The organism is Micromonospora sp. NPDC049107, from assembly GCF_040648595.1.
In the GTDB taxonomy this organism is placed as follows: Bacteria; Actinomycetota; Actinomycetes; order Mycobacteriales; family Micromonosporaceae; genus Micromonospora.
This window is the reverse complement of record NZ_JBEZEC010000006.1, coordinates 1-57,671: the sequence shown is the minus strand read 5'-3', so window position 1 is coordinate 57,671 and position 57,671 is coordinate 1. Positions and strand designations below refer to the sequence as shown.

General features: G+C 71.1%; 41 protein-coding genes, 1 tRNA gene and 2 pseudogenes (1 of these 44 running past the window's edge). 8 read left to right on the top strand and 36 right to left on the bottom strand.

Features of this window, described 5'->3' with window-relative positions; all coding sequences use genetic code 11:
* On the bottom strand, positions 1 to 85 hold the 5' end (the start) of the coding sequence (locus AB0B55_RS16135) for a hypothetical protein (RefSeq protein WP_357120915.1). Its footprint begins 368 nt before the window's first position; only the first 85 of its 453 coding nucleotides appear in the window; its start codon is at positions 83 to 85; its stop codon lies beyond the left edge, outside the window.
* 386 nt (positions 86 to 471) lie between these two features.
* Here AB0B55_RS16135 and cutA point away from each other — a divergent pair, with 386 nt between their 5' ends.
* On the top strand, positions 472 to 714 hold the full coding sequence (gene cutA / locus AB0B55_RS16130) for a divalent cation tolerance protein CutA (RefSeq protein ID WP_357122148.1): 243 nt from the start codon (positions 472 to 474) through the stop codon (positions 712 to 714).
* Here the strand turns inward: cutA and AB0B55_RS16125 are convergent.
* From AB0B55_RS16125 to AB0B55_RS16115, 3 genes are all read right to left on the bottom strand, one after another.
* Positions 692 to 1,321 (bottom strand): hypothetical protein, encoded by a 630-nt coding sequence (locus AB0B55_RS16125; RefSeq protein WP_357120912.1) that lies wholly within the window; start codon positions 1,319 to 1,321, stop codon positions 692 to 694. The two genes, cutA and AB0B55_RS16125, sit on opposite strands and share 23 nt — an antisense overlap.
* A gap of 534 nt (positions 1,322 to 1,855) precedes the next feature.
* Complete coding sequence (locus AB0B55_RS16120; protein WP_357120909.1) at positions 1,856 to 2,221, bottom strand: hypothetical protein; 366 nt, start codon at positions 2,219 to 2,221, stop codon at positions 1,856 to 1,858.
* Between the two features lie 378 nt (positions 2,222 to 2,599).
* Complete coding sequence (locus tag AB0B55_RS16115; protein ID WP_357120906.1) at positions 2,600 to 5,215, bottom strand: CHAT domain-containing protein; 2,616 nt, start codon at positions 5,213 to 5,215, stop codon at positions 2,600 to 2,602.
* A 179-nt stretch (positions 5,216 to 5,394) separates the two neighbouring features.
* Between AB0B55_RS16115 and AB0B55_RS16110 the strand changes: the two genes are divergently transcribed.
* From AB0B55_RS16110 to AB0B55_RS16100, 3 genes are all read left to right on the top strand, one after another.
* Positions 5,395 to 6,705, top strand: coding sequence for a S8/S53 family peptidase (locus AB0B55_RS16110; RefSeq protein WP_357120903.1), 1,311 nt, complete (start codon positions 5,395 to 5,397; stop codon positions 6,703 to 6,705).
* A 133-nt stretch (positions 6,706 to 6,838) separates the two neighbouring features.
* Complete coding sequence (locus tag AB0B55_RS16105; RefSeq protein WP_357172050.1) at positions 6,839 to 7,474, top strand: sigma-70 family RNA polymerase sigma factor; 636 nt, start codon at positions 6,839 to 6,841, stop codon at positions 7,472 to 7,474.
* Entirely contained in the window at positions 7,449 to 7,910 is a 462-nt protein-coding gene (locus AB0B55_RS16100) for a hypothetical protein (RefSeq protein WP_357120897.1), read from the top strand. Before AB0B55_RS16105 ends, AB0B55_RS16100 begins: the two co-directional genes overlap by 26 nt.
* Before the next feature lie 116 nt (positions 7,911 to 8,026).
* On the opposite strand, the gene AB0B55_RS16095 is transcribed toward AB0B55_RS16100, so the two are convergent.
* From AB0B55_RS16095 to ald, 16 genes and pseudogenes are all read right to left on the bottom strand, one after another.
* Positions 8,027 to 9,055, bottom strand: a complete 1,029-nt coding sequence (locus AB0B55_RS16095) for a hypothetical protein (RefSeq protein ID WP_357120894.1) — start codon at positions 9,053 to 9,055, stop codon at positions 8,027 to 8,029.
* Positions 9,056 to 9,278: 223 nt separating this feature from the next.
* Positions 9,279 to 9,509 (bottom strand): annotated as a pseudogene (locus tag AB0B55_RS16090) (site-specific DNA-methyltransferase); the annotation flags it as partial.
* A gap of 326 nt (positions 9,510 to 9,835) precedes the next feature.
* Entirely contained in the window at positions 9,836 to 10,075 is a 240-nt protein-coding gene (locus AB0B55_RS16085; protein WP_357120891.1) for a hypothetical protein, read from the bottom strand.
* 551 nt (positions 10,076 to 10,626) lie between these two features.
* Entirely contained in the window at positions 10,627 to 11,208 is a 582-nt protein-coding gene (locus AB0B55_RS16080) for an Imm5 family immunity protein (protein ID WP_357172049.1), read from the bottom strand.
* A gap of 120 nt (positions 11,209 to 11,328) precedes the next feature.
* Positions 11,329 to 11,901 (bottom strand): suppressor of fused domain protein, encoded by a 573-nt coding sequence (locus AB0B55_RS16075; protein ID WP_357172048.1) that lies wholly within the window; start codon positions 11,899 to 11,901, stop codon positions 11,329 to 11,331.
* A gap of 9 nt (positions 11,902 to 11,910) precedes the next feature.
* Positions 11,911 to 22,659, bottom strand: coding sequence for a LamG-like jellyroll fold domain-containing protein (locus tag AB0B55_RS16070; protein WP_357172047.1), 10,749 nt, complete (start codon positions 22,657 to 22,659; stop codon positions 11,911 to 11,913).
* A gap of 188 nt (positions 22,660 to 22,847) precedes the next feature.
* The gene (locus tag AB0B55_RS16065) at positions 22,848 to 23,321 is read right to left on the bottom strand and encodes a hypothetical protein (protein WP_357172046.1); all 474 of its coding nucleotides are present in this window, start codon (positions 23,319 to 23,321) and stop codon (positions 22,848 to 22,850) included.
* A 573-nt stretch (positions 23,322 to 23,894) separates the two neighbouring features.
* A tRNA-Pro gene (locus tag AB0B55_RS16060) sits at positions 23,895 to 23,968 on the bottom strand.
* 174 nt (positions 23,969 to 24,142) lie between these two features.
* Positions 24,143 to 25,546, bottom strand: coding sequence for a ribosome biogenesis GTPase Der (gene der, locus AB0B55_RS16055; RefSeq protein ID WP_357120887.1), 1,404 nt, complete (start codon positions 25,544 to 25,546; stop codon positions 24,143 to 24,145).
* Positions 25,543 to 26,223: a (d)CMP kinase gene (gene cmk / locus AB0B55_RS16050; RefSeq protein ID WP_357172257.1), complete on the bottom strand. Its 681-nt coding sequence runs from the start codon at positions 26,221 to 26,223 to the stop codon at positions 25,543 to 25,545. The genes der and cmk overlap by 4 nt, the downstream gene beginning before the upstream one ends.
* A gap of 195 nt (positions 26,224 to 26,418) precedes the next feature.
* On the bottom strand, positions 26,419 to 27,189 hold the full coding sequence (locus AB0B55_RS16045; RefSeq protein ID WP_357120884.1) for a pseudouridine synthase: 771 nt from the start codon (positions 27,187 to 27,189) through the stop codon (positions 26,419 to 26,421).
* A complete protein-coding gene (gene scpB, locus AB0B55_RS16040; RefSeq protein ID WP_357172045.1) occupies positions 27,176 to 28,225 on the bottom strand; it encodes an SMC-Scp complex subunit ScpB in 1,050 nt (349 codons plus the stop codon). Before scpB ends, AB0B55_RS16045 begins: the two co-directional genes overlap by 14 nt.
* Positions 28,218 to 29,147, bottom strand: a complete 930-nt coding sequence (locus tag AB0B55_RS16035; protein WP_357122142.1) for a ScpA family protein — start codon at positions 29,145 to 29,147, stop codon at positions 28,218 to 28,220. Before AB0B55_RS16035 ends, scpB begins: the two co-directional genes overlap by 8 nt.
* Positions 29,148 to 29,203: 56 nt before the next feature.
* Positions 29,204 to 30,127 carry a ParA family protein gene (locus AB0B55_RS16030; RefSeq protein WP_357120878.1) on the bottom strand — a complete coding sequence of 308 codons (924 nt, stop codon included), beginning with the start codon at positions 30,125 to 30,127 and terminating at the stop codon, positions 29,204 to 29,206.
* A 182-nt stretch (positions 30,128 to 30,309) separates the two neighbouring features.
* Positions 30,310 to 31,305 (bottom strand): site-specific tyrosine recombinase XerD, encoded by a 996-nt coding sequence (locus tag AB0B55_RS16025; RefSeq protein WP_357122139.1) that lies wholly within the window; start codon positions 31,303 to 31,305, stop codon positions 30,310 to 30,312.
* Positions 31,302 to 32,417, bottom strand: a complete 1,116-nt coding sequence (gene ald / locus AB0B55_RS16020; RefSeq protein ID WP_357172044.1) for an alanine dehydrogenase — start codon at positions 32,415 to 32,417, stop codon at positions 31,302 to 31,304. Before ald ends, AB0B55_RS16025 begins: the two co-directional genes overlap by 4 nt.
* Positions 32,418 to 32,642: 225 nt before the next feature.
* Between ald and AB0B55_RS16015 the strand changes: the two genes are divergently transcribed.
* A complete protein-coding gene (locus tag AB0B55_RS16015) occupies positions 32,643 to 32,966 on the top strand; it encodes a TM2 domain-containing protein (RefSeq protein WP_357172254.1) in 324 nt (107 codons plus the stop codon).
* 91 nt (positions 32,967 to 33,057) lie between these two features.
* Here AB0B55_RS16015 and AB0B55_RS16010 read toward each other — a convergent pair whose 3' ends face one another.
* The 9 genes from AB0B55_RS16010 to recN form a co-directional block, all read right to left on the bottom strand.
* A complete protein-coding gene (locus AB0B55_RS16010; protein WP_357172043.1) occupies positions 33,058 to 33,657 on the bottom strand; it encodes an NUDIX hydrolase in 600 nt (199 codons plus the stop codon).
* The gene (locus AB0B55_RS16005) at positions 33,654 to 35,399 is read right to left on the bottom strand and encodes a CTP synthase (RefSeq protein WP_357120869.1); all 1,746 of its coding nucleotides are present in this window, start codon (positions 35,397 to 35,399) and stop codon (positions 33,654 to 33,656) included. The genes AB0B55_RS16010 and AB0B55_RS16005 overlap by 4 nt, the downstream gene beginning before the upstream one ends.
* A 163-nt stretch (positions 35,400 to 35,562) precedes the next feature.
* Positions 35,563 to 37,965: a hypothetical protein gene (locus tag AB0B55_RS16000; protein ID WP_357172042.1), complete on the bottom strand. Its 2,403-nt coding sequence runs from the start codon at positions 37,963 to 37,965 to the stop codon at positions 35,563 to 35,565.
* The gene (locus AB0B55_RS15995; protein WP_357172041.1) at positions 37,965 to 39,113 is read right to left on the bottom strand and encodes a glycosyltransferase family 4 protein; all 1,149 of its coding nucleotides are present in this window, start codon (positions 39,111 to 39,113) and stop codon (positions 37,965 to 37,967) included. The genes AB0B55_RS16000 and AB0B55_RS15995 overlap by 1 nt, the downstream gene beginning before the upstream one ends.
* A 31-nt stretch (positions 39,114 to 39,144) precedes the next feature.
* Complete coding sequence (locus tag AB0B55_RS15990; protein WP_357120860.1) at positions 39,145 to 40,836, bottom strand: lipid II flippase MurJ; 1,692 nt, start codon at positions 40,834 to 40,836, stop codon at positions 39,145 to 39,147.
* Between the two features lies 1 nt (position 40,837).
* Entirely contained in the window at positions 40,838 to 41,704 is an 867-nt protein-coding gene (locus tag AB0B55_RS15985; protein ID WP_357120857.1) for a hypothetical protein, read from the bottom strand.
* A 43-nt stretch (positions 41,705 to 41,747) separates the two neighbouring features.
* Positions 41,748 to 42,689 (bottom strand): copper transporter, encoded by a 942-nt coding sequence (locus AB0B55_RS15980; RefSeq protein ID WP_355050198.1) that lies wholly within the window; start codon positions 42,687 to 42,689, stop codon positions 41,748 to 41,750.
* A 27-nt stretch (positions 42,690 to 42,716) separates the two neighbouring features.
* Positions 42,717 to 43,895, bottom strand: a complete 1,179-nt coding sequence (gene steA, locus AB0B55_RS15975) for a putative cytokinetic ring protein SteA (RefSeq protein WP_355050199.1) — start codon at positions 43,893 to 43,895, stop codon at positions 42,717 to 42,719.
* 119 nt (positions 43,896 to 44,014) lie between these two features.
* On the bottom strand, positions 44,015 to 45,772 hold the full coding sequence (gene recN / locus AB0B55_RS15970) for a DNA repair protein RecN (protein WP_357120853.1): 1,758 nt from the start codon (positions 45,770 to 45,772) through the stop codon (positions 44,015 to 44,017).
* Between the two features lie 102 nt (positions 45,773 to 45,874).
* Between recN and AB0B55_RS15965 the strand changes: the two genes are divergently transcribed.
* Positions 45,875 to 46,894, top strand: a complete 1,020-nt coding sequence (locus AB0B55_RS15965; protein ID WP_357120850.1) for a helix-turn-helix domain-containing protein — start codon at positions 45,875 to 45,877, stop codon at positions 46,892 to 46,894.
* 54 nt (positions 46,895 to 46,948) lie between these two features.
* On the opposite strand, the gene AB0B55_RS15960 is transcribed toward AB0B55_RS15965, so the two are convergent.
* The 5 genes from AB0B55_RS15960 to AB0B55_RS15940 all read right to left on the bottom strand — a co-directional run bounded on the left by AB0B55_RS15960 (position 46,949) and on the right by AB0B55_RS15940 (position 53,689).
* Complete coding sequence (locus tag AB0B55_RS15960; RefSeq protein ID WP_357172040.1) at positions 46,949 to 50,668, bottom strand: S8 family peptidase; 3,720 nt, start codon at positions 50,666 to 50,668, stop codon at positions 46,949 to 46,951.
* Between the two features lie 158 nt (positions 50,669 to 50,826).
* Positions 50,827 to 51,711: an NAD kinase gene (locus tag AB0B55_RS15955; protein ID WP_357120844.1), complete on the bottom strand. Its 885-nt coding sequence runs from the start codon at positions 51,709 to 51,711 to the stop codon at positions 50,827 to 50,829.
* Between the two features lie 88 nt (positions 51,712 to 51,799).
* Positions 51,800 to 52,654, bottom strand: a complete 855-nt coding sequence (locus AB0B55_RS15950) for a TlyA family RNA methyltransferase (RefSeq protein ID WP_357120841.1) — start codon at positions 52,652 to 52,654, stop codon at positions 51,800 to 51,802.
* A 37-nt stretch (positions 52,655 to 52,691) separates the two neighbouring features.
* Positions 52,692 to 52,973, bottom strand: a complete 282-nt coding sequence (locus AB0B55_RS15945; protein ID WP_357120838.1) for a hypothetical protein — start codon at positions 52,971 to 52,973, stop codon at positions 52,692 to 52,694.
* Entirely contained in the window at positions 52,970 to 53,689 is a 720-nt protein-coding gene (locus AB0B55_RS15940; RefSeq protein WP_357172039.1) for a hypothetical protein, read from the bottom strand. Before AB0B55_RS15940 ends, AB0B55_RS15945 begins: the two co-directional genes overlap by 4 nt.
* 111 nt (positions 53,690 to 53,800) lie before the next feature.
* Between AB0B55_RS15940 and AB0B55_RS15935 the strand changes: the two genes are divergently transcribed.
* Entirely contained in the window at positions 53,801 to 54,139 is a 339-nt protein-coding gene (locus AB0B55_RS15935) for an SCP2 sterol-binding domain-containing protein (RefSeq protein WP_355050207.1), read from the top strand.
* Positions 54,140 to 54,258: 119 nt separating this feature from the next.
* On the opposite strand, the gene AB0B55_RS15930 is transcribed toward AB0B55_RS15935, so the two are convergent.
* Together AB0B55_RS15930 and AB0B55_RS15925 are read right to left on the bottom strand one after the other, a co-directional pair.
* Positions 54,259 to 55,284, bottom strand: a complete 1,026-nt coding sequence (locus tag AB0B55_RS15930) for an HAD-IIA family hydrolase (protein ID WP_357120831.1) — start codon at positions 55,282 to 55,284, stop codon at positions 54,259 to 54,261.
* Complete coding sequence (locus tag AB0B55_RS15925) at positions 55,281 to 56,279, bottom strand: hypothetical protein (protein ID WP_357120828.1); 999 nt, start codon at positions 56,277 to 56,279, stop codon at positions 55,281 to 55,283. Before AB0B55_RS15925 ends, AB0B55_RS15930 begins: the two co-directional genes overlap by 4 nt.
* Positions 56,280 to 56,426: 147 nt before the next feature.
* Here AB0B55_RS15925 and AB0B55_RS15920 point away from each other — a divergent pair.
* A pseudogene (locus AB0B55_RS15920) lies at positions 56,427 to 57,671 on the top strand (hypothetical protein); the annotation flags it as partial.

Sequence of the window (57,671 nt, the reverse complement as noted above, 5' to 3'; positions counted from 1 at the left end):
GGACATTGACCAAAACATCACGGCCGAACTTGGCAAGCTCTTTTCGGCGCTTGTTCGCTACGGTGCCAATCGAATCGTCATCCACGACGGCATCGTAGCCAAATCTTCTCGGCTGGATAGCCCGTGCCAACCCGTGCACGGGTGCTGGCGATGTGCATCCTCCGGCGATCGTCTGGCATGCCATCGACGTCCTGAGGCTGAGGGATGGTGAGGTGCGCTCGTTCAACGCAGGCAGAATGGCTTACGTGACGAACCCTGATCCAGACGCGGAGTGGTGGACGACGTCGGAGGTCGCTGAGTACCTCGGCGTCCAAGTCGGCACCGTGAGTTCCTACCGGAACCGCGCCAGATGCCGGAGCCTGACAAGACCCTCGGCCGGACCCATCTGTGGCGTCCGCGAACGATTACGTCCTGGCATGAGGGTCGGCCCCGGCTCGGAAGTCGCGCCGCTGACGTTGGCAGCGGGCAGCCCTGGACAGTCCCTTCACCGGCGAAGAGTGGCAGCTCCTCCTGAAGACGCACGCCCAGCGCTTCGAGGATCTACGAGCCTTCCTCCAAGACCATCACCCTTGGCAGAAACTCGTGATCGCGGCCGTGCCGATCGTGATGAGTTCGGACGAATATGCCGCTTGGGTCAGCCGGACCCTCCTGCTGGACGCTGGCGCCGTAGGGGCTACGCCCCGGCGCGCGCTCAAACACCTCTCGCACTCCTAGGGAGGATGCGTTTCAGTGCAGGCCTCTTGCGCTGTTTCCACTCGCGCGGTGCCGTGCGCCCGGGCACACCGAGCTCAGCCCGCACCGCGTCGTTGAAGATCACACTGGCCTTGCTCAAGGCATCGCTGTGAGCAGAAACGACCTCTCTCAAAAAAGCCAGCGCCTCTTCGGGTTCGTCCTCCAGTGATGCAACAAAGGCTTCGCGGTCCTCCGCGTCAAGTGACTCGACATGTGCACTAAACTCTTTGAGGACATCACCAAGACAACAAAATGCGGCCGCCCATGCGCCCACGGCGGCATCATGCACGAGCGTGGTCGAGATCAGCCTTGTCCTGTTGGTCATGTCATACATGGGCCTGCCATGCTCGAAACCTAGATCCACCTGTTTAGGCCCGTACTTCAGGAAGTCGGAAAGCTCATTCCGGAACGTCTCGAATGCGTCTGTGAACTCTAAGTAGAGCTTGAGGCGTTCGGCGTGCCAGCGATGCAGATCCTCGCGTTTCGCCTTCCACCGTTCGTTGGCCGTGACCACAACCTGGCCGACGAGGACACCGGCAAGAGCCATAGCACCGGATAACGCCGGCACCGCCCACCAAGACGACGTCATTAGCCCCAAACCCCGGCGGTTAAGTCCTGCAACACTGCTCCGACGGACCCCGATGTTGGCACACCGAGGCAAGTTCCGCCTGCTAGCCAGCCCGTCGGCCTTCGGCCGCACCTTGGTGGAGTGGGTGGGGCCTGCCCGGACGGACGGTGTCGGGATGGCGCCAACCATCCTGGAGTGCCTGAGGACCCCGCCGGAGGCTCGCCCTGGTCGTCGCCTTCAACATCGGAGCCCCGGATCTGCCACTCACCATGGCGGCCCGGGGCTTCTTCGTATGTCGCGTCGCCAGCGGGGCTGCAACCGTTCGGGGTGCGCCTCGTGCGATTGCGCTAAGAGGCGCGGGGTCCCCGATCGGCGACCGGTCGGTCGGCCCCTGGTCGGCGGCGCGGGCGGCCTGCGAAGCGGGCCGCCTTGATCACGACGGAGATCTACAGCCAGGTTTCGTCGGCGACAACCCGTGAAGCCCTGCGAGCCCACGGCACATCATCAATCGCTCCAGACGGAACTCGCGGCCAGCGCGGCCGGGTTGAGCGCGCACTATCCAGGGTAGGGCCAGCGGCGTTCAGGCAGCAGTTGCGTCGAACCGTCGGCCTCGATCACCCAGGTACGCGGCTCACACAGCGGGTCATCCAGACTGGCGATCTCTCGACCGGCTGGATCTCGGGCCACCAGCCGCATCGAACGCGCGCAACTGCTTCGCAGCGGAATCAATGCCGAGCTCGTGGCAGACACGCTATGGGTGATGGGGACGCCACCCGTCTCCTCAACCGTCAGCTTGCTCGCCAGATGGTTCTCCACTACGAACGTTTCCGCACTACTGTCGGTATCCATCATCGGAACGCCGAACTGTCGTACCCAGCCAACGGCACCGGCGCAAACCACCACCACGACGGTGATGAGCACGGCCAGAGCCCGCCACAAGCGACGTTGCCGGCCAGATTTCGGGGGCGTTGGTGGTGTTGTCATCGTCTCTCCCGCCGGGCGCCCGGAACGGTCGCCAGTTGCGATCCCTCCTCCGAGGGGGACCAGGTCAGCCTCGGCGACGCCCCAATGTCCCGGCCGTCGACGGCGAGTATCGCGGTGAACGGCGCACCCTGCGCTCTCCCGCCTGGCGCGCGGTCTGCCATTAAGTGTTGCGTTGAACGAGTTCCGGCACAGTACAGGTCGGGGTCCGGGTGCTCGGCGCCATCGTGCCCGGCGCCGGCCCGCTGCGTCTGCCCGCACCGCGCACCGCCGCGCTGCGGCTGGTCATGGCCGGCTGAGCGACCGCTCCCGCTCCGGTCAGCCAGCCCCGAAGCAGACGAACGCCGCCGCGGTGGCCCGGGCCGGACCGTCGCCCGCCGCACCGAACGCCCACTGCGCGTCGGCGAGGGCTCGCGCCGGGCCGGCACCCGCCCGCATCCGCGCGTGCAGGTCCAGCATCAGTGCCGTGGTGGGCTCGGCCGGCACGGGCAACACGGTCGCGATCAGGCACCGGGTGCCGAGCGCCAGGAGCACCGCGGTGAACCCCATGACCTCGTCGCCGGGGCGTAGCCCGGTCAGGCCGGAGTCACAGGCGGAGAGCACCACGCAGCCGGGCGGCCGGGCGACCGCCTCCCACTCGTAAGCGAACAGCGGCCCGTCGGCCAGTTCCAGGGTGGAGAACTGTGGGTTGTCCGCGCGGAACGTGCCGTGGGCGGCGATGTGCACCAGCCCCGCCCCGTCCAGCGCGGCGGTCAACGCCGCGGCGGTGGCGTCGGGCCCGGTGAGCCGCCGCGCCCCGGGCAGGACCTGGGCGAGCCGGCATACCTCGGTGTGCCCGGCCGGCAGGCGCGGGCCGGCGGCCAGGACCGGCGGCCCGGCCGGCAGCTCCCGCCGATCCGCCCCGAGCCAGGCGGTGGCCGAGGGGGCGACGGTCACCGGACGCCCCGCGCAGGTGGGCAGCGCCGACCAGGGCACCGCGTGCAGCGCCCCGACCGGGACGATCACCAGGGCCCGGTCGGCCAGCCACCGCCGCAGCGGGGCGAACAGCAGCCGGTCCAGGGCCGCCGCCGCGTCGCCGGCCCCCGCCCGCGCGGCGGCCGCGTCGCCGGTGGTGACCAGCCGGCGCAGGGCGAACCGGTGCCGGCGGGCCAGGTCCGCCGCGGCAGCGAGCGGGCCCAGGTCGTGCAGGCTGGCCCGGCCGTCGCGGACCAGCACCGCCCGGATCCGGTCGCCATGGGCCACCAGCTCGACCAGCACCCGGGAGCCGAGCCGCGCGGCCAGCGCGCCCACCCCGGGCGGGGCCAGCACGGGGCCCCCACCGGGCACCCGCCGGGCCAGGTCCCGGATGCGCTGCTCCAGCCGGGCCTGCCGGCCGCGCAGGGCGGTTGCCGGGCGACCGGCCAGCACCTCGTCTTCGAGCAGGCCGCTGACCAGTCGGAGCTCAGCGAGCGCCGCCACCAGGTCGGGGTCGGCCGGAGGCCGGGCCGGCCGGGCCCGCAGCGCATTGGCCCGCCACCGCTCCGCCCACGCCAGGACCCGCCCCGGCGCGCCCGCCCGGACCGCGATGTCGAGGCCCTCGGCCGCCAATTCCTGACCGTACGCTCCACTGTGGGCACGCAGCTCCGTGGCGCCGAGCGACATGCGGTGCCGGTCGAGCACGACCAGCCCGCGGCGCAGCGCCCGGGCGGCCCCGGGTTCGTCCCCGTCGAGCCGGCGCGACAGGGCCAGGGCGTACCAGCCCTGTGCTCGCCGGTCGGCGGTGCCGCGACGGCGGGCCCGGGCGGCCACCGCCAGCAGGTTCCGGGCCCGGCCTGGCCGTCCCAGCGCGGCGGCCACCAGGCCGGCCTCGATCCGGGTGGTCAGCGCCGGACCCGGCCACCCGGTGGCGTCGAGCTGATCGGCGGTACGCACCATGGCGGTGAACAGGGGTGCCGAGCGGGTGCCCCGGCGGTACTCGGCGCGCAGCTCGACGTGCCGGGCGAAGACGGCCCAGGTGCGCCGGCCCTGGCGACGGAACCGGGCCCGGGCCGCGGCGGCAGCCTCGGTCGCGGTATCCAGGTCCGCGGCGAGCAGCGCCGCGCGGGCCCGGGCCAGCAGCGCCTCGGCGAGGTCGGAGGCCATGCCCCGGCGCCGCAGTTCCCGGACGGCCGCCGTCGCGACCACCACCGCCTCGTCGACCAGCGGCACCGACAGCAGCAGCTCAACGCGGTCCAGCAGCAGCGCCGGCCGGGGTACGGCGAGCCGCCGGTACTCCTCGTCGACCGTGGCGAAGCAGCGCAGCGCGCCGGCGATGTCGCCGCGCTGGCCGGCCGCGATGCCGCAGTTCCAACGGGCGTCGGCCGCCGCGAGGTCCAGGCCCAGCCGTTGGAAGGCGGCTGCCGCGCGGGACAGGTCGTCGTCGGTGCCGCCGGCGGCGCCCCGGTGGGCGTTGAGCAGCCCCCGGTTGTTGCGCGCCCGCGCCTCCAGCAACAGATCACCCTCGCGCAGGGCGATGTCGACGGCCAGGCCGTAGTCGCGTACCGCCTCGTCGTAGCGACCTCGGTAGTGCAGCACTACGCCCCGCTGCATCCGGGCCCGCCCCGCGTCGGCACCGACGAGCTGCGGCAGCGCGGCGGTCACCGCGCGCAGCGCCGCAGCGGTGTGGCCGGCGTTGGCCAACACGTAGCCCAGGCTCATCCGGGCCAACGCCCGGTTCCGGGGCGTGCCGGCGGCCCGGACCGCGCGGCGCAGGTGGCGCAGGGCGCCGGACAGGTCGTTGAGCTCTCGCAGGGCCAGACCGACGGCCCGCTCAGCGGTGGAGCGCTCGTCGGCCCCGGCCGTGGGCGCGGCGGCCAGCACCCGCTGGGCGATCGCGATCGCCTCGCGCGGGTAGCGCTGGACGGCGTCAAGCGCCGCCTGAGCCGTGCCGGCACCGGAACCGGTGCTGTCGGGCATGCCCCACAGAGTCCCCGAACTGATGCCCAGCCGTCAATGTCTCTGCGGGCCTGTCGGGAATCTGCACCCACCATTAACGCCATTGACACGCACCTATGCTTTGGAAGAATCGACGACACCCGGGAAACGTGGCCACACCGGCCAGTGGCGGGCGCTTCTGCCGACCGCATGGAGGACCCGTGTCGCCTGACCATCCCGCCGCGCCGCGCCCGGCCGGCCAACTGTCCCGACGGCGACTGCTGGCCGCGTCCGCGCTGGCCGCCGCAGCGTCGTTCGCCGTCGGGTCCCGTGCGGCCCCGGCCCGCGCCGGCAGCGGGGACGACGACGCCTACCAGCGCGCCTTCGACGAGGCGCTGGCTGCCGACAAGAACGTCCGCCGGCACACCACACCGGGCCGGGAGTTCCTCTACCGGCCACGGCAGCTGCTCGCCGCCGACGCCGACGCCCAGCGGGTCACCGCCTGGCTGCGTGCCCGCGGACACGTGGTGGCCGTGGGCGACGGCTTCGCCGGGGTCACCCGGCTGCTCTTCGACCGGGAGACCGACGTTCCCGCGCTCGTGACCAAGCTGCGCGACCCCCAACAGTGGCCGGGGCGGCCGGTGCCGAATGTGCAGCCGCACCACGTGCTGCTGGGCTGCGGCAACATCATGGGCAACCCGGGCAGCCCGCCCACGACGGTCGCCGCGCTGCCGCCGCCGGACCCGGCCCGGCTGGGTGAGGGCGCCAGGGTGACCGTCGGGATCTGCGACACCGGCATTTGGCGGCAGGCCGGCGGCTACCACCCACAGTGGCTCGGCGGGGCGTACCTGCCGGAGGTCGACGACGAGGACCCGCTCTACGTGCACACCGACGTACTCGCCCCGCAGGGCGGGCACGGCACCTTCATCGCCGGCGTGGTTCGGCAGGCCGCGCCGGGAGTCCGGGTCGACCCGGAGCAGGCGTTGACCGCCACCGGCATTGGCGACGAGGCGTCGGTGGTGGCCGCGATGGCCCGGCTCGCGCCGGCGGTGTCCGTGGTCAACCTGTCGCTGGGCGGATTCACCCAGGACGACAGGCCGTCGCTGCCCCTGGCCAACGCCGTGGCCGCGCTACCCGCGACGAACGCCGTGGTCGCAGCGGCGGGCAACGCCGGCACCAGCCGGCCGATCTGGCCCGCCGCGCTGGGCCAGGTCGTTGCGGTGGCGGCGGTCAGCCAGGGCTCCGGTGGCGTGGTGCCGGCCACCTACAGCGGGTACGGGCCGTGGGTCGACGTCTGCGCGGTCGGCGAGCGCCACAGCACGTACGTCGAGGGGCAGATGCCGCTGCCGGGCCGCCCGACCCGGGTGTTCCATGGCTTCGCCACCTGGGCCGGTACCTCGTTCGCCACGGCGCACGTCTCCGGTCGGCTCGCCGCCCTGATGACCGCCGGCGGCCTGAGCGCCGACGCGGCCCGGCTGGCGCTGCTCGCGGCGCCGCGCTGGCACCCCGACTACGGCGTGCTCGTCGAATGAGCGACCGGGCCGCGAGCCGATCAGCAGCACCGTGCGGTGGCCCCGGCCGGTGCCGGGTGCAGCGTTGCCGCGGCGGGAACGAGCGGCCGCGAGCGACGGAGCAGTGCCGCACCAGCCGGCGGACGGCGTCGCCGTGACCGACCCGAGCGCAACCGACCTGGTGACCGCCGCGGCGGGCGGGGACGAGTCGGCGTGGGTGGAGCTGGTCCACCGGTACACCCCGCTCGTCTACTCGGTGATCCGGTCGTACGACCTGAGCCGCGCCGACGCCGCCGACGTCAACCAGACCGTCTGGCTGCGTCTCGTCGAGCAGCTGAGCCGGATACGCGACCCGCAGGCGCTCGCCTCCTGGCTGGCGACCACGGCCCGGCGCGAGTGCTACCGGATGTCCCGCCTCGGCCGTCGCACCCAGCTCTTCGACCCGTACGATGACGCGCTGGACGCGTACCATGGCTTCTCCCGCACGGCGGACGTGGCGGCCCCCGACGAGGAGCTGCTGCGCGCGGAGCGGCGGCAGGCACTGCGGGAGGGCTTCGCGCAGCTGCCACCGCGCTGCCAGAAGCTCCTGGCCCTGTTGACCGCCGACCCGCCGGCCAGCTACCGGGAGATCGCCGAACGGCTGAGCGTGCCGGTCGGCAGCATCGGGCCGACCCAGGCCAGATGCCTGCGTCGGCTACGGGACTGCCCGGCGCTCGCCCCGTTTCTCGGAACGGCCGCAACCCGGACGAACGGAGGTGAACGCGATGGAGCCGTTGCCGCCGGCCGATGACGCGGCCCTGACCGCCGAGCTGGGTGCGGCGCTGCGGGAGGTCGGGTCGGTCCCGGAGGAGTTCCTGACCGCCGCGCGGGCGGCGTTCGCCTGGCGAAACGTCGACGCGGAGGTGGCGCTCGCCGAGCTGACGTTCGACTCGGCGTGCGACGCGGCGCCCGCGCTGACCCGGTCGGCCGAGTCGACGCGGACGCTGTCGTTCCGCAGTGCGGTGGTGACGCTGGAGATCGAGGTGACCGACGCCGGCATCGTCGGTCAACTCGCCCCGCCCCGAGGGGGGCGGGTGTCCGCGCAGACCGCCTCGGGCACGTACGCGGAGGCACCGGTCGACGCGGTGGGCTTCTTCTCGCTGGGCGCTCCCCCGCCCGGCCCGGTCCGGCTGCGCGCCCACACCGACGGCTACTCGGTGGCCACCACCTGGGTTTCGCTGCGCTGACCCACCGTCCACCTGGGACGGCGGCGCGCACCCGGGACGCCCAGAGCGTCCTGGCGAGCGCGCGGCGACGGGGGTCGCGGGCTGCCCAGGCCCACGACCCCCGCTGGTGGCCGGGGCTACTGCTTCCCGACGCTCATCAGGTACTCCACACCACCGAGGTCGGTCCGCTCCGCACCGCTCGTGTCCGGACCGAACTGGGTCACATCGAGCGCGAACTCCTTGTCCGAGGCGACCGCGGCCGCGAAGGTGAGGGAGAACTCGACCCGCTCACCCGGTTCCAGCAGCAGGTTGCCGAGGCGGGCCTTCGCCGGTTCGACGACCTCCAGCTGGTTCCTGCCGACCTCGCGTATGCCGGTGCCGACCTTGCCGCCGGCCTGCCACCGCTCGAACAGGGTCGGCCCGAGGTCGACGACGACCCGGCCGCCCACGGCCTGAATCGGCTCCCCCGGCTGCGTGAAGACCAGGTCGTTCTTGGTCGCCACCCGGAGCGAGTTGCCGATGGCGAACGGCCGCACGACCGGCGTCCCGCCCGCGACGAGCCGCACCGAGTCGACGTTGCGCCAGGCGATGTTGTTGTTGTTGCGGGTGTTGGTGCTGATGTCCGGACCCTCGAAGGTCATCGGATCGGTGGACGACACCCACCTGGCCAGCAGGCAGAAGTGGCCCGGTCCGGGCACCCCGGTCCACGGGATCGTCACGGTCGTGGTGCCGGCGAAGACGGTCACGTTCATCGCGCCGATCTGGGTCCAGTGCGTCGGCCAGACGGCACCGCCACCCGGCGTCGTCCGGTAAATCCGCAGCACGCCGCTGCCGGTGCCGGAACCGTACGGGCCGGGGTTACGCAGCTTGATGAAGATGTAGTTGGTGACGCCGACGATCGGGTTCTGGCTGACGGCACACTCGACGGCGGTCGGGCAGACCTTGATGTCGGGGCTGGCCCACAGCGGGTTGAGCGAGTGGGGTTGGACGCCGACGTCGGCGGTGACGTCCCGGATGTAGACGTCGGTGCGGGCCGCCGCGGCCTTGTCCTGCCGCGCGTCGACCGGCGCGGCGGCGGCCGTGGTGACCGCCAGCAGCGCGGCCAGCGCCGTGCCGGTAAGCACGGCCAGCGCCGAGCGGCGGACGTATCTTCCTACGTTGCCCATGACAGGCTTCTCCCATCGTCGAGGGACCGCCGACCCGCGTTGTCTCCTACCGGGCCGACGCGATGACGTTGTTCAGGAGCGCGGCGCGGCGCGGTTGATACGCCCGGCGGGACCCGTCACCGTCAGATGGAGCGAGGAACGACCAATTAGACGAGTATCGATATTTTCCCCGGCCGGCCCGATGCTGTCGGAGGGTGTCGGTACGCTTCGCCGGCACGTCGATGTGGATCGCCTCGACCACAGTGGTGCCGATAGCGCACATCGGGTCGAGCACCAAGTCCGCTGGTTGCGTGTAGGCGGTGACGGCGTGCGCGGCGATCGCCGGGAGCATCCGCGCCGGGCGCCGCACGGACTCGCGGACGTACCGGCCGCGGCGCTGGACCGGGCCGGTGGACTGGGCGGTCGCCCACACCGACAGGCCTTGGGGGCCGGGAGCAGCCCGACGACGTCCGATCGTGGGGGCAGTCGTCGTGCTCTGCTCGTCGGGGTTGCCGACACTGTCTGCGCGGTGCTTAGCCACGGCGACCACCGCCCTCGCGCCCGCCCTGCTGGGCTTGGCTCAACACCATGGGCTGGTGCTGCGGCGTGTGCTCACTAAAGTGGTGTCGGCTCCGCGCCGCGCCGTGGTGCGCTGACACCCTCAACCGGTGTTTGTGAGACCCCCAGGCAACCAACACGGATCGGTGACTTGCTGTTTCAACTGCGCTGAGCTGTCGGATGGGTCCCACGGTGTCCATGCTCGTCCGTCGGCGTCTAACCCGATCGTCACCCGTTAGTCACTCACGCCTCGCGCCTGCGGCTCTGCTCCCTCACCTCTGCCGCGCAACTGAGCAACGACCTAGCCAGCGACTCGGCCCGGTCCGCCGACAACCACAGCGAGCCGTGCGGCACGTCGTCATCGGGACCGGCCAACCCTTCGGTCAGAGTCTCCGCTGGCACTTCGACGTCTAACCGAACGAAATGATGCCCCCTGCTGTAGTCGACGAAGGCATCCAGGTACCGGTCATCATCGAAGGTCACCGCCGCATGCTGCCACGACAGCGATCCCCACTTCACCTTCTACCGCTTCGTCCCGAAGGAACCATTAGCCGTTGGTGATCTGCGCCAACAGCAGACGGGAGCAGTCGAGCAGTACGTAGGAGTCCACAGACGTCCGTGCCTTGCTCGCGCTCGTCGTCACTCAGTTGGTCACCCAGGTACGACAAAGGGGCCGTCTCGATCTTCCGAGATGGCCCCTTACCTGCGTCGGGACGGCCGGATTCGAACCGACGACCCCTTGACCCCCAGTTTACAACGATTCTGTCACGGGATGCCAGAACCGATTGATACATCCGCAGATACGAGCAAATGGGCATCCCTTTTTGACGCCCTCTGCCGCCTCATGCCGGCCGCTCCTCGGGTGCCAGTCCCGAGCCGTTACCGAGCTCGTTACGGCAACCGGTCAAGAACCCGCCCTGACATCGGGTCCAGGTAGCTCTGGTGCCCGCCCTTCATACCTGGCCCGCGCACGCGCCTCGTCAGCAGCCGATCGCTCGCCAGTTGCTCGAGCGCCGACAGGTGGGGATCTGTCTTCAGGCACCGTAGCTGGCGGGCACCGCTACACGGAGGTACCACAACCAGAAATCGCGACGAAGAGCAGAGTTACTGGGCGTCTCCCAGATGGCTCCGCCAGCTAAGGCGATGGAGGCGAAGTAGGAAGGTTCCCAATCCTCAGAGTCGACCTCCGCCTCATCGGCGCCTGCGGGCAGCACTAGCCCGCCCCATAGCACGTCCCGGTTGGTAGCCCAGCACGCCAAACCCGCGGCGACCGCAGGAAACGTCTCGGGACCGGTACGCATCCGATTGTCGAGGAACGTCGCAAGACGGTTGAGCTGGACCGAGTTGTAGACCAAGCCCAGTTGAGGCTGTTCGGGCGTGGCGCCTGGTGTGGGACCGCAAAAGGGAAGCGGTTCGACGAAGCGTTCCTGCCAGACTGGCCATGCCTTCACCGCACACGATGCTGATAGCCGCAGGTACGAACGCCAACTGCCGCCGCCCGTAACCTGCTCGAGCGCATGGTGCAGCTCCATCCGAAGCGGCCACTTCAGCTCACCCTCTGACGAAACACGGTCGATGCACCCGTCGGCTAGGCGGACAACGGTCTCTTCGGTCACTCCGCGACTACTCCTGTTCCCGAGTGCCGCTCGGGCGGAACACGGTTACAGCAGCCGGATCGGTGACCCACTGTGCGAAGATAAATACTGGTTATTGACGCTGTGGTCACCGAATCGTCCTCAGACGATCGACTCCCTATTCATATCCATCAGATCAGGATCACGCTGGAGCAATATCTGCTCAAACCGCTCCCATCCATGATCCGCAACGAATTGCGCTTCACCAGAAGTGACGGGGATTAGCCACACGATAGCAACCGCATCACCATTCTCAAGGATGACCGACTTAAAATCGGGGTCGTAGTAAACGGGCAGCGCCGCATAAAGCGAGGCGAAACCGGAATCACCGACGATGTCTTTGGGTAGAGGTATGACATTGCCTCGAAGGACCGCTTCACGGGCATCAAGGCACCTCGACACGACAAATTCCAACGCCCGAGGGAACATACTGTGTGTCACATCCGCAGGGCCATGCTCGGCGGCGATGAACTCCAGGAAGAGGTGCGCGTCGTGACCTGGACGGTGCAGCGGCACACGACTGAGCCCCACGGTGGCGTAGCCGGTGGTAGCCGCGAAGATGCCACCGGTAAGGTACGCCACGTTGACCGTTGGAAGTCCGTTGCGCGCAGTACCCTTCCAGCCACCGGTCAGCTGCCCCAGGCGGCGCTCGAGATGATCGATCAGTATAGGCACCTCGACACCCTACCCGTCCTGGCGGTTACCGGCACCTCGGTTACATGGAATGCATTCTATTCGCACATCTTTCTGATATTCATCTAAGAAATCCGCGCGACTCATGCTCTCTGGATATAGACGATTCGTATGTGCCGTGGGGTAGTGACCCATGTCGCCGGAGGGCTGGCCGGCCGCCGGATTACGGAAGACTTCGCCCGCGCAATTCGGACCCTGGCGTGGACAGATCACGCCGCCGCTGGGTCCCGGGGTACCGTTCGCCCAGGCGTCATTCGTCGTATCTGCCCGCCAACCGCCCCGGCTCGTCGTGTAACCGGGCGCGTTCGTACCGCGCACCATACCGTTGGCGTCCACCGCACCTGGGACGGGCGTATTGGGATTTGCCAGGAACCGCCCATCGGCCCCGATCGGTCGGCCGCCAGTGGCGCATTGACACGCCGCATTGTGGCCGTCTTCGCCTCCGCCGCAATTATGGACTAGTACCGGGTCGTCGCCGGCCATCACATAGTAGGTGTGGATGTCGGCGACGGTGAGGTCGCGCATCTCGGCGTCGCCGTCGAGGTTCTCAACCTCGACCACGGTCACCTGCACTCCAGGTCCCCCACCACCCATGCCAGCGCCGGTGCCGTCACCCTCCAGCCGCTTGTCGTCGTGCACGAGCAAGCGGTGGCCGACCTTCAGCTCAGCCGCGTCCACCCACTTGCGGTCGGTCGCGTCCCAGAACGGATGGTGTTGCGTGGTCTTCAGCACCGTCGACTTACCCGAGTTGGCATCACGCACTGTGACGTTGGTGAGGTCTCGGTCCTGGTTGACGTGCAGGGCGGTCACGCTCTTGGCCGCAGTCTTCTCAGCCTCGGGGTCGGTCGCCGCCACCTTGTCGCCCAGTGCAATGTCTTTGATCGCCTTGGTGCTGCCGTCGGCCATCAGAACGCGGGTGGCCGGATCGAAGCTGTGCCGCGGGGTGTTGCAACCCGAGACGCCCTGTCGTCCCTCGCCGCGCTGCGGCCGGCTCGGCGTCGCGCTTCTGCCACTCTTGCCGCCGAGCGCCCGACTGGCTCCACCACCAGCGAGCTTCGTCGCACCTCCGGTCAGCCTGCTCACGCCGGCCGATAGACCGCCGTCCAGGCCGCCCTCAATCATCGTGCTGGCTAGGTTGCCCAATGAGAACTTCTCGTCACCCCGAGCCACGTCGACCATGTATCCGGCACCAGCGGACATCGCTCCGGCGGCGGCGCCGGCCAGGATCAGGCACCCGACGCCGGTGGCGCAGAGAGCGCCCACTGCGACTGTCGCCGCGATACCCACGGCCACCGTCGCCGCGAACTTCCACGGATCCTTCTTGATCGCCTCCACTGTCGATTTGAGGTTAGTGACAGCGGATTTTGCCGCCTTCTTCGCAGTCTCTTTCACGCATTTCCTGACGCCGCCAGAGGCACACTTTTTGGCGTCGTGATACGCGTCCTTAACTTTTTGGATCTTTTTCTTCGCCCAACGGACCGTGGTGTCCTTGACGGCATGGGCGGCCTTCTTCAGGTTGTTCTTGACGTTGCGCGCTGTCTTCTTGACGTCCTGCCACGCCTTACCGGATCGGACGTAGTTGAACGCCTGGTAGGAGCTCTTTGCCAGGGTCGTCGTCGCCCGATAGGTGCTCTGGATCGCCGCCACAGGGTTGGTGACCACAGACACGGTGCTACGGAAGGCCGACTTGAGGCTCGAAAGGCCCCAGTGTCCAGTCGGGTCCGTCGTCGTCAACGGGTTCGCGTCGCCGTACTGGAAGCGGTTGGCGTTGACCGAGTCGGGCACCGGATTGTTGGACGCAGTGTCTCGGGTGTCGAACTGACCGGTATCCGGGTTGTACCAGCGGGCGAGCATGTTGACCCGCCCTGTCAGGTTGTCAGTCCACTCGGACTGGTAGCCCAAGCTGCCGACTAGACCGGACGAAGCGACGACGGTGCCAACGGGGTCATAGGTGGTCGACCCGGAAAGAGTGGTGCCGGTGGCGGTGAATTGGCCCACGACATCGTCATGCTGGTCTGTCCAGACGTACCGAGAACCCGTGCCGGTGCCGGTGCCGGCCGCGAGCAGCGAACCGTCAGGGCCACGGGTGTAGGTCGCCCCGCTGTCCTGGGCTAGATCATTGTCGAGACCTGTGTATCGAAATCCCGGTACGACGGCGCGACCAAGCCCGTCGTAGGAGTAGGTGCGGGTGCCTCCGGCCGACTGTTGGGAAACCACCTGGCCGAAGGCGTCGGTGGTGGTGGTGAACGCTCCTGCCGCTGAGCTGGTCTGGCGCAAGGTCCCGCGTGCGGTGTACGCGTACGAGATCCCACCGCTCTGCGTCGAGAGCTGGTTCCGCGCGTCGTAGGTGAAGATCTTCCCGCCGGCTTGGGTCCTGTTGCCTGCTCCATCGTATGTGTAGCCGATGGTGGTACTGCCGTTGTTCCATGTCGACAGCCGGTCGGCGAGGTCGTACGTATAGGTGTTGGCGCTGGACCCGGCGAAGCCGGTGGTGACCTTCGAGGTTTCGTTGTTGTTGTTGTCGTAGCCGTAGGTGATCGAGCCGAGGGTGGTGGTGCCGGCGGCGTTTTTCAGAGTGTCGGACTTGAGGCGGTGCATCGCGTCATATCCAAAGCTCCGCACGTTGCCGGAGTTGTAACTGATCGACGACATCTGCGACATGTTGTTGTAGCCGACCACGAGGTTGACGCCGGTGGCGGTGTTGGTCGCCGTCCGGAACCGGCCAGCGGTGTCGTAGGTGTAGCTGCTGCTCCCGGCGGCGTCGGTGCGCGAGGCCGTCTTTCCGTCCTTGTTGTAGGTGAACGAGGACGAGTCGCCGGGACCGGTGATGGACAACGGTAGGCCGCGGTCGTCGTACGAGACGTCTGCCGTGCCGGCCGGGACCGCGAATCCGGTGAGCCGGCCGGCGTCGTCGTAGTCGAAGGTCCGGTCGGCCGTGGTGGCCTCAGCACCAGTGCCGGACTGTCGGGTCAGTCGGCCAGCGTCGTCGTAGCTGTTGCTGGTTCTTACCCCGCCGGGAGCGATTTGGTCGACGACCCGAGCGGCCTTGTCATAGGTCGTGGTGAAGGTGCGGTCGGCCAGGTTTGGGTAGGCAGGGGTCGATGGTTCGATTCGCGATTCGGGCAGGCCCCAGGTGTTGTAGGTGGTCCAGAACTGGTTGCCCCGGCCGTCGGTAAAGCGAGTCTGGTTACCTGCGGCGTCGTATCCGAAGCTGGTCGTGATCGCGGTGGTGGCGGTGACCGGCTGGCTCTCGCTCGTCAGTCGGTTCATCGCGTCGTATTCGAAGGTGGTGGTGGTCGTGCGCCCGTCCGTCGACGACGTCAGGTTGCCGTTGTCGTCGTAACCCTTTGATCGGGTGACGAGTACGGTTCCTGCGGCATCCAGGTCCTGCTGCTGCCTGAGTCGGCCGAGGGGGTCGTAGCTGGCGGTCTGCGCGGTGCCATCCGGCATGGTGATCCTGGTGGCGCGGCCAAGTCCGTCATACTCGTACTTGGTCTGATTGTTCGCACCGTCGGTGGTGGTCAGTGGCGCGCCGGTGAAGTCGTAGGTGCTCGATGTCTTCACGCCTGCGGCGGTGGTCACCGACTGGGGCCACGGGCCCTGACCGAGCGCGCCGGTGCCGTAGTCATAGTTGGTGGTGTTGGTCTCGCCGGTCTGGCGGACCACCTGGCTCGTGGTGAGCGGGCGGTCCATCAGGTCGTACGTCGACGACTGCTTGGCACCGGTCGGGTCGATCGAGTCCAGAACGCGGCCGAGCTTGTCGTAGCTCGCTCGGGACACCTTGCCCCGCGGATCGGTGACTGCGACCCGATTGCCGAGGGCGTCGTATTCATAGCTCGTCGTCTTACCGTCGGCGTTGGTCACCGAGCGCACCCGATCGAGCTTGTCGTAGTTGGTGATCACCGAGGCCCCCACGATTGGCGTACCGCCGGGCGGTGTGTAGTCCGGTGCGATCACCTCGGTGGGCCGGCCGAGAGGGTCGACTCGGGTACGGGTGACATTCGAGAGTGGGTCCTGTGTCTCGACTATCTCGCCGAAGGTGTTGTAGCCGATACGGGAGACCGGGACGACGGTTACACCTGCCGTGCCGAACACCTCGGCAGTCACGGACGGCTCCACCGTCTTTACCAACTGGCCGGCCTCGTCGTACTCGTAGCTGGTGGTCTTGCCTTTCGGGTCGGTGGTGGCGGTCGTGTTGCCCAGCTTGTCGATCGTGTAGTTGGTCGTCAGGCCGGTGGTCGACGCGAGTGCCTCACCGGTGCGGCCGTTGCCTCCGGCGTAGAGCGTGTTGATCTCGGCGGCGGACAGGGCTCGTTGGTAAAGCTGCACGTTGTCGATGGAGCCGCTGTAGCTGGCGTAGGCACCCATGCCGAGGTAGCCGCCGCCGATGGTCGGCGACTGCGATGCGAACGGGGTCGGGTTGGTGGCCCCGGTACCGGCGACGTTGTTGACGTAGAGGCTGAGCGCCTTACTGGTGGCGTTGTAGACACCAACCAGATGAACCCAACTGTTTGCGACCAACGCGTTGCTGGAGGTGGCCGAGTAGATGGCCGACGGCGTGGCCGAGTCTGACGACGGCACGCGGAAGGCCCACTTGTTCAGGGTCTTGTTGTACTCAAGGTAGTACGCGGTCCCGTAGAAGCCGAGCTGAGTCAGCGCGGTCTGGTCCTTGAGGAAGTCCTTTGGCTTCACCCAGGCAGAGATCGAATACGATCTGGCAGTGTCGATGGCATGATCGCCGATTCGGAGACCTCGGCCACCACTGAACGTGGCGACGCCCCCGGACATGGTCACGTCGGCTCCGCCGGTCGCCTTGCTGGCCGATGCTGTCGAGTCGTAGGCGACGTTGTATCCGTCGCTGAAGCTGGTTTCGTCAAGCTTGAACCAGGCGTTAGGCGAGACTGAGGGGTCGGTGGCGATCCGTTCCGACTTCATTCGGCCGAGTGGATCGTAAGTACGGTTGGTCGTCTGCAGAACTGACGCGCCGCCGCGGTCGCTTGTTCGAGTGGCCAGCACATGGTCATCGGCGTCGAAGCTGAAGCTGGTGACACGTTCAGTGTTGTTGTAGACGTCCGCCGGCGCCGTCGCGCTGATCTGCACAACCCGGTTGGCAGGGTCGCGGGTGTATGAGGTGATGGTCGCGCCGTTGTTGGTCTCCTGGCTCTCCAATTCCCCGTCTGGCCGGTGGATGTTCTCCTCGAGCACGTACGTTCGGGTGCCGTCGGTGCGGGTGACCCGGCGCAGCGTGCCGTTGCCGTTATAGGTGTAGTTCGTCGTGTAATTCATGGCGTCCGTGTCGGAGGCGAGATTGCCGTCCGGGAAGTACGCCTTGAAGCTGACCTGGGTGGTGGTGCCGTCGGCGCCGGTGATCGTGGTGGTGAGGTCGTTGCCCTCGCCGTCGAAGGTCTTCCGTACCGCGTGCAGCACGTCCCCGGAGGGGCAGGGATCGCCAGGTGATGGTGAACTGTCGCAGGTGACCTCGGCCGTGGTGTTGCCGTAGACGTCGTATTCGAGCAGGGTGACCACCCCCGCAGGATTGACCGTTTTGATCATCCTGCCGTGGTCGTCGTAGAAACTCTGGACCGCACGTTCCGCGTCGCCGCCGGTCAGGTCTTGCACCCGGCGTCCCGTGACGTTGCCGTCGGGGTCGTAGTCGGTCGACGTTCGGCCGGTGTGCACGGCACCGGTGACCTGGTTCAGCACGGGGGGCTCGGTCTGTTCGACGACCTGGCCCTCCGCGTCGTACCTCATGGAGGTGGTCAGGTCCCCCAGGGTCTCGGTCTTGACGGTCTTGGCGGTGATCCGACCCAGGCCGTCGTAAGCGAATTCGGTCACCAGTCCCGCTCCGTCAGTGATCCGTGCCAAATCACCCGCGGAGTTGTACTCGTTGGTCTGGGTGGCGCCGCCAGCGGACCTGGTCGTCACCGGCAGTCCGGGCGGCGTCGTTCCGCCTCCAACCGCTGCGGTGGTCGCGCTGGTGTAGGTGACGGTAGTGGTCTTGCCATCGGGAAAGCCCGCGACGGGCGGCGTCGTGGTGCTCGTTCGGTTGCCGGCGGTGTCGTATCCGAACCGGGTGAGGAACATCGGATCGGTCGGGCTGTACGAGTTGGCCGTGCGGTATTCAATCAGTTGATCGTTACGTGGATCCGGTGCAAGGTTAATGCTTGTCGCATCCGGATAGTAGTTGTAATAGGCCGATTTACATGTTGTCGACGTGAGGCACGCGCTCGTACGGACCGTGTTTCCCCGTACGTCGCGGCCGGTCTCGGTCTTGTTCCGCAGCGGATCGTAGGTCACGGAACCGAAGCCGCCGATGTCGTACCCGTAAGTGGTGGTGTTGCCCAATACGTCGGTGGACGCGATCAGCCGGTTACCGTTGACCAGGTCGAAGACCTGCGTAGAGGTCTTGCCCTTCGGGTCGGTGACCGTCGTCGTGGTAATCGAGGTCAGCGTCGACCCGGTGGTGCCGGAGCCAGGCTGTGTGGTGCTCTTCGACGCCTTCCAGTGCCGGTCGACCTCCGCGGCACTCAGCGGCGTTTTGTAGAAGGCCACCTCGGCGATGTTCCCGGTGAAGTAGGAGACATCCTGCGTGGATCCGGGCCAGCCCTTGGTGATGCCCGTACCGAGGTATGCGGCCACCCTGGCCAGGTCTTGAACAGTGCCGGCATGGCCTCCGACCATGTCTCCATCAAGGTAGAGCAACTGCTGGCTCGGAGTCTGGGTGACGGCGATGTGGTGCCACTTACCGTCATTGACCTTCGACGGGGACTGGACGACGGGTGATGACGGGGCCCAGAACTCGCCGCGCAGATAGCCGTCCCCACCGACATAGAGAGCTGGCGTCCAGGTGGTCGCCCCCGTCGTCGACGGCGGCAAGTCCATCTGGCCGTTGGTGTAGCCCAGCAGCACGCCGCTCTTGGCGCTGCCTGCCGGGGTCTTGAACCACATCTCGACCGACTTGGTGGCGTCGTACGGACCGCCGCCGAGGTCCGCCATGGTGTTCAGCTCGACATAAGCGTTGGTGCCGTTGAACACTGCCCCGTACGAATCGGCGAACGGGCTCGTCGTGTTGGGTTGGGTCGTGTTGAACGTGACGTTTCGATACCGCGCCTCGTCGAACTCGCCGCGCACCTCGTTCACCGGCTGGGTGGGTGCCTGAATGTCGGCAAGCCGGAAATAGTGCTCCGGTTGCGACCCGAGCACCGACGACACGTACACCAGGCTGGACCCACCGACGGTCGGTGTTCCGATCTTCCACGTTCCGCCGATTTCGTCGGTGACCTGCTTGACCCGGCCCGTCACCGCGTCGTACTCGACGACGGCCTGGACCCGACCACCGGGCGTCGTGATCCGCGTCAGCAAGGGGTCAGCCGCAACACCACTGCTGTGCAGGGAGGTCGCCGTGGGCGTTGTGATGGCCCGATTGTGGAAGACCACATCGGCGATCGACCCGTTGAAGAACGTGGCGGTGGCCGCGGTGTTCGGTTGCGCAGGCCAAGCGCCGCCGAGGAAGCCGGCACCCACATAGCCGTTCGTCATGCCAAGGTCAAGATTGATCGTGGCGGTCAGCGTGGCGACGCGGGCACCGTCGACGTAGAGGGCCTGGTTGCCGCCATTGCCGGCCAAGGCAACGTGGTGCCACTGACCGTCGACTACCGTGTTGGGCGAGGCCATGGTGTTCGCGGTGCTGCCCGTCCAGAACTGTCCGTGCAACTTACCGTCCGACCCCACGTAGAGAGTCGGGGTGTAGGTCTTGGTCGTCGTGGCACCCGCACTGACCGGGTCGACCTGATGGCTGAAAAGCACGCCGGTGGGGCTGCTCGTGCGGAACCACATGCTGATCGATTGGTACGACGCCTCGGTCACCAGCTTCGCCGGCAGTTTCACCGACGACGACGTGCCGTTGAAGCTTGCTGCCGTGGAGGTCGAACTAGCCACCGGGCCGGAACTCCCGAGGGTGACGTTGGCGTAGGTGGCGTTGTCCACGCCGTCGTTGCTCAGCACCGCGCTCTGTGCGACCGTCGCACCAGGGCTCTCGTTGAGCCGCCAGAACGAATACGGGTCGGTGTTGAGCACAGTGGTGGCGTGCTGCGGCGTCAGCGTGTACTGGTAGCTGGAACAGTTCGCGGCCCCAGAAGGCGGACAAACGTTCGTCAGCAGGTCGCCGTCGTAGTTGTAGGTCCACGTCACCGCGCTGGCCGCGTCGCCCTTGACGACCGGGTCCGTGGTAATTGCCGAGACGTGTGGATACGTCGAGTTCGGTGGACGCGACCACGATATGCGGAGTGCGCGACTTGAGGCCACGGATCGCACCTCGTCGACCAACCCAGCAGCGTCGTAGTGCACGGTCAGCGAACGGCCCGCAGCGTCGGTGATCCGGGTCAGGCCGTAGACTCCACCGGTCGCCGCCTGGGTGAACTCGTACGTAGTGGTGTCCTTGTCGGTCAATGTGTAACCGCCGGTGACCGCCTTGAAGACGGAGTATCGCCCCAAGGGCGGTGTCCAACTGCCGTCGGGGTTGCGACCGAACGAGATATCCTCACCGCTCGGGTAGCGCACCGCCACCGTTTGCAGGGCACCACTCGCGTCGGCCGACTCACGGGCCTGCATGTCGAGCAGCGACGACCAGCCTCGACCAAACGCCCCAAATACGCGGGTGTCGAGGCTGTTGTAGTCCCTCGTGATGCTGAGCGCCGGACCGACCGTCGTCACCTCCACATCCGTGTCGGAGGTGGTGTAATTACCCGTACTCGGCTCGTAACCCTTTCCGCCGTTCTGCGCCAGGTCGGAGGTCACCATCTGCTGTGGCACCTGGGTGGTGAACGCATACTTCACCGGGGCGACGGCCGAGGTGGACGAGTAGTCATTGACTTGCACCGCGTACTGGTAGGTCTTGCCCCAGACGAGGACGCCAGCAGGCACCTTCCAAACGCCGGCGGTCACCCAACCGGAGGTGCTGAGCTGCGCACCTGCCTCGTCATAGACGAAGTAGTTGTACCGCAAGCCCTTGTTGGGCCAGCTGTCCGGGTCGCTCCCGGCGGCGGCGAGCTCCGGGGTCAGCGTATTGACGGCGTAGTTGTTGGCCGGGTAGCGGACGTCGAGCTGTGGCGGGACATTGTCCGTGTAGGTGACGTCGAGGAAGGCATCACACTTGATCGAGCCGTAGGTCGCATGGGCACAGCGCATCGTTGAGTTATCGAGGCCGGCATCGACTGAGGTGAACCGCTTCCACGCCTTGACGTTGGTCTCGCTCTCGGCTTTCAGCGCGAGGCCGTAGTTGGCACCGCCGGTGACCCAGTTATTGACCTCCGACACGTTGAGCGTGACCGGCACCCAGATGCCTACGTTCCGGATTTTCGCCTGGTTACCACAGGCCGCAGTGCTGGTGGGTGATGCGTTACCGATGGAACTCGACAATGTCGGGAAATTCGTGGATCGAACGCCGGTTGAAGACCAGTCCGACTTGACGGCGAAGACGTCGAAACGGTGGACCTCGCAGCCGGTGTTGAGGCCCTGGTAGCTCATGAAGAGGTTGAGCTTGGCCGTGCTGATCTTCTTGCCCGCGTAGGCAGTGGAGAAGCTCGGGAACGGTAGCAGTCCCTGCGCCTTGGCCACACCGTTGTTGAATGTGCCGATCCCGATACTGTCCTCGGTCGACCGGTCAGACTCGGTGCTGCCAGATTGGACGTAGGTATCGCCTTGTGTGGTGGCGATGGTCGGGTCGAGCACAACCGGGAACGCCCGCTTCGGGTCATGTAGCCAGGCGCCGTCGACCGTCATCTTCAGCGCAGGGCCGTCAGCGGTGTCGACAAGGGAGTAGCGGATGTCGCGGGACATCGCACCGGCGCCAGAAGCGTCACCGGCGGCGTCCTCCATGAACGCTGCGGGCATCCGGGCGACCTCCTGACCCCCCGCCGCTCGGAACACCACCGACCCGTCGCCATCGACTGCGGCTGTAAGCCCGATCAGTGCGAGGGGATAGGTGTACTCCGTGGGAACGTCCGCTGAGTGGAAGACCAGACTTTCTTTGACCTCGCGTCCTGCGGTAGCAAGTCTCAGGTCGACGTTCGGGAAGACCTGGCGGTACGTCGCCAGTTCGCCGCTCACCTCGGGGAGGCCAATGTCTGCGCCCGCGATCCGGTAAGCAAGGCTTCGACCTGCGTCGAAGGTCATGCTGACCAATGGCGTCGTGCCTGTCGTGCGCGCTGCGGGATCACCGCCCGAGGCGTCGAACTCGATCTTCTGCCCGTTGGCCCGCGGCCGGAGCCGACCGTCGGCACCCCGCACCAGCTTGCCGTCGATTGGCTGCCACGACCCGTCCGCCGCCCGGAAGTTGACCGGCTGCTGGTAGACCCTCCGGGTGTACGAGCCGTCCGCGTTACGGAACATCTCGGTCTGCTCGGTGGCGCCTGCCGCTTGCCGCTTGCTGGTCTTGAGCTCGAATCCGCGCGACGGCTCGCCGGCTTTGCGCACCGTGCTTTCGGGCCGGTGGGGCTCAGAGCGCGCCAGCTCGCCCTTCGCCCGCACGGGCTTGCTGCGATCCTCGGTGAGCGGAGCCTCTGCATAGTGACTGCGCGGCGGGTTCTTTCCCACCTGCTGCTTCGGGGTGGGCGGATTGCTTGAAGCCCAGGACGGTCGGGCCTCCAGCAGTGACCAGAACCAACTGAGCGGGAAGCCAGAGCCCGCCACGATGGGCAGCGGCTCTCGTGGAGCACCAACACCGAGAACCAGGACGATCACCAGAACGGTTGCGACCCGTCGATACACAGGCCTCCGCGAGATACGGGCACGCCGCCGTGCCAACGCCCCGCGAACAGCATCATGCCGACCGCCCATGGCAGCCCTCCCCGTAGCTTGATCATGCAACGGGAAGCTTCCTGGACGTTCGCTGAGAAAACAATGGCCATCAGTGGCCTAGTTTTTACATGTTAGGTCGTAGCGGGCAAGGTGCGGACGGCCGCGGCAACACCATTGACGATCTCATCTGGAGAGCCGGCCTCCACTATGGTCACGCCCACGTTCGGCGCGCCATCCACGACCACATACCGAATAGCCGGAAAGCGGTCCTTACCGGCGATTAACGCATCCACCGGAGCAGCCCCGACCGCGATGACCATCTCGCACCCCTGAGCAGCCAACGTGTTGAAGTAGGCAGCCACATTGGACTCATCTTGGACGCCGTCCGCGGCTAGGTACTGCACCTGCACCAGCGACTCGACCGAAGCGCGTTGCATCCCAGTCCAGGCGGCTCTCGCGTCTCGGCTGGCCAGCCCCCTGTTGTCGGTCAGCAAGCAGGCGGTGACATCGCGGTATTGTCGCTCCCGAGGCGCAGTGGTCGGGTTGGGCCATACGATCCACGCCACCACGATCGCGACGGCCAGAGCGACGAGCCCGACCAACACCCATCGCCGCCGTAAATACCTGTACACCTGCCGACCTCCTCGCGACGGCGGTGGGTCCCCCGCACCGGCTGAGGATACGGGCGAGCAGAAGCCTCGTCGATCATGCCTTGATCGTGGAGCCATACCGTGCGCGCCTCCGTGATCCTGCGGGGAGGACAAGGGCCGTCCTGGACCAGCCCGGTAGTCGCGGAGCGCACTCGGATATCAAAGCGGGGCCGGCCGGCGTCCTCGTAGTCCAGCGTTCCGAGAAGCCACGCCTCGTCGGCGTCGTGCGGTGGAAGATCGGCTCGATCCGGCTCGGATCGTCGTGAGCTGGAGCCACCGACGATCCTCTGTACATCGGTGTCGCAGCATCGGAGGTAGCGACAGCTAGCAACATCTGCAGCACTTGACGCGCAATAAAGAGCAGACCTGCCGCTCCGTCCAGGACGCAGACGAAGCGGCAGGTCAGAGCGTTGTGCAACAGGCACGTCAACGGCAAACCATCCACGCCGTTACCGCCAACAAAGATCATCCGTTACCGGATGTTACCGCCGTTACCTGGGATGATCTTCATCTCCCCAGGTCAACCGGTCGGGACGGCCGGATTCGAACCGACGACCCCTTGACCCCCAGTCAAGTGCGCTACCAAGCTGCGCCACGTCCCGCCCCCGCAGAGTTCCCCCTGCGACAGCCGGTACAGCTTAGCGCAGCACTCCTGCCCCGTCCGCACAGGCCCCACCCGCGTTGTCGGAGCGGCGAACCACCCCACAACCCCTAGAGCGTCCTAGGAGGGTGGGCCAGACGGTGATCGTCTGGCCCACCCGACAGAACGCCAGGAATCAGCCGTGCGCCTTGCCCCGACCACCGGGGCCGAGCTTCTTGCGGGGGCGTACGGAGATCTCGATGGGGCTGCCCTCGTACCCGAACTCCTCGCGGAGCTTGCGCTCGACGAACCGCTGGTATCCGGCGTCGAGCGGGCCCGTGGTGAAGAGCACGAACCGCGGCGGCGCCACCCCGGCCTGCGTGGCGAACAGGATGCGGGGCGCCCGTCCACCGCGCACCGGGTGCGGGGTGGCCTGCACGAGCGCGGTGAGCCACTGGTTGAGGTGCGCGGTCGGTACGCGCAGTTCCCAGCTCGCCAGGGCCTTGTTGAGGGCCGGGGCCAGCTTGTCGACGGCGCGGCCGGTCATGGCCGACAGGTTCAGCCGGATCGCCCAGGGGATGCGGCGCAGCTCCCGGTCGATCTCCTTGTCCAGGTAGTACCGGCGGTCGGCGTCGACCAGGTCCCACTTGTTGAACGCGATGACCAGCGCTCGGCCGGCCTCGGTCACCATCGTGAGGATCCGCTGGTCCTGCTCGCTGATCGGCTCGCTGGCGTCCAGGAGCACGACGGCCACCTCGGCGGCCTCGATCGCGCCGGCGGTGCGCAGGCTGGCGTAGTACTCGGTGCCGCTGGCCTTGCCGACCCGCTTGCGCAGACCGGCGGTGTCCACGAGCTGCCAGGTCTGGCCGCCGATCTCGACCAGGCTGTCGACCGGGTCCACTGTGGTGCCGGCGACCGAGTCGACAACGGCCCGATCTTCGCCGGAGAACCGGTTGAGCAGACTGGACTTGCCCACGTTCGGCCGGCCGACCAGCGCCACCCGGCGCGGCCCGCGCGGCCGGTTCTCGACGATCGCGGGGGCTTCCGGCAGCGCGGCGAGGATGGCGTCCAGCAGGTCACCGGAGCCGCGCCCGTGCAGCGCGGACACCGGGAACGGCTCGCCGAGGCCGAGCGACCACAGCGACACGGCCTCCATCTCGATGGAGTTGTTGTCGGCCTTGTTGGCCACCAGGATGACCGGCTTGGCGCTGCGACGCAGCATCTTCACCGCGGCCTCGTCCACGTCGGTGGAGCCGACCATCGCGTCGACCACGAAGAGGACCACGTCGGCGGTGACCACCGCCGTCTCGGCCTGCGCGGCGATGGCCGCCGCGCGGTCCTTCGCGTCCGGCTCCCAACCGCCGGTGTCCACCACGGTGAACGACCGGCCGTTCCACTGCGCGTCGTACGGCACGCGGTCCCGGGTCACGCCGGGAATGTCCTCGACGACCGCCTGCCGGCGGCCGATGATCCGGTTGACGAGCGTCGACTTGCCCACGTTGGGACGGCCGACGACCGCGACCACCGGCTGCGGGCCGGTCGGCTCCTCGACGACGAGGTCCGGCTCGCGCAGCTCGACCCAGGAACCACCCTCGCTCATGCCACTCCCCGCTCGCTGAGCAGGTCACGCAGCCGGGCCACGACCTCGTCGATGCCCAGCTCGGTGGTGTCCAGCACGACGGCGTCCTCCGCCTGGGCCAACGGGTTGACCTTGCGGGTCGAGTCGAGTTTGTCGCGGCGGGCCAGGTCGGCGGCGGTGGCCGCCACGTCGGCGGCGTCCTCGGCGCTGCGCCGGGCCGCGCGGGCCGCCTCGGAGGCGGTCAGGAAGACCTTCAGGTCGGCGTCCGGCGCCACGACCGAACCGATGTCCCGGCCCTCGACCACCATTCGGCCCGCGTTGACGATCATCTCGCGCTGCCGGGCGACCAGCAGCTCACGGACGGCTGGCACGGCGGCGACGGCGGAGACCGCCTGAGTCACCTCGGGCCCGCGGATCTCCGCGTCCACGCTCACGCCGTCGACGGTCACGCCGTACCCCTGGGGGTCGGTGCCGATGCGCAGGTCGGCCTCGCCGGCGACCTTGGCCACCGACGCGGCGTCCGTGAGATCCACGCCGGAGCGCAGCACGGCCCACGTGATCGCCCGGTACATCGCCCCGGTGTCCAGGTAGCGCGCACCGATGCCGGCGGCGAGCCGCCGCGACACGGTGGACTTACCCGAACCGGACGGCCCGTCCACAGCGACCACACATCGCTCGGCCCGTACGTTTTCCTCCACCGTGTCCTCCTCAGCCCGTACCTCGCGGATCGCCCGGTGCTGGCGCCGCAAGCGGTTGTCCATCGTCATCCATCATGCCCGGGGCCCGTGGCGCACCCACGCGCGCCGCCGCCCGAGGCGACCCACGCCACCCTCCGGCGGCCGCTTCCCGGCCGCTGCGGAGCCTACCGGCAGCCGTACCCCGAAGCCCGGGGGTCAGTCACCCACCGCGCGGAACAGGGCGGCGACCTCCGCGTTGGTCAGGCGCCGCAGACGCCCGGTGCGCAGGTCGCCCAACCGGATCGGACCGATGGAGGTACGCACCAGACGGGTGACCGGGTGCCCGACCTCGTCCATCAACCGCCGGACGATGTGCTTGCGCCCTTCGTGCAGGCTCAGCTCCACCTGGGCGCTCTTGCCCAGGGTGCCCACCACCTTGAACGAGTCGACCTTCACCGGCCCGTCCTCCAGTTCGACGCCCGCGAGGAGCCGCTTGCTCAGGTTGCGCGGGATCGGCCCGACCACCTCGGCCAGGTAGGTCTTCAGCACCTCGTACGAGGGGTGCATGAGCTTGTGCGCGAGGTTGCCGTCGTTGGTGAGCAGCAGCAGGCCCTCGCTGTCCGCGTCGAGCCGCCCGACGTGGTAGACCCGCTGGTCCAACCGCCGGCCGATGAACTCGGCCAGTTCGGTGCGCCCCTTGTCGTCCGACATGGTGGTCACCACACCGCGCGGCTTGTTCATCGCCACGTAGACCAGGCGGACGTCGACCTGGAGGCGCTCGCCGTCCACGTGGATCACGGACGTGGCGGGGTCGACCTTGTCGCCGAGCTTGGCGACCCGCCCGTCCACGGTGACCCGGCGCCGGAAGATCAGGTCCTCGCAGGCACGGCGGGAACCCACGCCGGCGGCGGCGAGCACCTTCTGCAGGCGTTCCGCGCCCTCGTAGACGGGGGCGTCGGACTTCGGGGAACGGTTATCGGGTCGCATCGGCAAGCTCTTCTACGTCGTCGGGCAGGAAGGGTGCGAGAGGTGGCAATTCGTCGACGGTGTTCAGCCCGAGCTTCTCCAGGAACAGCGTGGTGGTCCGGTACAGGAACGCCCCGCTGTCCGATTCGGTGCCGCACTCCTCGACGAGGCCGCGAGTGACCAGCGTACGGATGACGCCGTCGCAGTTGACACCCCGGATGGCCGAGATCCGTGACCGGGTCACCGGCTGCTTGTACGCGACCACGGCCAGGGTCTCCAGAGCCGCCTGGGTCAGCCGCACGGACTGCCCGTCCAGGACGAACCGCTCGACGTACGTAGCGTATTCCGGCCGGGTGTACAACCGCCAACCGCCGGCGGCCCGGCGCAGCTCGAACCCGTTCCCGGCGGCCGTGTAGCCGGCCGCGATCTCGTCGAGCACCGGCCCGATCCGCTCGGCCGGCTGCTCCAGCACCTGGGCCAGAACCAGCTCGCTGACCGGTTCGTCCACCACCAGGAGGATCGCCTCCAACGCGCCGCGCAGCTCGGCGTCGGGCAGCTCGGGCGCGGGCTCCGGCACAACCGCCGGCCGCCGTCGCCCGACGGGCTCCCGCCGGGGTACGCCCCGAGTCGCGCCCGCCGCAGCGGGCTCCGCAGCCTCAGCGGGCGCGTCGGCCTCCGGCACGACCGGCTCGGCGGGCACGACCGGCTCAGCGGTCTCGACCGGCTCAGCCGTCTCGACCGGCTCGGTGGACTCGATTCGCTCAGCGGCCCCGACCGGCTCGGGGGGCATGAGCGGCTCGGCGGCCTCGACCGGCTCAGCGGCCCCGACCGGCTCGGGGGGCATGAGCGGCTCGGCGGCCTCGACCGGCTCGGCGACCACCACTGGCTCGTGGGGTGCGACCGGCTCGGCCGGTTCACCGACGGCTGCGTCGGTGGATTCAGCTTCGGCTTCGGCCTCGGCAGGTGCGGTGGGGGCCGGTGGGCGGGGGCGTTCCCACGGGGGAACCCAGGCGGCGGCCTGGTCGGCCAGGGAGTCCCGGCGCTCCTCGTCACTCATCCCGCGCACCCTCCGTCGCTTCCGTTTCGGCCGGTCCGCCGGCCTCCTCCCCCGCCGCCACCGGCTCCGGGCCGGGAGGCGGGTCGGCGTCGGCGGGTGTGCCGGCGTACTCGTCGACGTGCAGTTCGGTCTCGCCGTCGGTGGGCCCGGTCCAGCGCACGGTCAGCTCCTCCAGGGCCTGCTCCTGCACGAAGGCCACCAGACCCTCCCGGTACAGCTCCAGCAGCGCCAGGAACCTCGCCACCACCTCCAGGGTGGCCTCGCAGTCGGCGCAGAGCAGCGAGAACGTCGCCGTGCCGGCCCGGCGCAGCCGGGCGGTGAGGATCGCCGCGTGTTCCCGCACACTGACCCGCACCATGTGCACGTGGGCGATGGACACCTCCGGCGTCACCTTCGGGGTCATCGCCTTCACGGCCAGTTTCAGCAGCCGCTGCGGGCCGATGCCGAGCACCAGGTCGGGCAGCGCCTCGGCGTAGCGGGGCTCCAGACTCACCGCCCGGGGATAGCGCCGGCCGCCGACCGCTTCCAGCTCGGCGATGTGTGCCGCCGCCTCCTTGTACGCCTTGTACTGCAGCAGCCGGGCGAAGAGCAGGTCCCGGGCCTCCAGCAGGGCGAGGTCCTCCTCGTCCTCGACGTCGGCGGCGGGCAGCAGCCGGGCGGCCTTCAGGTCGAGCAGGGTCGCGGCGATGAGCAGGAACTCGCTGGCCTCGTCCAGGTCCCAGTCGTCGCCCATGGCGCGGATGTAGGCGATGAACTCGTCGGTGACCGTGTGCAGGGCCACCTCGGTGACGTCGAGCTTGTGTTTGCCGATGAGTTGCAGCAGCAGGTCGAAGGGGCCGGTGAAGTTGGCCAGTCGCACCGTGAACCCGGCGGGCTGCGCACCGTCGACCACGGCCGGATCGGCGGTGTCGGGCGGGTGCAGGGGTGGCGCGGTCACCGCACGACCGTAGTCCACGAGACGGGCACCGGGACTTCCGGCTACCGCTCCGACTGGGCGGCGATCACCTCGCGGGCCAGCTGACGGTAGTTACGCGCCCCGGAGGAGGCCGGGTCCATCGTCGTGATGGGGGCACCGGCCACGGTGGACTCCGGGAACTTCACCGTCTTGGTGATGACCGTCTGGTAGACCTTGTCGCCGAACGCCTCGACCACCCGCTGGAGCACCTGACGGCAGTGGGTGGTGCGGCTGTCGTACATGGTGGCGAGAATGCCTTCGAGCTCCAGGTCGAAGTTGAGCCGTTCGCGCACCTTGTCGATGGTGTCCAGCAGCAGGGCCACACCGCGCAGGCTGAAGAACTCGCACTCGAGCGGGATGAGCACGCCGTGCGCGACGGTCAGCGCGTTGATCGCCAGCAGGCCGAGGGACGGCTGGCAGTCGATCAGGATGTAGTCGTACTCCTTGCGGACCGAGCGCAGGACCCGGGCCAGGGCCATCTCGCGGGCGACCTCGTTGACGAGCTGGATCTCGGCGGCGGAGAGGTCGATGTTGGCCGGTAGCAGGTGCAGGCCCGCGACGTCGGTCTTGATGAGGACGTCCTCGGCGGTCACGTCGTCCTGCATGAGCAGGTTGTAGACGGACAGGTCGAGGTTGTGCGGGTTGACACCCAGGCCCACCGAGAGCGCGCCCTGCGGGTCGAAGTCAACGAGCAGCACCTTGCGGCCGTACTCCGCGAGGGCCGCGCCCAGGTTGATGGTGGTGGTCGTCTTGCCGACGCCACCCTTCTGGTTGGCCATCGCGATGATGCGCGCCGGACCGTGCCGATCAGTGGGCATCGGCTCGGGGATGGGCTTGCGCATCGTGTAGGCGGCCGGGTCGGCCGGACCCAGATCGTTGCCGAGCGCGGCCTGCTGCTCGCGGAGCTCCGACGTCCACGTCTCGGCACGGTCACCGTTGCCAGCCATGTGCTCGTTGCCCCCTCCCGACGACCCACCCGGCGTCGGAGCCGTCCGACGTCCTTCGCGGCGCCGCTGCGCACCCCGGTCGTGTCGCCCCAGGAGGTCCGCGCCGATGCCGACTGTACGCCACCGACCAGCAGGGCGTTCGGCACCGGCCCGGCGTGTCGGGACCGACCCCGACCGGGGCGTCAGTCCCGGGCGCGCGGGTGGGCGGTGGCGTACACCTCGCGCAGCCGTTCGACGGTGACGAGGGTGTAGACCTGGGTGGTGGTCACCGAGGCGTGACCGAGCAGTTCCTGGACGACCCGCACGTCGGCGCCACCGTCGAGCAGGTGGGTCGCGTACGAGTGGCGCAGCGTGTGCGGGGACACCGCCGACGGTCCCTCGACCGGCAGGCCGGCGCGGGCGGCGGCGTGCCGCAGGATCATCCAGGCGCCCTGGCGGGACAGCGCGCCGCCCCGGGCGTTGAGGAACACCGCCGGGGTGCCCCGGCCGGCGGCGGCCAGCGTCGGGCGGGCCCGGACCAGGTAGGCGCGGACCGCGTCGACGGCGTACCCGCCGATCGGGACGAGTCGCATCCGGCCGCCCTTGCCGCGCAGCAGCACGGCGCCCTCGTCGACGTCCAGGTCGTCGATCGCCGCGCCGACCGCCTCGGAGATCCGCGCGCCGGTGCCGTACAGGAACTCCAGCAGCGCCCGGTCGCGCAGCGCGAGCGACGCGCCGTCACCGGTCGCGGTGACCGGCCCGGTGGTCTCCAGCAGGCGGGAAACGTCGTCGACTCCCAGCGCGCGGGGCAGCCGGCGCGGCGGGGTGGGCGGGCGGACGTCGCGGCTCGGGTCGGCGCCGGCCAGCCCCTCCCGCACGGCGAACCGGTGCAGGCCACGAACCGCGCTGGCCGCGCGGGCGGCCGACGACACGGCCAGGGGCGGGTGGTCGTCGTCGCCCGCGCGTAGTCGGGCCAGGTGCGACTCGACGACGCCGGGGGCGACCGACGCGAGGTCGGCGACGCCGACCTCGGCCAGGGTCGTGAGATAACGGTCCAGATCCCGGCGGTACGAGGCGAGGGTGTTCGCGGACAGGCCGCGCTCGACGGTGAGGTGGTCGAGGTACCCGCGGACGGCACGGCGCAGGGCCGGCGCGGGTTCGACGCCCGCACCGACCCGTTCGACAGTGGAGTCGGTCAGCCCAGCACCTTGGCCAGCGGGAGCACCGGCATGCCGTGCGCCTCGGCGACCGGGCCGTAGGTGACCTGGCCGTCGTGGGTGTTCAGGCCCAGCGCCAGCGCCGGGTCGGTGCGCAGGGCGTCGCGCCAGCCCTGGTTGGCCAGTTCGAGGGCGTACGGCAGGGTGACGTTGGTCAGCGCGTAGGTGCTGGTGTTCGGCACCGCGCCGGGCATGTTCGCCACGCAGTAGAAGATCGACTCGTGCACCTTGTAGACCGGGTCGGCGTGCGTGGTGGGCCGCGAGTCCTCGAAGCAGCCACCCTGGTCGATGGCGATGTCGACGAGCACGCTGCCCGGCTTCATCCGGGAGACCAGCTCGTTGGAGATGAGCGTCGGGGCCTTCGCGCCGGGCACCAGCACCGCGCCGATGACCAGGTCGGCGTCGAGGACGGCCCGCTCGATCTCGTACGCGTTGGAGGCGACGGTCTGCAGGTGCCCCCGGTAGATGGCGTCGGCCTGGCGCAGGCGGGCCACGTTCTTGTCCAGCAGCAGCACCTCGGACTGCAGGCCCAGGGCGATGGCGGCGGCGTTCATGCCGGAGACGCCGGCGCCGATGACGACGGTCTTCGCCGCGTACACGCCGGAGACGCCGCCGGGCAGCACGCCCCGACCACCGCCGGTCCGCATCATGTAGAACGCGCCCACCTGTGGGGCGAGCCGGCCCGCCACCTCGGACATCGGCGCGAGCAGCGGCAGCGACTTGTCGGGCAGCTCGACGGTCTCGTACGCGATGCCGGTGACCTTCCGGTCGACCAGCGCGTCCGTGCACTCCTTCGAGGCGGCCAGGTGCAGGTAGGTGAAGAGGACCTGCCCCTCGCGCATCCGGTGGTACTCCTCGGCGATCGGCTCCTTGACCTTGAGCACCAGCTCTGCGGTGTCCCACACCTCGTCGGCGGTGGCCAGGATCTTCGCGCCGGCGGCGGCGAACTCCTCGTCGGTGATGCTGGAGCCGACGCCCGCGCCGGACTCGACGAAGACCTGGTGGCCGCTGCGGGTGAACTCGTTGACGCCCGCCGGCGTGATCGCCACGCGGTACTCGTGGTTCTTGACCTCGCGTGGGATTCCGACCTTCACGATGCAGACACCTCTCTTCGGGGCTGAGTTCCCCCGACCGCTCGGCGCCACGACGGCCCCATTGCCGCCACGGTTCACCGGTCCCGCCGGCGGCAGTCTAGGCGCGTCCAACCCCGCGACGAGCCAGCACAGTGGCATCCGGTGCCCGGACGACCTGACGGAGTGTCAGGGCAGAGACCGGGCCGGCGGTGGACGTCACCTCAGCCGTCAGGACAGTGTTCGCCCATTATCGTCCCATCTGCCGGGCGGCGGTACGGACAGCGGGCGAGTGGATCACTATTGTGTCCGCCCATGACCACTCCTGAATACCAGCCCGGGTACGCCCCGGGTTACTCCGACAAGAGCAAGGTCGTCGCGGGCATCCTCGGCATCCTGCTCGGCACCTTCGGTGCCGGTCGGTTCTACACCGGACACACCAAGATCGCCGTGCTCCAGCTCGTCGTGAGCCTGGTGACCTGTGGGGCCGGCGGCCTCTGGGGCCTCATCGACGGCATCCTGATCCTCGTCAACGGCGGCACGGACGCGCAGGGTCGCCCGCTGCGGGACTGACCTTCCGCTTGGACACCCAGAGGGGCCCCGCGGTTGACCGCGGGGCCCCTCTGGCGCGTACTCGATGATCGGCTGGACCGAACTGCGGCGCTCAGCGCGGCAGCGGCGCCTCCGCCCGGCGCAGCGCCGCGAAGCCGGTGTCCCGGCCACGCGCCGCCGCGAGCAGCCCGGCCACCGCGGACGCGTTGGTGATCTCGCCGGCCAGGACCATGCCGACCGCCTCGTCGAGGTCGACGCGGACGACCTGGAGGTCGGCCTCCTCGTCGTGGCGCTCGTGCCGCTCGTCGGCCGGCACGTCGGCGAGGTCCCGAGCCAGGAAGACCCGGACGATCTCGTTGGTGAACCCGGGCGAGCTGTGCAGGTCGACCAGCACGTCGATCCGCCCGGCGGTCAGGTCGGCCTCCTCGGCCAGCTCCCGCAGCGCGGCGGCCGGCAACTCCTCGCCGGAGACGTCCATCAGCCCGGCCGGCAGCTCCCAGAGGTGCCGGCCCACCGGTTGCCGATACTGGCGGATCAGCACCACCTGACCGGCGTCGTCCAGGGCCACCACGGCCACCGCCCCGACGTGCCGGACCAGGTCGCGCAGCGCGGTCCCGCCGCCGGGCATGGTCACCTCCTCGGTGACCACGTCGAAGATCCGCCCGCGGTACCGCTCCTCGCGGGAACGGACCTCGTAGCGATGCTCGCTCACGCCGACGCCTTCGTGGCGGCGCCGTTGCGGGCCGCCTTGCGGGCCGACGGGGCCTCCGCGGCGGGATCGAGGTCGACCGGCAACTGGTCGGCCTGCGAGTACGCCACCGCGGCCTTGACGAACGACGCGAACAGCGGGTGCGGGCGGGTCGGGCGGCTCTTGAGCTCCGGGTGCGCCTGCGTGGCCACGAAGAACGGGTGCAGCTCGCGGTCCAGCTCGATGAACTCGACCAGCCGGCCGTCCGGCGAGGTGCCGGAGATGTGCAGGCCCGCCTTGGTCAACGCGTCCCGGTAGGCGTTGTTGACCTCGTAGCGGTGCCGGTGCCGCTCGCTGATGTCGGTGCTGCCGTACGCCTCGGCGACGATCGAGCCCTCGGTCAACGTCGCCGGGTACGCCCCGAGCCGCATGGTGCCGCCCAGGTCGCCCTTGCCGGCGACGATGTCCTCCTGGTCGGCCATGGTGGCGATGACCGGGTGCGCGGCCTGCTCGTCGAACTCCAACGAGTTGGCGCCGTCCAGGCCGGCCAGGTGCCGGGCCACGTCGATGGTCATGCACTGCAGTCCGAGGCAGAGGCCGAGCAGGGGGATGCCGTTCTCCCGCGCGTACCGGGCCGTACCGATCTTGCCCTCGATGCCCCGGACGCCGAACCCGCCCGGGATGAGGATGCCGTCCACGCCGGCCAGGGCCGCCGCCGCGCCGGCCGGGGTGACGCACTCGTCGCTGGGCACCCACTTGAGCTGCACCCGGGACCGGTTACCGAAACCGGCCGCCCGGATCGCCTCGCTCACCGACAGGTACGCGTCGGGCAGGTCCACGTACTTGCCGACCACCGCGACGGTCACCGTGTGCCGCGGGCGGTGCACCCGCTCCAGCAGGTCGTCCCAGCTCGCCCAGTCCACGTCCCGGAACGAGAGCCCGAGCCGGCGCACCACGTACGCGTCGAGCCCCTCGCGGTGCAGCACCTTCGGGATGTCGTAGATGCTCGGGGCGTCCGGGGCGGCGACGACCGCCTCGGCGTCGACGTCGCAGTAGAGCGACAGCTTCTCCTTGAGCTTCACCGGGATCTCCCGGTCGCAGCGCAGCACGATGGCGTCCGGCTGGATACCGATGTTGCGCAGCTGGGCCACGGAGTGCTGGGTCGGCTTGGTCTTCAGCTCGCCCGACGGCGCCAGGTACGGCACCAGCGAGACGTGCAGGTAGAAACAGTTGTCCCGGCCCAGGTCGTGGCGGACCTGACGGATCGCCTCCAGGAACGGCAGCGACTCGATGTCGCCCACCGTGCCACCGACCTCGGTGATGACCACGTCGGGCAGGACGCCGTCCTCGTCCGGGTCGGCCATCGCCAGGATCCGCGACTTGATCTCGTTGGTGATGTGCGGGATGACCTGGACGGTGTCGCCCAGGTACTCGCCGCGCCGCTCCTTGGCGATCACGTCGGAGTAGATCTGCCCGGTGGTGACGTTCGCCTTGCCGGACAGCGCCCGGTCGAGGAAACGCTCGTAGTGCCCGACGTCGAGGTCGGTCTCGGCGCCGTCCTCGGTGACGAAGACCTCGCCGTGCTGGAACGGGTTCATCGTCCCCGGGTCGACGTTCAGGTAGGGGTCGAGCTTCTGCATCACGACGCGGAGCCCGCGCGCGGTCAACAGGTTGCCGAGGCTGGAGGCGGTGAGGCCCTTACCCAGCGAGGAGGCGACGCCCCCGGTGACGAAAATGTGCCTGGTCGTCCGTGCTGATGGGGCCAAGGCCTGCTCCCGTGTCGTCTGTCGCGGTCATGCAGACCGCCGTGCTCGATCAGCAAAGTGATCACGCGATCCACGGGATTCCACGGTAACACCTTCACGACGGGTACTCGCAGGCCGCACCCCGGGTGGGACCGGAACGGGCCACCCGGGCGGCGTCCGGCGGTCAGGAGGTGGCAACCTCGCTCGATGGCGCTGGCGTGTCCGTCGGACGCCGCTGCGCCGGAGGGGTGGCCGCAGCGCCCGCCGTCGGACCGTCCGACCGGCCGGGGCCGTCGGCCGCCGGCGAGCCCAGGTCCGGCCCCAGGACGACGGTACGGGGTGGCGCGGCGGGCGAACCGCCGACCGGCCGGGGGTGACCCGCTCCGAGCGGACCACCGCCGCCGGTCGGACCGTTCCCCCCACCGGCTGGCCCGTCGCCCCCGGAACCCGGATCGTCGTCGGCATCGTTCTCCCGCTCGCGGCCCGTGGCGGGGCGGGTCCGGTCGGCGGCGTGCCCGAGGACCCGCAGCGACGCCAGCGCCGCCAGCGGCACCACCAGGGCGGCCGCCGCGCCGGCCACGTCCAGTGCGGCACCGTCGAGCACACCGCCCAGCACCGCCGCGACCGCCGTGCCGGCGAACGCCGCCCGCACCGCCGGGTAGATGCCGAACAGCCGCATCAGTCCACCCCACGGCTGCAGCAGGGCGAACCACACCAGCAGCCCGCCGGCGAGCGCCAGCACCGTCAACGGGCTGTTCACCAACGTCTCGAAGTTCGCCGTGCTGGATCGGTGCACGGTGAAACCGCCGGTGCCGTCGCCGACCGCGGACAGGAACCGGCCGAGGCTCCCCCGCTCGGCCGGCAGCCGGCGCAGGTCCACGACGGCGAAGCCGATACCGACCGCCAGGGCGGCCATGGTGGCCCACGCCAGTCGACTGATGGTCAGCCAGCCACCGGCGCTGATCGCCGCCGCCACGCTCAGGCCGGCGGTCAGCGCGATCGCGCCGACCGGGTCGGCGCCGAGGTAGGGGCTGCCGGCCACCACCACGGCGAGGCCACCCACGGCGACCATCACGGCGGGCCGCCAGCGCCGGTGCACCCGCTGGGCGAGCCACCCGCCGGTCACCAGCGCGCCGGCGAGGAACACCCCCAGCGCGACCGTGCTCAGCCCGGCGTACCGACCACCCTGCAACGCCGAGTAGCCGACCACGCCGTTGAGCTGGAGGCGGGCCCCGGTCAGCACGTCCACGCCGACGACCAGGGTCGTCAGGCCGGCCACCGCGCCGACCGGGCCGAGGGTCCTCGCGTACCCGGGGGCGAAGCGGACCGCGGCCGTGCCCCCCGCGACCAGCAGCGCGGTGACCCCGGCGAAGATCCACCCGGGGTGCCCGCCGCGCCACCAGGGGACGGCGTCGGCCAGCAACGCGGCCGGGACGGTCAACGCCGCCGCGACCAGCAGCAGCTCGACCACCGCCAGGACCCGGGCCGGGATCGGGGTCGGGCCGGTCGGGCCCGCGTGTGGCCGCGCGCGGCGCAGCAACGGCAGCACGGCCAGGGCCAGCAGCACCTGCGCCCCGGCGAGCAGGGCGAAGAACCCGCCGGAGACGGTCCGCTGGGCGGCCGCCTCCCGGTCGGCGTCCGCCGGGGCGTTGATCGCCTCCGTCAGGTCCGCCGGCCGACCACCGGTGCTGACCGCCGGCCGGCCGAGGAACAGCCGCTCCGGCATCGGCCGGCCCAGCGCGGCCAACGCCGTCGGCGCGAGGTCGACGAGCTGGAGGTAACCGTCACGGTCGGTGCTGGCCGAGGTCAGCCAGCCCCGCTCCCAACCCGGCCCGTCGGCGATCGCCACGTGCAGCCGCGACGGCCGCTCGGTGTCGGAGATGCCGGCGACCAGCACCAGCGACCGCGGCGGGCGGGCGGCCAGGACCCGGGCCAGTAGGGCGTCGGCGACCCGTGCCTCCTCGGCGCGCGCCGCCGGATCGCTCCCCTCGATCGTGCCGAGGTCGACGATGCTCAGGACACACGAGCCGAGCAGCCGACGCGGGTCGGCCGGCAGCCCCGCGGCGTACCTGTCGACCCGGCCGAACGGCCGCGCGGCGGCCACGGCGGCGCCCGGCCCCACGGCGACCGAGCAGCGCACCGACTCCGACAGCGACCCGGGCATCGTGCCCCACGGCAGCCGCTGCTGGTTGTACTGGACCACGCTCTCCTGGTCGGGCAGGTTCGCGCCGATCCCGTCCGGCTGCTCCACGGCCACCGAGGCCGGCGGGCAGCCGCCGTCCGGGCGGGCGCCGTTCCAGCCGGCGAAACTGCCCGCGCCGAGCGTCAACCAGCCGTCCACCGGGCAGGTGGGCCGGTGCGCGGACCGCACCGACAGCGAGCCGATCGAACCTTCCTGGGCCATCCGCCACAGTGTCGGCGTGCGCTGCTGGTCGACGTCCTCCCAGCGCAGCCCCGAGACACCGGCGAGCACCACGAAGTCGGCGGTGCGCTGCGGCGTGCCCTGCGGCGGCCGGACGGCCAGCGCGGCGACGCCCAACGCCACCACGAGCACGGTCAACAGGGCCGGGGCCAGTCGACGCACCATCAGCGGTGTCCCGTCAGGGGCGCGTCGGAGCCGGGCGCCGCCGGGTGGGCGGCCAGTTCGGCGTAGACCGCCGCCAGCACGGCGACCGTGTCCGCCTCGGTGGGCCACGTCGCCGCCCGTTCGGCGCCGCGCCGACCCAGATCGGTCCGGGCCGTCGGGTCGTCCAGCAGCGCGCGCACCGCCGCGTCGACCGCGTCCACGTCGACCGAGGGGACCAGCGCGGCGGCGTCACCGACCAGCTCCGGCAGGCCGCCCACCGCCGTCGTCACCAACGGCACGCCGGCCCGCATCGCCTCCTGGGCGAACAACTGCCGCGCCTCCCAGTCGCTGGTGACCACCGCGAGGTCGGCGCCGGCGAGCAGGTCGGCCACATCGGTACGGTGCCCCAGCAGGGTCACCGGAGCGCGGGCCGCCGAGATCCGCGCGGCCAACGACAGGTACGCCGGGCCGCTTCCGGCGATCACCACGACCGGCGGTGGGGTACGCGTCCGCCAGCGGGCCGCCGCGTCGACCAGCACGTCGTAGCGCTTCTGCGGGTGCAGCCGCCCCACCGAGAGGATGAGCGGCTGCTCCGGTCCCACGCCGAACTCGGCGCGGACGGCGGCGCGACGCCGACGCGGCGCGGCCAGCGTCGGGGCGGCGACCGGGGCGAGCCGCGCGTCGGCGGCGCCCAGCGCGGTGGCCCGCCCGACCAGGTCGGACGACGCCCCCAGCGCCACCCGGGCCCCCCGGGCGACCACCCGCTCGACGAGCCGGGACACCCCGCCGCGCAACCCGCCCGCGAGGACGGCGTTGTGCCAGGTCACCACGAGCGGGGCGGTCGGCCGGGCCAGTACGGCGACGAGACCGGCGCGCAGACCGTGCGCGTGCAGCACGTCGACCCGGGCCGTGGCGAGCACCCGCCGCAGGGCGAGCACCGCCCGCGCGTCGGCCGGGGTCGGGCTGGCCGGGATCTCCACCGGTTCGAAACGCGCGCCGACGCCGGTGAAGTCGAACTGCTCCTGCGTCGCCGCCGGCCCGCAGACCAGCACCGTCGCGCCGGACGCGACGAGCCCCCGTGCGACCGAACGGACGTGCTGGCCGACCCCACCGGTGCTGGACGCCAGCACCAGCGCCACGGTGCCCGACCAGCCGTTGGTCTCCGTCATGCCGGCCACCGCCGGTTGGTGTTGACAACGCTCACCGAACCGCCGTCTCCTTCCCGTCGCCCCGCTCCGGGGGCACCGCGCCCGGCGTGGGCGTGCCGGCCCGGCCCCGCTGGCCCCGCCGGAGGCGGCGAGCCACCCCGGTCAGTAGCGGCCGTACGTCCCGCCGGTCGACGAACCAGACCACGACGAGGAACACGACACCGACCAGAACCCCGGACAGCATGCCCTGACCGAGCGCCACGGCCGTCGTCGGGGTGCCGCCGTCCAGCCTGTCGAGCCAACGGCTCAGGCCCAGCCCGGCGAACGCGGCGAGGAGGCCGGCGAGGAGGCCGGCCGCCCCGGCGCGCGCCGCGCCGGCCAGCGCCGGTGTGCCGGCGGCCCGCGCCACCGCGACGACCAGCAGCGCGCCCAGCACGACCATGCCCACCGAGTTCGCGGACGTCACGGCGAGCACCCGGTCGGTCAACGGCAGGATCCGGCCGAGCGCCAGCACCGCGACCGGCACCACGAGGAAGCCGACGGCGGTCGCCACCGTCGCCGCCCGGGTCTGCCCCCGCGCGTAGAGCGCCCGGGTGAGGATCGCGAACAGGCCGTAGCCGACCAGGCCCGGGGCGTAACCGATGATCGCGGCGGCGGCGGTGGGCGCGGTGGACGCGGGGAAGAAGAAGTGCCCGATCGGCCCCGCGGTTCCGACCAGCGCGGCCGCGCCGAGGCAACTGAACAGCAGCACCCCGCGCACGGCCGGAGCGAGGGTCGCCCGGTAGGCGTCCTCGTCGCCGGCCGACCGGGCCGCCGCGAGGGTCGGGTAGGCCGCCACGGCCAGGGGCACCGCCAGCACCGCCCACGGCAGCAGGTAGACGGTCTGCGCCAGGTTGTAGACGCCGGGGTTGCTGCGCGCGCCCGCCGTCACCTGGTTCAGGCTGACGATCAGGGCGATCTGCTGCGTCGTGACGGTGACCGCGCCCGCCACCGCCAGCGCGCCGACCCGGGCCCGTGCGTCGGCGGGGAACCCGAACCCGGGCCGTACCCCCAGCCGCAACCGACGGATCGGGATGAGCAGCGACAGCGACAGCACCACCACGCCGAGGGTCGTGCCGGCGGAGAGCAGCACCTCGCCGCCGGGACTCACCCCGGCGACCGTGGCATAGCGGCCCTGGGTGGCCGTGAACCCCAGGTAGACCACGATCACGGTGAGGCTGGACAGCAGCGGGGCGAGCACCGGCCAGGCGAAGCGGCGGTGCGCCTGGAGCACCCCGGTGAGCACGATGCCGACCCCGTACAGCGGTAGCTGCGGCGCGAAGACCCGCAGCATCCGTACGCCGCTGTGCTGCTGGGCGTCGGTGAGGTGGTGCCCCAGCGACCCGACTACCGGGCCGGCGAACAGCGCCACGAGCAGCGCGAGCGGCACCAGCAGCGCCACCGTCCAGGTCAGCAGCGCGCCGGTGGTCCGGGCGACCGTCGTCCGGTCGCCGGCCCCGACGGCGCCGGCCAGCAGCGGTACGACGAGGCTCGCCAGTGCGCCACCGGCGACGATCTCGAAGATGAAGTTCGGCACCGCGTTGGCCACCACGTAGGTGCCGCCGAGGTCGGTGTTCCCGAGGCTCCAGGTGAACAGGGCGGTGCGGCCGAAGCCGGCGAGCCGGCTGAGCACGGTGAGCACGGCGATGAGCGCGGCTGCCCCGGCCAGCCGGCCGGCGCCGGCGAGGGGGGCCGGTCTGGTCACGTCAGTCGGTGCGCCGGCCCAGGGCGTCGAGCTCCCGCAGGCCCGGGGTCCGCTGGATCACCGCCGTGAAGCTGACCTTCTCGCTGGCGGCGGTGAGCCCGGCCAGCACGGCGAGCAGGCCGGCCCGACCGAGCGGACCGGTGCGGGCGGCGAGCGCCACACCGAGCAGCGCGCCGAGCGCGTTCGCGCCGCTGTCGCCGACCATGACGTTCTCGGACAGGTCGTCGCCGAGCAGTCCGGCGGCGGCGCCGGCCGCGCCGGCGGCGATCCCGCCGTGCGGGCCGCCGGTCAGCGGCGCGCCCAGCAGCAGCCCGGACTTGATGGCCCGGCCGGGTCGCAGGTCGAGCAGGTTGAGCAGGTTGGCGGTGCCGGCGATCACGCCAGCGCCGAGCAGCACGTCGACTCCCCGGCCGAACGCGCCGTGGCGCTGCCGGCGCGGGTGCGCGGCGACGCGGGGGTCGGCGGCGAGCAGTGCGGCGGCGCCCAGCCCGGCCGCCCCCACCCCGACCACCTTAACGAGCCCGGCGGTGACCCGCCCCGCACGCAACGCGGCGAGGTGCCCGGCGAAGCCCTTGGCCGCCTTCTGCTCCGGTCGTGCCCCGACCACGTCGTCGTAGAGCCCGACACCACCGGCGCCGAGGCCGGCGACCAGGGCGGCGCCACCGGAGGCGGCACTCGTCGCGCCGAACGCGCCCGCGGCGGTCGCGCCGGCCGCGAGCGCCGGACCGGCGGCGAGGGTCACCGTACGGCCGCGGAAGTTGGTGCGCTCCAGCGCCGGCCCCACCGGGGCGGTCCGCACCTCGCGCAGCGCGTACCGGGCGGCGGCCGCTCCGGCGGCGGCGACCAGCAGCCGTCCCAGCGTGCTCATGCCGGCACCTCGTCGATTACGGACACGGCGGTACGTCGTTCGCTCACTGGGGCAGTCTAGGCAGCAGGGACGCGGCGTTGTCGCCGACGCCGTACTGGCCGGCCTTCTTCTCGGTGAGCTGCTGCACCAGCGCCAGACTGGTGACCAGTTGCCCCTGGACGGTGTTGGCGTTGTCGACGGTCGAGATGGTCTGCGACAGCACCGGGTCGCCACGGACCACGGACACCACGTTGCCGCCGGCGGAGCCGTTGCCGCCCACCACGATCGCCCCGGTCCGGTCGAACTGCTCGGCGATCTTGACGACCGACTCGTCCCGCTTCTCGGAGTCCTTGTCGACATACGGCTGGCCGCTCACCACGACGACCGCCTCCGCCGGGCCGGTCACCTTGTTGTTGTCGGTGGTCAGGTAGCCGGCGTTGTTGTACGCGGCGAGCACCGCCCGCCGGTCGGCGTCGCTGACCGGCGCGGTGCCCTGGGCGCGGTCCAGCAGGACGCTGGCCAGCAGCGCGCTGGAGGTCTCCACGCCGTGCCCGTTGCCGGGCAGGCCGGTGGTCTGCGCGGTGGGCCGGGCGGCGGTGACGGCCAACTCCAGCAGATTGGAGTTGTTGTCCGGGTTGATGAACTTGTCCTGCAGGTCGACCCGACCGGTGATGGTGGCGCCGGCCTGCTGCAGCTTCTTGAGCACACCCTCGGTGTGGTCACGCCCGTTCGGCAGGCTGAGCACCACCACCCGGCGTCCGGTGAGGGTGCCCGGCAGGACCACCTGGGACATCTCCTCGGCGAACTCCTCTTCCAGACCGAGCTGCTTCTCCATGTTGGCGACCTGCTGACGCCACTGCTGGTTGTCCTTGCGCAACCCGGTGACCTGCTGCTTGAGCGAGTCGGCGACCGGGCCGTTGAGGGCGGCGGTGCCGACCACCAGGCCGATCGCCAGAGCCAGGAAGACCGCGGTGAGGGACACCACGTGGTAGCGGAAGTTGATCACGCTTGCAGCCTCTTGATCGCTCGGGAACTAGAAGAGCCGGTACAGCTGGAACACGAAATTGTCCCACCACTCGGCGACCACACCCAGGTACGCCTTCCCGACGGTGGAGACCGCCACCGCGGAGGCCATCGCCGCGATCGCCGAGAGCACCAGCAGCAGCAACGACGAGCCGGAAATGCTCTGCCGGTAGAGCCGGCTCACACCCTTGGCGTCGACCAGCTTGCCGCCGACCTTCAGCCGGGTCAGGAACGTCGAGGCCATCCCGCCGCGCCCCTTGTCGAGGAACTCGACGAGGGTGGCGTGGGTGCCGACCGCGACCAGCAGGGAGGCGCCCTTCTCGTCGGCCAGCAGCATCGCCAGGTCCTCGCTGGTCGCCGCCGCCGGGAACGTGATGGCGGGGACGCCGAGCCCGTTGACCCGGGGCAGACCGGGCGCCCGACCGTCCGGGTAGGCGTGCACGATCACCTCGGCGCCGCAGCGCAGCACGTCGTCGGTGACCGAATCCATGTCCCCGATGATCATGTCAGGGGTGTACCCGGCCTCGACCAGCGCGTCCGCGCCGCCGTCCACGCCGATCAACACCGGCTTGAACTCCCGGATGTACGGGCGCAGCACGTCCAGGTCGGCCTTGTAGTCGTAGCCGCGCACCACGATCAGGCAGTGTCGGCCCTGGATCTGGGTCTGGATGTCCGGTACGCCCACGCCATCGAGCAGCAGGTCGCGTTCCTGGCGCAGGTAGTCCATCGTGTTGGCGGCGAACGCCTCCAACTGCACCGACAGCCCCTCCCGGGCGTCGGACATCGCCTTGGCGACCGACTCGGCGTCCTGCAGGGTGCCGTGCGCCACCGGCTCCTCGCCCGCGAACACGGTGTTGCCCTCGACGCGTACCTGGTCACCCTCGCGGATGCGCTCGAAGACGCCCTCGCCGAGGTCGTCCAGCAGCGGGATCCCGGCGGCGATCAACACCTCCGGCCCGAGGTTGGGATAGCGGCCGGAGACCGACGGCTTGGCGTTGAGGACCGCGGCGACACCGACAGCGACCAACGAGTCGGCCGCCACCCGGTCCAGGTCGACGTGGTCGATGACCGCGATGTCACCGGGGCGAAGCCGGCCGACCAGGCGTTTCGTCCGGCGATCAAGGCGCGCGGTGCCGAGGACTCTGCCCGGTTCGGCATTCCGGTTCCGGCGCAACGTGGGTAGACGCATCGTGACCATCCTGGCATGTGAGGCAGGCTTTTCTGTCGCGACATGCCTGAGCAGGGCCGCCTACCCAGGGAAGCACACGCCGACGCGAGCCGGTGTGCTTGCGCCCACAATACGCGGCGTCACAACCGCCTTTCCTTCGCCGCGACGGCCAGAAGCTCCTCGGCGTGGGCGATACCCAGATCCGAATCGGGCAAACCGGCCAGCATGCGGGCCAGTTCCCGGGCGCGTTCGGTGTCCTCCACGACCCGTACACCGCTGGTCGTCACCGCGCCGCCGGTGTCCTTCGCGACCACGAGATGCCGGTCGGCGAACGCGGCCACCTGCGGCAGGTGTGTGACGACCAACACCTGGTGACTGCGGGCCAGCCGGGCCAGCCGCCGGCCGATCTCCACCGCGGCCTGACCGCCGACACCCGCGTCGACCTCGTCGAAGACGAGCGTGGGCGGCCCGCCGGAGCCGGCGAAGACCACCTCGATGGCGAGCATCACCCGGGACAGCTCACCGCCGGAGGCGCCGCGCTGCAACGGCAACGACGGCGCGCCCGGGTGGGCCAACAGCCGCAACTCCACCTCGTCGCCGCCGTCGGCCGCGACACCCACCTCGACGCCGTTGACCGTCAACGACGGCTCGGCCCGGCCCGCCGGTCGGGGCAGCACCGCCACCTCGATCCGCGCGTGCGGCATCGCCAGACCGGCCAACTCGACGGTGACCTGGTCGGCGAAGCGGACCGCCGCCTCCTGCCGGGACACCGACACCCGGGCAGCCAGGTCGGCCACCTCCGCGGCCAGCCGCTGCCCCTCCCGGTCCAGCTCGTCGAGCAGGTCGTCGGAGGTGTCCAGGTCGGACAGTCGGGTGCGGGCCCGCTCGGCCCACGCGACGACCCCGTCGACGTCGTCGGCGTACTTGCGGGTCAACGCGCGCAACGCGGCCCGCCGCTCGTAGACGTGCTGCAACCGGGCCGGGTCGGCATCCAGCGTCGCCAGGTACGCCGACAGCTCCGCCGACACGTCGGTGACCAGGGTGGCCGCCTCCTCCAGGCGGGCCGCCAGCTCGCCCAGCGCGGGATCGGTGCCGGCCTGCGCCTCCAGAGTGCGCCGGGCCGTGCCGAGCAGCGCCGCCGCGTCCGGCGTCTCGTCGGCCGCGTCCGCGCCGCCCGCCACGCACTGCTGGGCCAGCTGCGCGGCCGTCCGCAGACCCTCGGCGTGCTCCAGCCGCTGCGCCTCGGTCTTCAGCTCGTCGTCCTCGCCGGGCTGCGGGTCGACGCGGGTGATCTCGTCGAGGCCGAGCCGCAACAGGTCGGCCTCCTGGCTGCGCTCGCGGGCGTTGCGCCGCCGGTCGGCCAGGTCGTCGACGATCCGCCGCCAACCGGTGTACGCCTCGCGCAGCGCGTCGAGCAGCTTCTCGTGCGCCGGCCCGGCGAACCGGTCCAGCGCGGCCCGCTGCTCGGCCGGACGCAGCAGGCGCAGCTGGTCGGACTGACCGTGCACGGCCACCGCCTGCTCGCCGACCTCGCCGAGCATCGACACGGGCATGCTCCGGCCACCCAGGTGGGCCCGCGAGCGGCCCTCCACGGTCACCGTACGACTCAGCAGCAGCGAGCCGTCCTCGTCGGGCTCGCCACCGGCGTCGCCGATCCGGGCGTGCACCGTGTCGGCGACGCGACCGGTGAGGCGCAGCCGCCCCTCGACCACGGCCCGGCCCGGCTGGGCACGCACCCGCCCGGCGTCGGCCCGGCCGCCGAAGAGCAGGCCGAGGCCGGTGACCACCATCGTCTTGCCGGCACCGGTCTCGCCGGTGATGACGTTCATGCCGCCGGTCAACGGCAGTGTGGTGTCCTCGATGACGCCGAGTCCGGTGATGCGCAGCTCTTCCAGCACAGCACCCGACAGTAGACGCGTGGGCCGACAGTTGACCAGCCGACGGGCCCCACGACCGGGCCGCGCTGCGGCCGTGACCTCGCCGACGTACAGTCTTGCCCCGTGTTGGACGTGATCGGCCTGACCCCCGCCGAGGAGGAGCTGTACCGCTGCCTGCTCCAGCTCACCACGGCTCGCGTCGACGAGCTGGCCGGCCGGCTGGGACGGCCCCGGGCGCAGGTCGTCGAGCAGATCGAGGCGTTACGGGCCAAGGGTCTCGTGCAGCCCACCGAGAACGACCCGGACGGCCCGCTGCGCCCGACCGCGCCGGACGTCGCCCTCGGCGCCACGTTGCTGCGCCGCCAGGAGGACCTGGAGGCCGCCCGCCGCCGGGTCACCCAACTGGCCGAGGAGTACCGCGCCGGCCTGCGCCGCCATCACGTCGACCACCTGGTCGAGGTGATCCGTGGCGGACGGACGCTCCGCGACCGACTGCGTGACCTGCAGAACTCGGCCCGCGAGGAGGTGCTGTGGTTCTGCCGCGCCAACCCCCTCGCGATGGCCGGCCCGGAGAACGTCGAGGAGTTCGACGCCCTCGCCCGTGGGGTGAGCTACCGCGCCATCTACGAGCGGGACCTGCTGCTGGAACCGGGCGCGCTGGCCGACCTGGCCAAGGGGGTCGCCGCCGGTGAGCAGGCCCGGGTGCTGGACCGCCTGCCGGTCCGACTGGCCATCGTGGACGGGCGCACCGCCATCTGCCCGCTGGTGCCCGACCGGTACGGCGGCGAGCCGAGCGCCGCGGTGATCGGTCGCAGTCAACTGCTCGACGCGCTGCTCGCCCTCTTCGAGAGTCACTGGCGGGTCGCCACCCGGCTGCGGCTCGACGATCCGCTGTCCGGCGCGACGTCCGAGCACCGCCGCGACACCGGCGACGACCGTCCGGCCGACGGCTACCGGCCCGACGCCGACGAGGCGCGACTGCTGTCGCTGTTCGTGGCCGGCGTACCGGACAAGTCCATCGCCTCCCAACTCGGGGTGAGTCGCCGGACGGTGCAGCGCCGCCTCGCCGACCTGATGGACGCCGCCGGTGTCGACACCCGTCCCGGGCTGGCGTTCCAGGTCGCCCGGCGCGGCTGGCTCTGACGACGCGGCCGGGCCCACCATCGACACGACGGTGGGCCCGGCCGGGTTCGGCGATCAGCGCAGCCCGTACGCCCGCAGCACCGTCTGGTCGACGGTGTTACCGGCCCGGTCGGCGGCGTGCACCCGCAGCGACACCGTTCCGCGTCCGGCCGGCACCGTCGCCGTGTAGCGGACACCCGACCCGTGGGTCGGTACGGACCGCCAGGTGACGCCCTCGTCGAAGGAGACCTGCACGCTCACGCCGGCGCCCTTCGGAGCGGCCACTCCGGCGGGCTGGCGCAGGCTCAGCCCCACCTGGTGCGGGCGGTTGCCGGGCACGGTGCCGGACAGGTCGGCCGGCACCCGGTAGTCCACCTGCAGCAGCGACAGCGGCGTCGCCGCCGCACCCGCCGGGCGGGCCGAGGTGAACTGCCACGCCGTGTCCGTCCGGGTGCCGTAACGCCACCCGTCCGAGGCCCGCCGCGTCGTCACGTCGAGGCGGTAACGGGCCGCCGCGGCCGTGGTCGGCACCGGCGTCCAGCCGTCGGACAGGTCGGCGATCTGCCGCCCGTCCCGGCTGAGGCGGGCCTCGACGCTGTCCGACTCCTCGCTGTTGCCCGCCACGCTGTAGTGCCCGTCGGCGTCGACGAACTCGGGCACCCGCACGTCGAGGACGTCGCCCTTGCGCGTCGGCACCGGCGCGCCGGTCGCCGGCACGGCCGGACGGACCACCGGAGCGTGCCAGGACTCGGTCTCGCGGTCGTCGGCGGCGTACCGCCGGGGCTCCTGGGTGAGCCCGCCGGTCAACTGCCCCCACTGCATGAACATCTGCTTGTGCAGCACCCGGTGCTGCCACCAGTTGTCGCCGGCGCTGACGAACTCCTGCCGGGTGGTCCCGTTGTGGACCAGGCGCTGGTCGTCGTTCCAGGCGTACTCCTGCCACGGACGCCAACCGAACCGCTCCTCGGTGGCCCAGCCCGCGCCGGTGTCGCCGTACCGCGCGGTCACCTCGGCGGTGTTTCCCGCGGTGACCGTGTGCACGATGCGCTCCGGCACCCGCCCCTTCGACACCTGCCACACGTCGTACAGGTAGGGGCTGTCCACGGTCAGCGTGAGGTCCAGCGTCGCGCGACCCCGACGCGCCGCCGCGATGAGTCGCTGCCCGTCGTCGTACGCCACGACCATCGCCGGGACACCGAGCCGCTCCCCCTCGGGACGCCAGACCGTCCACGCGCTCTGGTCCTCGGGGCGGACGATCAGGACCGCCGCCGCGCCGGCCGCCGCCGCCGCGGCCACCTGCTCCTCCTCGCTGCGGTTCTCATCGGTGGTGAGCAACGCCGCCGCGCCCCGCGCCCGGGTCAGCTCGGCGGGCGTGCCGGTGCCCGCCCAGACCAGCGGCAGCTTCCGTCGCCCGGTCGGCGCCGGGGACGAGCCCAGCAGGTTGATGTCCGACGGCGCGGACACACCGGTGACCGTGGCGTCCACCATGGGCGCGACGAGCTGCCAGCGGGAGGCGAACTCGAACTCACCCTGGCGCACCGGGCGGGTCGGCGTAACGTTGACCTGCTGGACGGTGCTGTACGCCATAACGCCGTGGTCGATCTGCCGGCCGTTGCCCAACACCCGGTGCACGTAGAAGCTGAGGGTGGCCCGCTGCTCGCTGGGCTTCGGCGTCTCGACGCGTACCGGCGTACCCGTGCGGGCGTCGAGCACGACCGTCAGGTCCCGGTCGACGTTCAGCTCGGGTTCGATGGCCTGGGTCAACTGCTCGTCCAGGGGAACGCCGTGCTCCACCAGCGCGGTCAGCAGATAGCTGCCCTCCTCGACCCGCAGGGTGCCCTCGCCCGGCCACCAGCCCCAGTAGTCCGATTCGGGCTGCTCACCGAAGAGGGTCAGGGCGGGCGAGAGGGTCAGCTGACCCTGCCGGCCCAGCACCTTGATCGTGACGTCGTGCTGCGGTCCGCTGACGGTGAGGCCCACCGGCGTGCGCACGGCGACGCCGTCCGCGCCGGTCGCCACGAGAGCGCCCCCGTGCGGGCCCCGGGCCAGCTTCGCCGGGTCCGCCCGCAGCGGCACGGCCACGCTGCCGCCCGCCGGCACGGTCACCTCGCCCGCGCCGACGGCGACGCCGTCGGTCTCGGCCGCGCCGCTGTCCAGGTTGCGCAGCTCCAGGGCCAGGCGCAGGGTCCGCGCGACGGAGGTGCCATTGGTGTACGTCACACTGCGCTCGGCCACCGGTCCGCCGGTGGTGACCCGGCCGAAGTCGGCGGTGGCCGACGCGTACACCCGTTGGGTGAGCGCCCGCGCCACGTCGACCCGACCACCGCCCTGCTCGAAGACGGTCAGCTCCGGGTTCGCCTTCGTGGTGCTGACCAGTGCGTCCTTGAGCGCGCCGGCCTTCCAGTCCGGGTGGTCCTGGGCGAGGATCGCCGCCGCGCCCGCCACGTGCGGGGTGGCCATGGACGTCCCGGACGCCGCCGTGTAGGCGTCGTCGACCGGCGTACCCATGGTGGTGCCGGCGGCCCGCGCGGCGACGATGCCCACGCCCGGCGCGGTGATCTCGGGCTTGATGCCGTTGTCGCCCACGCGCGGTCCCCGGCTGGAGAAGTCCGCCAGATTGTCGTCGCGGTCGACCGCGCCGACGGTGAGCGCCGCCGCGGCCGCGCCCGGCGCGTTGACGCTCCGCGCCTCGCCCGAGTTGCCGGCCGCGATCACGAACAGCGCGCCCGTCTCGGCGGTCAGGTCGTTCACCGCCTGGCTCATCGGGTCGGTGCCGTCGGTCGGACCGCCGCCGAGGCTCATGCTGACGACCTTCGCGCCGGAGTGGGCGGCCCACTCCATGCCGGCGATGATGGCCGAGTCGTAGCCGGCGCCGCCGTCGTCGAGCACCTTGCCGACCAGCAGCCGCGCGCCCGGGGCGACGCCCTTGCGCAGCCCCGCCGACGCCGCTCCGCTGCCCGCGATGGTGGCGGCGACGTGGGTGCCGTGGCCGTGGCCGTCACGGGCGCTGCCGCTGCCGGAGAAGTCCCGCTCCTCGGCGATCCGGCCGGCCAGGTCGGGGTGGGTGGCGTCGACACCGGTGTCGAGCACGGCCACCGTCACGCCGCTGCCGTCGCGGCCGGCCGCCCAGGCCGCCGGAGCGCCGATCTGCGGGACGCTGTGCTCCAACGTCGGGCGCACCCGACCGTCCAACCAGACGTGGGCGACGCCGCCGCCCAGCCGGGGCGCGGCGGTCGTGGTCCGGGTCGTCGGCGTGCCGGCGAGCGTGGTCCACAGGCCACCCAGGTCAGCCTTGTCGACCCGCAGCGCGGCCCCGTTGATGCTCGGCAGGGGCCGGGCGTCGGTGACGCCGCCGAGCGGCCGGACCCGGCCGGCGGACGGCTCCTGGTAGCGCACGATCAGCGGCAGCGCGCCCTGCGCGGCGTCGCCGTAGCCGTCGGCGGCCAACTCCTGCACGTCGAACAGGTTGGCGTCGAGGACACCGCTGGAGATGAAGGGAGCGACGTCGCTGGGCAGGACCCGCAGCCCGCCGTCGACCTCGAGGGTCTGGAAGATGATCCGCTCCCGCCCGGGTCCCGGGCGTACCGTGGCGGCGACCCGACCCGGCGCGGCCGGCGACAGTTCGACCTGGTCGCCGGTGATGAGGGTGATGCGGACGGGCGCGACGGCCGGGGCGGACGCGCCCCGGCTCGGGCCGGTGGGCCGGACGGGCGGCTCGGCGGAAGCCGGCGCGGCGAGGCCGACCACCAACGCGCCGACCGCGCCGGCGCTGAGCCAGCGGGGGGACCAGTGCATGCGATGCGCTCCTTCACTCCTTCGGGCCCGACATCCGTGGATGAGGACCGATGGGAGTCTGCGACGCAGCGCACAACCAGGTCACTAGCCTCTCGCCGCCGCAGCGGCGACATGTCGTCAGGTGGACAACCGCCGGACACCGACGGTGTGTGCCACCGTCACCGGCGGCTGCCCCGCCACCCGTGCACCGGCAGGCCGAACTTGGCGACCAGCCGGTCGGTGAACGGACGGGCACGCAGCCGCACGATGCGCACCGGCAGGGCTCCTCGACGCACCGTCACCCGGGCACCGGGCGGCAGGTCGTAGACCCGCCGGCCGTCGCAGGCGAGCACGGCGAGGGTCGTGAACGGGTCGACGGTGATGACGAACGTCGAGGTGGGGGCGGTGACCAGGGGCCGGCTGAACAACGCGTGCGCGCTGATCGGCACCAGCAGCAGGGCCTCCACCTCCGGCCAGACCACCGGACCGCCGCCGGAGAACGCGTACGCGGTGGAGCCGGTGGGGGTGGCGCAGACCACGCCGTCGCAGCCGTAGCGGGACAACGGGCGGCCGTCCACGTCGACGAGGAGTTCGAGCATCTGCGCCCGTTCGCCCTTCTCGACGCTGATCTCGTTGAGCGCCCACGACTCGATGGTCGGGCCACCGTCGAACTCGGCCGTGACGTCGAGCGTGAGCCGCTCGTGCACGGTGTAGTTGCGCTCGACGACGTCCCGGACCGCGTGGTCCAGATCGTTGATCTCCGCCTCGGCGAGGAAGCCCACCTTGCCGAGGTTGATGCCGAGCAGTGGCGCCTTCGCCGGGCGGGCCAACTCCGCCGCGCGCAGGAAGGTGCCGTCCCCGCCCAGCGCGAAGACGATCTCGGCGCCCTCGGCGGCCTCCGGACCGGTGACCGGAACCGTTCCGGGCAGGTCGAGGTCCTCGGCCTCCTCGGCGACCACCCGCACCTCGAAGCCCGCGGCGATGAGGTCGGCGGCGACCGACCGGGCGTGCTCGGTGCTGCGCCGACGACCGGTGTGGGTCACCAGCAGCGCCGTGCGGCTCATCGGACCGGCCGCCCGTCCGCGACCGCACGGCCCGACAGCCATGCCCCGGCACGCCCACGTGCCGTCGTGTGCCGCTCGCTGTACGCCTTCACCCCGCGACCTCCTCCGCCGCCACGCCCGGCACGTCGCCGGCCGTCGTCGTGCCGTCCGGCCCGGCGTCCACCACGGCCCGTACCCGCTGCGGGTCGGCCGCCGGCGCGCCCCGGCGCAACCATACGAAGAACTCGACGTTGCCGCTGGGCCCCGGCAGCGGGCTGGCCGCCACGTCCGCCAGGCCGAGGCCGAGCTGGGCCGCCGCCGCGGCCACGTCGAGCACCGCCTCGGCGCGCAACGCCGGGTCGCGGACCACGCCACCGGCCCCGACCCGTTCCTTGCCCACCTCGAACTGCGGCTTCACCATCAGGGCCAGGTCGCCGTCGTCGCGGGTGCAGCCGGCCAACGCGGGCAGCACCAGCCGCAACGAGATGAACGACAGGTCGGCCACCGTCAGGTCGACCGGCCCACCGATCGCGTCGGCGACGAGGGTACGGACGTTTGTGCGTTCCAGCACCCGGACGCGCTCGTCGGTCCGCAGGGACCAGGCGAGCTGCCCGTAGCCGACGTCCACGGCCACCACCTCGGCGGCGTCGGCGCGCAGCAGCACGTCGGTGAAGCCCCCGGTCGAGGCACCCGCGTCCAGGCAGCGCCGTCCGGCGACGCGCAGCCCGCCGAACGCGGCCAACGCACCGGCGAGCTTGTGCCCGCCCCGGGAGACGTACTCCTCGGTCGGGTCCTCGCCGGTGACCAACAGCGGGTCGGCGGGGTCGACCATCGCGGCGGCCTTGCGCGCGGTCACTCCGCGCAGGTGGACCCGGCCGGCCTCGACCAGCGCGGCGGCCTGCTCACGTGAGCGGGCCAGCCCGCGACGGACGAGTTCGGCGTCCAGCCGGTTGCGACGTGCCATGGGTGTTTCTCCGGTCTGTCGGGCGGAGTCGCCCTGGTCAGGTCTGATCGATCGTGGCGAGGGTCTCGCGTAGCGTCTCGTAGGCCGCCTCGTACTGGGCGATCTGGTCGGCCGGGGCGAGCGCCGCCGCGTTGTCCATGGCCCGCACGGCCGCCTCGACCGCCGGGTGGCTCGCGGCGTCGTCGGCACCGGTCGCCAGGTCGGGCGGCGGGCCGGGGCGGGCGCCGACTGGCGGACCCGGCCGGGCCGCGAACGGGCCGGCCGGCGGCGGGCCGGGCCGGAAGCCCCCGGGTGGGCCCGGACGAACGCCGTCGGTCACGACCCACCATCCGGGCGGCGCTTACGGACGGCCTTCTTCGCCGGCATGTCCGCCGGAGTCGGCGTGTCGTCCTGGTCGGCTGACTGATCGTCGCCGGTCCGGCTGATCGTCGCGGGAGGCTTGCGGGCAATGGCCTTCTTCGCGACGGCCTTCTTCGCGATCGCCTTCTTCGCGACGGGCGCGGCGGCCTGCTGGGCGACGGGCGCGGCGGCCTGCTGGGCGACGGGCGCGGCGGCCTGCTGGGCGACGGGCGCTCCGGCGGGGCCGTCGGACGGCACCAGGCCGTCGCCGGGCTGCGCCGCTCGGGTCGGATCGGGCTGCGCCGCTCGGGTCGGATCGGGCTGCGACGTGGACTTCGGCGCGGGCTCGGCGGCGGACGGACCGCTGGCCGTCGTCGCCGCGGGGGACTCGGTGGCCCGCGCCTCGCGCAGTTGCCGCTCCAGATCCCGTACCCGTCGGGTCAGCTCGGCCACCTCGTCGGCCGTCGCCAGACCGACCGCGCCGAGGGCCCGGTCGACCTCGAAGCGGACCAGCTTGGTCAACGACTCCCGGTTGGCGGCGCTGGTGCTGACCAACTCCTCGCCGAGCGCCTGCAGCTGGGCGGCGGTCGCCCCGCCCGTGCCGACGACACGACGCACCGCGTCCTGCGCCTTCTTCCGGGGCGCCTCCGCCAGGCCCAGGGCCAGTTCGAGGTAGGCGCGCCACGCGTCCTGCATGCCTTGGTCCTTCCATCGGGCGGGGTCTGCAGGTGTCACGCTACCGGGCACCCCGGACTGTCCCGTGCGGTACGGTGCCGGGGACGGCGTGGCGATCGGCGAGGGGGACATGTGGCCAGCGTGGACGAGTGCCGGCAGGCGTTGCAGGAGCTGGCCGCCCGGTTGGATCGCAACGCCGAGACGGTCCGTGAGCGTATCGACCTGGAGCGCACTCTGGCCTGCCGCATCACCGACCTGGACACGGCCTTTCACGGGCGGATCAGCGGTGGCCGGCTCGTCGAGCTGGCCGACGGCGACGACCCGAAGGCCAAGATCGCGCTGAGCACGTCCAGCGACGACCTGCTCGCCCTCGTCCGGGGCGATCTGGACGTCACCAAGGCGGTCACCTCCCGCCGGGTGTCGATCAAGGCCAACCCGTTCGACCTGATGAAGCTGCGCAAGCTCCTCTAGAGGTTCGCGCTCCCCCGGCCCGGGGTGGCGGTGGCTGGCCTCAGCCGTCAGCGCCGTCAGCCGGTTCTACGCCGCACGGACCGCCTGACGCGGCGGCTGGCCTCACGCGGTGGTCGGCCTCACGCGTCGGTGGGCAGCCCGAAGCTCTTCAGGGCGGCAGCCGCGTCCGGGCCCGCCGGGCGGATCGCCGGCGTCGTCGGGGCCGCCCAGGCCGCCGCGCACAGGGCGGCCAGCGCGTCCAGCGCCCGGCCGTTACCCGCCAGCTCCAGCGTCCCGTCGCGGTCCGTGACGGACCAGCCGCCGGCGTCCGTCGGGCCCGGGACCCGCACCGCCGCCGCCGGGTCGAAGAGCCCCGCCAGGTCCCGCGCGACGTACGTGGGCCGCCGTCGTGGCTCGGCCGCGAGCAGCTCGGGTACGTCACTGACACCGGTGAGGACGAGCAGACTGTCCAGCCCCGCGCGACGGGCGCCCTCGATGTCGGTGTCCAGCCGGTCTCCGACGACAAGTGCCTTTCCGCCGTCGCCGCGCCGGGCGGCGGTGTCGAACAGGGCCGACTCCGGCTTACCGACCACCAGGTCCGGATCCCGCTCCAACGCGGTCCGCAGCACCGCGACCAGTGACCCGTTGCCCGGCAGCGGGCCTCGGGCGCTGGGCAGCGTACGGTCGGTGTTGGTGGCGACCCAGATCGCGCCGGCCCGGACCGCGAGCGACGCCTCGGCCAACTCGGCCCAGCCGACCTGCGGGCCGTAGCCCTGCACCACCGCGGCCGGCTTCTCGTCGGCGCGAGCGACCGGGGTCAGTCCGACCGCCCGTAGCTCGGCGCGCAGCGCCTCCGCGCCGACCACCAGCACCCGAGCGCCGGCCGGGAGCCGGTCGCGGAGCAGCTCGGCCGCCGCCGCCGCGGAGGTGAGGACCTCCTCCGGCCGCGCCGGCACGCCCATCCCGGTCAGCAGGTCGGCGACGTCGCTGGAGCGACGTGAGGCGTTGTTGGTGGCGTACGCCACCGCCCGCCCCTCGGCGTGCAGTTGGGCCACCGCCTCGACGGCGCCGGGAATCGGCCGGTCGATCAGGTAGATCACACCGTCCAGGTCGAAGACGACCAGGCTGTACCCGTCGATCAGCCGCTTCCCGGCGTCCGCGTTCACCGCTGCGTCGACTCCGGCTCGTCGCCCCGGATGGGGGCGGTCTCGTCGCCGCTCACGACCCGGCCACCGTCGTCGGCGGGCGTGGTCAGAGCCGGGGAGGCGTTGTCCTTCTCCGGAGCGAGCAGGTCGTCGTCACCGTCGACGTCCTCGTCGTCACCGTCGACGTCCTCGACATCCACCCGGTCGGCGTCCGTCGCCAAGCGACCGGTGACGCCGTCCTCCTCGTCGTCGTCGAAGTCCTCGTCCTCGTCCTCGAAGTCCTCGTCGTCGTCGGGGTCCTCGTCCTCGAAGTCCTCGTCGTCGTCGGGGTCGTCCTCGTCGTCGTCACCTGCGGTCAGGTCCGTGTCCGGCTGAGCCGGTACGGCGCCCGGCGTGCCCGGTCCGGCGGCGATCTCCTCGGTCTCGTCCTCCTCGTCGCCCTCGATGACGACGCCGTCGAGTTCGAGCAGCCGCTCCGCGGCGTCGGTCTCGCCCTCGGTGTCCACGTCGGCGGCACGGGAGAACCACTCGCGAGCCTCCTCACGCCGGCCCACCGCGAGCAGCGCGTCGGCATACGCGTACCGCAGTCGCGCCGTCCACGGCGCTGCCGTCTCGCTGGTCAGGTCGGGCACCTGGAGCATGGCGACCGCGGCGTCCTTCTGGCCGAGATCACCCCGCGCCCCGGCGGCGACGATCAGCAGCTCGATCGCGACGGCCTGGTCCAGCTTCTCCTGGTCGGCGCCCCGGTACAGGTCGATCGCCCGCTCCGGCCGGCCGAGCGCGCGCTCGCAGTCGGCGAGCACGGCGAGGTGACTCTGCAAACCGGTCATCCGATGGTACGTCCGAAGCTCGGCGATCGCGGTCTGCCACTCCCCCGCGTGGTACGCGGCCAAGCCGACCGCCTCGCGGACAGCGGAGATCCGCGACGCCAGCCGCCGGGCGGCCAGCGCGTGGGCCAACGCCTCGGCCGGGTCCTCGTCGATCAGCTGACCGGTGGCGACCAGGTGTCGGGCCACGGTCTCGGCGACCGGCTTGTTCAGCGAGAGCAGCTCGGCACGGACATCCTTGTCGAGGTCGGTCGCGACGATGTCGTCCGGTAGGACCGGGGCCGCGCCGCGCCCACCCTCGGACGCCTCCGGGCCGGCCCCACGCTCGTCGCGGCGGTGGTCGTCCTCGCGACGCGGCCGGTCGTCGGCCCGGAAGCCGCCGTCACGGTCGCCACCGCGGTATCCACCCTCACGGGGAGCACCACCCTGCCGGCGGTCGCCACCTCGGAAACCGCCATCACGGTCGCCACCCCGGAAACCACCCTCGCGCGACGCGCCCGGACGCGGGGCGCCACGCTCACCGCCCCGGAAGCCACCGGAGTCACGGTCCCCGCCCCGGAAGCCACCCTCGCGGGGCGGACCGGAGCGACCACGGTCACCGCCACCCTGGTAGCCACCCTCACGACGGTCGCCACCACGGAAACCACCCTCGCGGTCACCGCTGCGGAAGCCACCTTCGCGCGGCCCGCCGGAGCGCGTCGCGTCGCGGAAACCACCCTCACGGCGCTCTCCACCACGGAAGCCGCCCTCGCGGTCGCCACCCCGGAAGCCACCTTCACGGCGGTCGCCACCACGGGAACCACCGTCGCGATCGCCGCCGCGGAAGCCACCCTCGCGGGGCGGACCGGAGCGACCACGGTCACCGCCGCCCTGGTAGCCACCCTCACGACGGTCCCCACCACGGAAACCGCCCTCGCGGTCACCACCGCGGAAGCCACCTTCACGGCGCTCTCCACCACGGAAGCCGCCCTCGCGATCGCCGCCGCGGAAGCCACCCTCACGGGACGGACCGGAGCGACCACGGTCACCGCCGCCCTGGTAGCCACCCTCGCGGTCGCCACCCCGGAAGCCACCTTCACGACGGTCGCCACCACGGAAACCACCGTCACGGTCACCGCCGCGGAAGCCACCCTCGCGGGGCGGACCGGAACGACCACGGTCACCGCCGCCCTGGTAGCCACCCTCACGACGGTCCCCACCACGGAAACCACCCTCGCGGCCGCCACCCTCGCGGTCACCACCGCGGAAGCCACCCTCACGGGACGGACCGGAACGACCACGGTCACCGCCACCCTGGTAGCCACCCTCACGACGGTCCCCACCACGGAAACCACCGTCACGGTCACCGCCGCGGAAGCCACCCTCGCGGGGCGGACCGGAACGACCACGGTCACCGCCACCCTGGTAGCCGCCCTCACGACGGTCGCCACCACGGAAACCACCCTCGCGGTCACCACCGCGGAAGCCACCTTCACGACGGTCACCGCCGCGGAAGCCACCCTCACGGGACGGACCGGAACGACCACGGTCACCGCCACCCTGGTAGCCACCCTCACGACGGTCCCCACCACGGAAACCACC

Bases quoted from the DNA above. Each gene is read 5' to 3' on its own strand.
- AB0B55_RS16125 (WP_357120912.1), bottom strand. From the start codon at position 1,321: ATGACGTCGTCTTGGTGGGCGGTGCCGGCGTTATCCGGTGCTATGGCT.
- AB0B55_RS16115 (WP_357120906.1), bottom strand. From the start codon at position 5,215: ATGCCCGACAGCACCGGTTCCGGTGCCGGCACGGCTCAGGCGGCGCTT.
- AB0B55_RS16100 (WP_357120897.1), top strand. From the start codon at position 7,449: ATGGAGCCGTTGCCGCCGGCCGATGACGCGGCCCTGACCGCCGAGCTG.
- AB0B55_RS16095 (WP_357120894.1), bottom strand. From the start codon at position 9,055: ATGGGCAACGTAGGAAGATACGTCCGCCGCTCGGCGCTGGCCGTGCTT.
- der (WP_357120887.1), bottom strand. From the start codon at position 25,546: ATGAGCGAGGGTGGTTCCTGGGTCGAGCTGCGCGAGCCGGACCTCGTC.
- AB0B55_RS16045 (WP_357120884.1), bottom strand. From the start codon at position 27,189: ATGCGACCCGATAACCGTTCCCCGAAGTCCGACGCCCCCGTCTACGAG.
- scpB (WP_357172045.1), bottom strand. From the start codon at position 28,225: ATGAGTGACGAGGAGCGCCGGGACTCCCTGGCCGACCAGGCCGCCGCC.
- AB0B55_RS16030 (WP_357120878.1), bottom strand. From the start codon at position 30,127: ATGGCTGGCAACGGTGACCGTGCCGAGACGTGGACGTCGGAGCTCCGC.
- AB0B55_RS16000 (WP_357172042.1), bottom strand. From the start codon at position 37,965: ATGGTGCGTCGACTGGCCCCGGCCCTGTTGACCGTGCTCGTGGTGGCG.
- AB0B55_RS15995 (WP_357172041.1), bottom strand. From the start codon at position 39,113: ATGACGGAGACCAACGGCTGGTCGGGCACCGTGGCGCTGGTGCTGGCG.
- AB0B55_RS15985 (WP_357120857.1), bottom strand. From the start codon at position 41,704: ATGAGCACGCTGGGACGGCTGCTGGTCGCCGCCGCCGGAGCGGCCGCC.
- steA (WP_355050199.1), bottom strand. From the start codon at position 43,895: ATGCGTCTACCCACGTTGCGCCGGAACCGGAATGCCGAACCGGGCAGA.
- AB0B55_RS15960 (WP_357172040.1), bottom strand. From the start codon at position 50,668: ATGCACTGGTCCCCCCGCTGGCTCAGCGCCGGCGCGGTCGGCGCGTTG.
- AB0B55_RS15955 (WP_357120844.1), bottom strand. From the start codon at position 51,711: ATGAGCCGCACGGCGCTGCTGGTGACCCACACCGGTCGTCGGCGCAGC.
- AB0B55_RS15950 (WP_357120841.1), bottom strand. From the start codon at position 52,654: ATGGCACGTCGCAACCGGCTGGACGCCGAACTCGTCCGTCGCGGGCTG.
- AB0B55_RS15940 (WP_357172039.1), bottom strand. From the start codon at position 53,689: ATGCAGGACGCGTGGCGCGCCTACCTCGAACTGGCCCTGGGCCTGGCG.